This is a genomic window from Christensenella sp. KGMB01412, from assembly GCF_055522415.1.
Genome location: NZ_JBVFVW010000002.1, coordinates 1 through 57,671, shown reverse-complemented (window position 1 = coordinate 57,671; position 57,671 = coordinate 1). Strand labels below are relative to the sequence as shown.

Below are 57,671 nucleotides of genomic sequence, written 5' to 3'. Positions count from 1 at the left end.
CGCCATTTGCCGCTGCCAAGGTCTGTAAAGGATACATTATCGATGAGCGGCGGGGTGTTATCCACCATCACCTGCTGCTTGGGCGCAAGATTGCCCGTCGCGTCTACCGCAAAGGCGTAGTAATAGCCTTCGGTAAGCGGCTGCGTATCGAACGTCCCCGGACTGTCTGCGCGTTCGGTCAATTTCACCGCGTCCGCAAGCCCGCTTTCATCAGCGAGATGCGTGGGCAGCGCCGTTTCGTCCATCGTGATATACACGCCTGAAACATCCGTAAACGTTCCTGCCTGCGCCGTACCCGCGAGGCCGGAAAGCGCGTCCTGCGCCTGTACTGTCACGATTTCTGTCTGCTTGTCGTAAACCGGCGTTTGCACTGCAGGCGCGGAAACATCCACCTTCGTGACTTTCACCGCCTGCACGCTGCGGTTGCCCGCTACGTCGTAGCTGATGATATAAAAGTCTTTTCCGTCCGCGCCGATATCCTCGGAAATGGGAGTCGCCGACTGGTAATTGTACGCCTTTAAGGCCGCGCCCGCAGGGGCGGTATATTCATCGTTTCCGCTTTCGGCAGTTTCATCTTCGCTCCAGAAGATGCGCGCAATGCCGGACGAAATGATGTTGCCGTCCGCGCTGTCGCTGTCCGTCACCGTCGCGGAAAAAGTCTTCTCATGTGCCCAGTCCTCCGAATTTTGCTTCACATCCGCGTAAGCGGGAGCGATTTTATCCACCTGCACCGATACGGGCAGGCTTTGCGCTTCGCCGTTCCAGTTGCCTGCGTTGTCTGCCGCGCGCAGCCAATAGGTTGTGGTCTCTTCGTTTGGCGTTACGTCCGTCACATAATCTGTTCCGGATTTTGCCAGCTCATACGCAATATCGCTCTCCGCCGTCCCCGTGTTGTTTTTCATCAGGTATGCGTGTGCAACGCCACTTTCCACATCGTTTGAAAGCACGTCCGCCACCTGTGCCGCCGTGACGACTGCATCACCCGTATGTGCAGCGTTTACCCATACCGGATCTACTGTCACGCCGTCTGCCGTGCCTACCGTCGGATTTGTATTGTCGAACAGCATCCCATCGCTGCTCAGGTACGTTACGTTATCCGCAGCATCCGTAATCTTTGCGTAGACCACGCGCTTGACGTTCGGTTCTACCGGCAAGGCGATATTGGAAAGCGCCGTATATTCTGTCCATATCCAGTCTTTGGATTCTTCCAGAAATTCGTCCAAGGTCTGTATGACGCCTGCTGCACTACCGGGCGCTTCACGGATATAATACTCTGTCTTCGCAACGCCGCTCACAGTATCTACACCGTCGGGAAGCGGATCGTCCGCCTCGATGGTAAACGCGGTATTGGTGTTGTAATATAGGCCAAAGCTGATAAAATCAAGGAACGTTTGCCATGCGTTCATGCCTTCCTTGATCGTGCCCGTTGGCGCGGTTTGGTCTTTGTACACGGTAACGGTTTTTTCTTCGCTCATGTTGCCCGCGCCGTCTACTACGCGCAGGTAATATACCTGCGTGCCTTGCGGCGGCGTTACCGTAACGAGCGCCGTGCCGTCTGTGATCGTCATTTGCCGTGCAGTCGCCTGATCTGCTGCTGTGATGGCCTGCGTATCGTAAAGCACCTTCGCAACACCGCTCACGTCTTCCCCCGCAACGCTCTTATCGTCCGCAACATCCGCAAGCGTCAGCTCTATATTGTCGCCATTCGTCCATGACGCCGGGCTTGCCGCAGCAACGCCCGCAAGCGGAGCTGTCGTGTCCTTATGGATGACAGTACTCTTTACCTCGCTTAGATTGACCTCATCCTTCGCCCAAATATAATAGGTGGTAACACCGTCCGCAGGAGTGACGGTAATATCGCACGTTGCGCTGCCCGGCGTATAGCCGTTTACTTTCTGTGCTTTGGTGATATCGTTTTCCGTTCCATACCAGATTTCCTGCACCCCTACGTTATCCGTAAGGGCCGTTGCCTTGAGCGTATAGTCCTCGGCGTTGTTATAACCGTTTGTTGTCGTCGCCGGATCATGCGCAAAGGCGCCGACCACCGGTTTTTCAAAATCGACCGTATCCCTTGTATAGCGCGGATAGGCGTGCTTGACATCGCCATCCTCATATTCGTTCCAAATGAACATACTATACGTATTGGCGGAGGCGAAGCCGGCCGGCATGCTGAACTCTGCCGTGCCCTCCGCGGCATCCATATCCTTTACACGCCCGATATATTTTTTCTGTGTCGTTTCGTCTACGAGCATCACTCCCATATGGTTGTTTGCGCCTGCGGACGCCCCGCTGTAGGTAACGGTGAAGCCCAGTCCGTCCTGCTCGAGCCTGTCTACCGTCAGTTCCGTATTGGAACCGTTGCGTTCGAACACACGGAACGTTGCTCCGCCCACATTAGGCGTCTGCGAGAACGATGTGGGCGCGCTGCCGCCCGCCGCTGTGAGCGTCGCGTTTGTCGCCGCTGTGCCGCCGTCGTTTGCGGACGTGACAAACATCACCTTCGCCGGATCAACGTTCAGCGCCGGGCGCATACCGATATTTGTGGACGTCTTCGCCGATTCGTTAAGACCGCCCTCGTTGGAGGTCCTGTAAACATTGTCTCTGGAGCCCGTGGAGGGAGTCCTCAACCACCAGTTACCATATCCGCCTGTCAGCGTCACCGCGCTATATGCTATCGTCGCCCTTTGCGTCGCCGGCGTGCCGAGCGACCTGCGATCGCCGTTCGAACCGAAGAGCACCGCATTTTGGATATCCGCCCTCGACAACGAGAACAGCTTGTCCGCCGTACTGAGCGAAGGGCCGCCCGCCCCTGTTTCCGTCAGAATCGCCGTCGTATCGATCAGCGTCCTTTCGTTGTCGTTAAATGCCTGCGAGTAATAGTTCCAGCTACGCAGGTCAGAACTGTTGTCAAACCACTGCCCGCTGCTGCCGGCGCCATTGCCGGGCGCGGGATTTATGACCATACCGTTTGGCCCGTTCAGCCATGCGCGCTGATCGCTGCTTCCGCCGCCCTCGTACAGCCAGCGCTGACCAGTCGGCGCCAAGCCGTTGGGGATATATTCCGAAAGCAAGGTCACCTGTCCGGTGTATGGATTGTTTTCATTGCTGGCTAGCGTCCGCCAGAGCACAGGGGTGACCGCACCGTCAAAGGATGCAGCCTGCCAATATTTGCCATACCAAACCATCGCGCGGTTCGTGTCGCCGCCCGTCTTTTGCCCCATCCAATACATTGGATCCGTCTTGTCGGCAAAGGGTTCCCTCGGTCTGGAAATCACCGTATTCTTTGCCTGGCTTACATTTTTCGCCTCGTCGACCGCCCACACATAATAGACCGTTGTCCCCTGCGGCAGACCGCTTACGGGAATATCGCACGTTTCGCTGCCCGGCGTATAGCCGTCAAACTTCTGCGCCTTTGCGATATCGTTTTCCGTGCCGTACCAAACTTCTCTTACCTCCAGCGACGCAAGCGCAGGCACGATCCCGCTTGCTTTCAGCGTATAGTTTTCATCCGGCAGCGGCACATCTGCCGACGTCGCCGGATCGTGTGTCAGCGCGCCGACAGTCGGCCCGATAGTCGTGACCTTACCGGTATAGCGCGGATACGCATATTTCGTGCTACCGTCCTCATATTCGTTCCAGATGAACAAGCGATAATCTGTTTCCACAAGATCGTCCGGCAGGCTGAATTCCGCCGTGCCGGAAGCAGATGCGATATCCGCTATGCGGCCGACATATTTTTTACGGCTGCTTTCCTCCACCAGCATGACGCCCATGTGGTTGCTTACGCCCGCGGACGCGCCGCTGTAGGTGATGGTGAACTTTGTCTTGTCTTGCTGAATGCGATCTACCGTCAGTTCTGTATCAGCGCTGTTCCGTTCAAATACGCGCAGCGTCGCGCCGCCCACATCCGGCGTCTGCGAGAACGCCGTTGGCGCCGTACCGCCCGTAAGGCTCAATTCTGCGGCTGTTTCCGCCGTACTTCCGTCGTTTGCAGACGCAACAAACATCACGTTCTCCGGGTCTAAGTTGAGCGCCGGACGCGCCTGCAGCCAATTGTCGCTTGTAGATATATTGGTAATCGCGCCCTGCTGCACCTGATAGACCTTATTCTCCGATGTAAGCGGCGTACGTAAATACCAACGGTCTATACCGTTATACACATTATTGCCGTTTTGCGATTGGTCTTTATCGTGGGATACCGTTGTCCACAACGATTTGCGATCTGGATTGTCTGCAAAAAACAGCTTGTTCCCCGCGTCGCTGTTTGACAGCGCAAATATTTTATCCGACGTATTTGCGCCCGTTACATTACTTTGTCCTTTCTCTCCGGCGATGCCTGTCGCGCTGATCAGGTTCTTCTCGCTTTCACTGAATGCACCGTCGTAATAGTTCAGGAATCTTCCGTTCTGGGAATCATCGCTGTAATAGTTCTGCCCCAAAGTCGATGTACCGGGCGCTTTATTGGCAGCCATACCGTTTTCGCCGTTCATCCATGCGCGTATGTTGCTGCTTTGTGTCCCTGCGCTGTTCAGCCAGAACTGGATACCCGGAGGGTTCACCGAATTCTGAATATATTCCGCGAGCAGCGTCACCTGCCCGCCGTACGGGGAAGCGTCGCTTCCCGACGAGAGCGTGCGCCACAATACAGGCGTCTTGTCCACAAGTGACGTTTGCCCGTAATTGCCAAACCACACCATCGCGCGAGTCGTGTCTCCGCCCGTTTTCTGCCCCATCCAATACATCGGATCGTCATCCCCGACGGGAGTCTTTTTGCGGTAGACGATCGTATTTTTCGGCGCGCTTATATAGCCTGCTTTGTCTTTCGCCCATACAAAGTACTGGGTTCCGCCCACCTTGGGGGAGACCGGAATATCACAGGTTGCGCTGCCCGGCGTATAGCCTTCAAATTTCTGCGCCTTGCTGATATCGTTCTGCGTGCCGTACCATATTTCAGATGTGCCCGCCGTGGTATTGGTGATATCCGTCAGCTTTAGCGTATAGTCCTGCGTCTCGTTCTGCGAGGTCACGGTCGTCGCCGGATCGTGCGTTACCGCGCCGATCACAGGCAATACCGTGCCCACCTCGAGCGTATAGCGCGGGTACGCATACTTTGTATCGCTGTCTTCATATTCGTTCCAGACGAACAGGCGGTATTCCGAAGTCGCCGCGTCTGCGGGCAGGCTGAATGTCGCCGTGCCTTCCGCATCCGCGATGTTTGCCACGCGCCCTATATATTTCTTTTGCGTGCTCTTCTCTACGATCATCACGCCTAAATGGTTGTTCGCGCCAAAGTCTGCTCCGCTGTATGTCACCGTAAAATTCTTTTGATCCTGTTTCAGGTCGTCCACCGTGAGCGCCGTATTTGTTTCGCTTCGTCCAAACACACGGAAAGTAGCTCCGCCCACATTCGGCGTCACCGAGAATGACGAAGGCGCTGTGCCGCCTGTGAGGCTCAATTCCGCAGCCGTTTGCGCTGTGCTTCCGTCGTTTGCGGACGCGACAAACATCACGTCTTCCGGGTCAAAGTTGAGCGCCGGGCGTCCCCCTTGCACGCCCGAACCCGCGCCGCCGCTCCACAGTTCGCTCTCCTTATATGGCGTACCGTCCCTATATACAAAGGCTATTCCTGTCGTTGTCGTCGAGGGCGTACGCAGCCACCATCTCGATCCCCATTGGTTAGCGTTATCTCCGCTTGCCGTTGATCCGGCTGTTTGCGCAAGAGTCGTATAGAACGGGGTCCTGTCCGCATTATTGCTGAAATATGCCGCTTTCTGCGCATCTGTATACGTCAGGTAGAACAGCTTGTCTGTCGCATCCATGCTTTTTCCGGTTTGACCGGATTCGCCCGCAAGCACAGTATTGTCAATCAGGTCTTTTTCGTTTGTATTGAACGTGCTGTCGTAATAGTTTAATGTCCTGCCGTTCTCCGACGTATCACTGAAGTATGTTTCACCCGCGCCGGATTCGCCCTGCGTCCGGTTTGTGATCATGCCGCTTTCGCCATTCAACCATGTGCGCATATTGTTGCTGCGCCCGGTTGTCGGATTTACCCAAAGCTGGCTCGATCCGGGCACCGAGTTTTGGAGGTATTCTGTGATCATCGTGACCTGTCCGGTATATGTCGTCGCCGTGCCGTTAGAAGTAAGCGTTCGCCACAAAACCGGCGTTTTATTCCCAAGCCCCGTTTGAGCATAATTACCGAACCACACCATTGCGCGGGTGGTATCGCCGCCCGTTTTTTGGCCCATCCAGTACATCGGGTCTGTCTCATCCGTAAAGGCCGTACGCGCGCGGTAAATGATTGTATTTTTCGGCAGACTGACATTGCCTACTGCGTCTTTGATCCACACGAAATATTGGGCCGCCCCGCGCTCTATCGATACGGGAATATCGCACGTTGCATTGCCAGGCGTATAGCCTTCAAATTTCTGTGCTTTTGCAATATCGTCCTGCGTACCATACCAAACCTCTGCCGCACCGGAAGGCGTATCGGCGATCCCCGTCAGTTTGAGCGTATAATCCGCCGCCGCTTCCTGCGAGGTGATAGTGGTTGCCGGATCATGCGCCACCGCCCCCAGTTCCGGTATTGTTTTATCGATATTGGCCACCACAAATTCCTGAACGGCTGATATATTTCCGGCAGTATCCTTCACCTTGATCTGGAATGTTGCGTTTGCCTCCACATTATATGTATTTTCAGCCTGCCATGTCGTTCCGTTGTCAAAGCTGTAGGACGCCACTCCACTCCCTACATCTTCGGCTGTAACCGTAAGCGTCACGTCCCCTCCCGTCCACGTGCCCTGCGGCGGACTGCTCTCTACCTTACTGATAACAGGTATGACGGTATCGTAGTGTACGACCGCCTGTTGGATGGCTGTCGTGTTACCCGCAGCGTCCTTGGCATAAATATAGTAAGTCGTTACCTTATTGTTGTACCGTGGAACAAACTCGCCTGTTGTGGCGGTTCCGTCTGTGAGCGTCATTTTTGACCATGCCCCGCTTCCTATGTCAGCGCTGTCAGCGGAATAATATACTCCTTCTACGCCGCTCATTGCATCGGAGACATTCGGAACGGTAATCTTCACCTTTTGGTTCGTCCAATCTGCAGGGCTGACCGCTGCCGTTCCCATTTGCGGCGCTGTGTTGTCAAACACCAGCCCCTGTGAATTGAGGTAGGTCACGTTTCCGGCATGATCCACGATCTTCGCATATACCGCACGTTTCACATTGGGATCGATTTCGAGCGCTATATTCGATGCCGCGGTATAATCCGTCCATGTCCACCCTGCCGAAGCGGCAAGAAATTGTTCACGCGTCTCTTCTATCTTTTCTGTTGACGCATCCATCTCACGGATATAATACTGTACCGACGCAACGCCGCTTACCGCATCCACGCCATCGGGCGTCAGATCTGCCGACTCAATCGTGAAGGCAGTACTATTGGCGTAATACTGTCCGAAGGTAATGACATTGAGGAAGCTCTGCCATGCGTTCATGCCCTCTTTGATCGTGCCTGTTGCCGGCGTATAATCCCGCCATGTCGTCTTTTGCGCTTCGCCGCCCATGTTGTCCGCGCCGTCGATGGCACGGATGTAATAGGTCGTCGTTCCTTCGGGTGGGGCAAGCGTAATCGTCGCCGTATAGCTGTCCGTATCCGCATCGTAGGTGACCGTCATGGATTGGCCGTCCGTCACTGCCAATATCGGCGCGTCAGAAATACGCACATCAGAGATGCCGCTCAGGTTATCCTTGATATTTTTTACAGTAATGGTCATCTGTTTTTTATTTGTCCATGTTTCCGTTGCGAACAACGAGAATGCAGCCGCGTCTTCATCCTCCCAGGTGATCTCCCAATCGCCTATGTCCGGCCCGGTGATATCCCGGTAGATCGTCGTCAGTCGGTCATTTTTTGCGGACAGTTCAATACATGCCTGTCTGTTTCGCTCCCTGCTCCTGCGTTTGCTCTCGTTTGATTTCTCCCTCTGTATCTTCTTGGCACAAGCAGGACAATACTTCGATATGCCAGAGCGGGGAACATATTCAACACCGCACACCGTACAATTCTTAGGCTTTAACGCAGTCCACCGCTTTGTCGGTGTGATATGTAATTCACCGACAAAGCCGATGAATTTATAATAAATCTTGATTTCCTGCCGCACCATTCCGTCTGTAAGTTTCTCACGTTCCGAAACAAGTATCTTGTCTATAAGTGCGTTTATGATGGTTGCGTCCAGTTCCTTAATGCCTTGATAGTTGCGGATTAGGGAGAGGAAATCACGGACACCCTGCGTCTTCTCATAGCTGTCGCTGAGCGTTTCCGTTACCTCTTTCAGCCTTGCTTCAATTTCAAGCTGTTCTTTCTGGTATTTTCCCGACATCATCTCAAAATTCCGCTCGGTAATACGCTCCATCACCTTATCTTCATAGAGTGAGGAAAACAGCCTGTCCAGTTCTGCAAGGCGTTTGTTCAGTTTTCTTTGCTCCTTTTCCAGTGCCTTTGCCTTGCTCTGGTCTGTTTCCGTGAGCCGCTTTTCAATCGCCCTCACTGCCTTTTCATCATTGACTGCCATATCCGCAAATCGGTTGATGTCGGTGAGGACAGCGTTGAACAAGTCCCTCGCTTCAATGCTGTGTGCGGTACACATGATATTACCGTATCTGCCATAATTATTGCAGGAATATTGTACGCAGTCGATGATGTCGGGGCGTTTCCTCCTGTTGGCACTCATAGCCCGCATCGCATAGCCGCAGTCCGCACACTTAATAACGCCTGCAAAGATGTTCTCAAAGCCGCCCTTGTTTTCTGGTAATCTGCGGCTTGTAATAAGCTGCTGTACGGTATCAAATTCCTCCTGCGTGACTATCCCCTCATGGGTGTCTGGTATCACTTCCCATTCTTCGGGCAGCTTAGAGGGGCGTTTCTTGCTTTTCATGTTGGCGGCAATCCGCTTGTAGCCTGCAAGGTTTCCCGCATATATCGGGCTTCTTAAAATGCCCCTTACGCTGTTCTCGCTCCAAATATAACGGTTCTCCTCATTCTCCTCAAAATACCTCTCATAGCCTGTTGCCCCCTGCTCCGCCGCATAAGCGGCGGGGCGTAAGATATGCTGTTTGTTGATGTGCTTGCGGATTTTGGCGATTCCGTTGCCCGCTAACGCAAGGTCAAATATTTCCCTTACCACATGGGCAACTTTGTCATCTATCAGCAGATGGTTGTGGTCGGCGGGGTCTTTGACGTAACCGTATGGTGCTGTCGTCCCCATGAATTTCCCCTGCTGAAACCTCGCTCGGTACGCCGATTTTATCTTGACCGACACATCGGCGGAATACATTTCGTTTAGGATGTTGCGGAAAGGCGTGATGTCCATAGCGGATTTATTGAGCGTGTCCACGCCGTCATTGACCGCTATATACCTCACATTATGCTCTGGGAAAAACACTTCCAGATACAGTCCGCAATCAAGATAGTTCCTCCCCAGACGAGATAAATCTTTCGTGATAACGCAGTTTATCAGACCGCTTTCAATGTCCTTAATCATGTTCTGGAAACTTGGTCTTTGGAAATTTGTACCAGAGTAACCGTCGTCCACATACGTTTTTGCTAAGTGCCATCCCTGCTTTTTCACATAATCCGTGAGGATGGATTTCTGTGTCGCAATGCTCGCACTCTCGTTATCCGTGCCATCGTCTTTTGACAAGCGGCAGTACATGCCGACTTCATAAATCTTGTTCTCCATTCTTATTCCTGCCATACTGTAAAACCTCCATATCTGTCCTATCTGTTTTCATGTTCCATTGCGTACATTCTAAGCGGACAGCCCCTCATTGTCGAAGGTGTCGCCCTCGGCAATCTTCTTCCGAATATCCTCGGAAATAATCGGGATAAACGCTTCTGTGACTGTCTGCGTGCCGACATATTCACGGCTGATTATCATCTGAACTGGTGCTTTCGGCACGATACGCTTTCTCTTTTTATCTGCTTTCTTATCCTCGCCCATACTTAAATCTTCCTTTCCAGACAGGGCAGGAGAACGTCTGGAAACGCCCCGCCCTGTCAATCAGATACCATCAATCCCCGCTGTTTACTTCTTTCTGTAATGCTTCAAGGAGTGCTGCTGCTTCATCAGCGTTCAACGTGATACCCTTTCCGCACTTCTCACGGTTCGGGGAAAAGCTGCGGATGTCATATTTCGGCTCTCTTCCGTTCCATGAGATAAGATTGATTTCTTTTGTGTAGCCGCTGTCGCCCTTAGACAATACGGCGATTTCCTTTACAATCTCATACTGGATTTCTTTCATTCTTCATACCTCAATTTTCTGCATTTACCTCCCGAAAAGAGAAGATTAGCGGCTGTCCCTGCCCCGTTTCCTCTGCAATTCACGCTCCAAAAGTTTAATGATGGTTTCCTCCATCTGCTTCGGCGTTGTGTTCTTCGGAAAATACTTTTTCAGCTTGCTTGTGTTGATTTTCAAGGTTTCTTTCTGGTTTCCCTTTTCCTCCGTCATAATTGCAAATATCGTATCCATGTCAAGCCGCCCGCTCTGGCTTAGGCTTTTCATCCGCTGTGCCTGTGAGAGTGAGGGCGTTGCTTCTTCGCTCTCCATCGTGGCAAAGAGGTTTTCCTGCTCGTCTTTCTTCAAAAAGGACAGTTCCACCGCAGGCGTGAGGGCGATTTTCCCCTCGTCCACCATCCGCAAAATCGGCGGTATCAGTTCCGTCAAACGGATAAATCTTTGTACGGTCATCCTGCCTACGCCGAAGCCCTGTGCCACCTTGTCGTCCGTCCGCAACTTCGTCACAACTTGTGACGAGGTTAAGTCTGTGCGGAAACCCTGCCGCTTCATGGCTTCGGATTTCATCTTGTAGGCAAACGCCCGCTCTGATGGCAGGATATTCTCACGCTGTAAATTACTGTCTACAAGGGTGATGATGGCTCGGTCACGGTCTAAGGGCAGGACAAACGCAGGCACGGTATTTATCCCTGCAAGTTCAGACGCACGGACACGCCGCTGCCCTGCAATCACTTCATAGCCGTTCCCGTCCTCTTTCGGGCGTGTGATTATCGGCGTGACAATGCCAAATTCCTTGATGCTTTCCGCTAATTCTGACAGCGTTTCATCCTCTGCCACATGAAACGGATTGTCGGGAAACGGGTACAAGTCTTTGGTCTTTAACACCTTAAAATCCTGTTTCTTCATTCACATATCTACCTTTCTTTCGCTCTGCTTTTATGGTTTTTCTGCAATTCTTCCAACACTTCGGGCGGTATCTTTGAGAGCAGCCGCCCCATCTGCTCGTTGGTTCTCTGCAACTCAAATATCTTCTGGTTCGCTTTCTGCACCTTTAGTTCCTGCTCATACTTTTCATCACGCATACGCCCCGCATAGTCTGATTCCTGCCCGATTTGCTCCTTTAGGCTATTGATATAGGCACTCTGCTTACTGATTTCCTTTGAGAATTTCTCCACGTCTGGGAGCCATGCCGCAATCAGTTCCAGAGCCTTGTCACGCTTCTTCCCTGCATTAAAGGCGTTGATGTCGGACAGTGCAGACACAATTTCCTCATACTGTTTATCAAGCCTGCCGCCCAACTTATAGAGCCATGTGGGGACATGTTTCCGCTTCGTTTCCATTGAGGACTGACCTCTTTCAAGCTGATTCCACCGTGAGGACATCCGCTCATGGTAGGCGGTCTGCCATTCGGACAGGCTCTTTTGATTGCCTAAAATTGTTTTGGCAGACAGCTTATTGTCTGGTGTAATCGGCACAAAACAGAGGTGCATATGCGGCGTTCTCTCGTCCATGTGGACGACTGCGGAGAGGATATTTTTCTCCCCGACACGCTCTGAAATGAAATCCAGAGCCATCGTAAAATACGCTTTCTGTTCTTTGGGCGGCAGGCTGTTCATAAATTCTGGCGAAGCCGTGATAAGCGTTTCCACCATCATCACGCTATCTTTCCTCGTCCTGCACCCTGCTTCGGCTACCATGCGGTTAATCTCTTTCTTGTAGGTGTACCTCGGCGGATTCACAAGATGGTAGTTATCTTTCGAGCGTTCCATATCTATATCTGGATTGCTTTTATAGGCTTCTTTTTTACGCTCGTTGTGGCGTTCGCAAGCCGCAACGCCGCCCGCTTTGCGTTTCTGGAAACGCAGGATTGCATAGGGCATAATTCATCATCTTCCTTTCTTCGGCGGGTAAACTGCCCTTTGGGTGACAGCGGTGACGGCGGTGACAGCAGTTTTGGGATACCCCCTACCGACTGCCTCAACTGTCACCCTTATTCCCTGCATGACGGTCATGTCGATGATGACGGTGTTTTTGGAATACCCCCTCGCAAGAGCCGTCACCGTCATGCTGCCATTCTTTTATCCGAAGCGTGGAGCGTAGGATAAGCAGGGCGTAAGACCTGCCATAAGGGAGTCCAGAGGGAACGTCTGGCACACGACTTTGCAGGGCAAAGTGTAGTGTGTTACACCCTGTAAACGCAGTCGGAAAAATCGGAAGGATTTTTCTGACCGCAGGGGTGGTTTTACACGCCGAAAAGGGCGGGTAAATCCTACGCCTGCACTTTGCGTTTACGGGGTGTTCTCCCGCAGGGATGACAGCGGCAGGGTATCCTAAAATCACTGTCACCGCCGTCACCGCTGTCACCCGCAGGGCAGAGTCGCCAGCTTTACACGGCTTTAAGCGTCAATGACAGTAACAGGGGGTATCCCAATATCGCTGTCACCACCGTCACCGCTGTCACCCGCCCGCTTTGCAAGCGAAATCTGCCTGCCGTGTTTTTTGCGGCTGTACTGATAAACGATATGGTTCTCATTTAAAAATGTGGTGCGGTATTCATTGAGCCATTTCGTAATCACCGTGGGTATGGTTTCCGTTTCCCTCATAGCGGCTAACAGCTCCGTTGCCGTGCCTGCCCATTCTTCCTTATCCCTCATAAAATCCACCAACCGAAAAAGGACGTCTGGTATCGTTTCTTTCGCAAGCTGCTCCTGCGTTTTTCTCTCCACAAGTTCCCAACTGCAATCACGGAAACGCAGCGTGTATTCCTGATAGGGCGTGTCCCTGCCCGTCACATACAGCTTGGCGGTGTCGGATGCCCGTTTCTCCTTTTCCAGAACAAAGGTAGCGTCCGCACTCCCCGTTAAGCCTGTCGTCCCAGACACCTTGTTGAACACATCGCTGTCATTCTGCTTTCGGATGTGGTGTACGACAATGACCGCCAATGAATGCCTGTCGGCAAAGTCTTTGATTAGTGAGATGTCCCCATAGTCGCTTGCGTAGGCATTGTCTTTTGAAGCTGTACGGACTTTCTGCAAAGTGTCAATGACAATAAGCCTGCTGTTTGGGTAATCTTTCAGATAATCTTCAAGCTGCACGATAAGACCGTCTGACAGCTTGCAGCTTGCCACGGCAAAGTGAAGCCGCCTGCTCGCTTCGTTCGTCAATCGGAACAGCCTGTCCTGTATACGGCAGAACGTGTCCTCAAGGCAGAGGTAAAGCACGTCGCCCTCCATTGTCGGCATATCCCACAAGGGAAGTCCCTGCGACACGCATAAACATAGCTTCAGCATGAGCCAGCTCTTTCCTATCTTCTGTGAGCCGCAGAACAGCGACAAGCCTGTGGGGATAAGGCTGTCCACCACAAAGGACGGCTTCTCAAGCGGTTCATAAAGGAGCGTTTCGGCGTTGACTGTCTGTAACTTCTGCATGGCTTTCCTCCTTTCGGGCGGTGTTTTTGTTTTCGTTGCACATAGGCGTTGACCTCCTTAAAAATAGATTTACTCCCACGAAGAAAAAGTGAGAGTATGTAATGCCGCCAATCCCACACAAATAAAAAACAGATTTCTTTTTCGGGCGGTGTCGGTCACGGTTGGAGATACTTCCTCATTTCCGCCTTTACTTTCTCCTTTGCAATCGCAACAGATTTCTGTATTGCCGAAGCGGTGCAATGCTCCATAGCGGCGATTTGGTAAAAATTGAACTCATACTCGTAGTAGAGCAGGAAACGCCGCCTTTGTATCTCTGGCAGTCCGTCAACCGCCTTACAGAGCAGTTCTGCCCGTTCTGCCTCAATCATTTGTTCCTCTATGCTCTTAGGCAGCTTCAACGCCCGCCTGTTCAGCGTTTCGTCCCATACTTCCGAAAACTCCCTGTGCCGCTCGTCCCATTGGAGGAGATTCCTGTTCCTGCGTTCCATCTGCCGAAACTCCATAAAGAACTGTTCCGACACTTCCAACTCGTGGGATTTGCCCTGCCCGTCCTTAAAGCTGATAAAATACCTTGTGCCGCTTTCCGTGGATTCCTCCCGAAGCGTGTACGCCTTAACTCTGTATGCCATCCCGCTTGCCTCCTGCAAAAAATAAGTGAGGGGATTTCCATCCCTCACCCAGTAGCCCGCAGGACGGCAGGCTGTTTTAGACGCTATAAAATTTTCGTAGCTTCTTCCGCAGATGGTCTAACCTCGCATAGATGGCACCAGTCGTCAAATGCACGAGCGGGGCAATCTCCTTTGTGGAATACCCCTGCATTTTCAGCAGGACGATTTTCAAGGTACGCCCGTCCACCGCGACTAATACTTGATAGAGATTTTCGCTCTCAATCTCGTCCAGTAACTCCGCAACCGTACCCACTTCCGTCTGCCGCTCCCTGTCTGCCATGTCCTCAAGGTATTCCGCAATGTCATTCGTCCATCGGTAAAACCGCCTGTTGGAATTGAAGTCTGCCCTGTCCGCAATGCGTATCTGCTCAATGGTCGCTTCATCAACGCCGCACTCACGCAGCAGCTTTTCCTCCGCTTCTTTCCAGATACGCCATTTCCTGTCCTCCCGTCCGTGGTTATATGCCATGCTTCTTTTCCTCCAATCAGAATTGATTGAGAGGGCAGAGAAAAACCCCCTCATTTTCCCAAAGGAAAAAACAAGGGGGCTGAACGCCTTAAATTTTAATTTTCTATTATCTTTCTTAGTTTTCTTAGGATTCTGGCTTTGCGTTTGTTCACAACGCTCTGGGTTATGCCGAACCTCGCCCCGACTTCACGCTCAGAAAGTCCGTCAAAAAAGATTGCCTGTATCAATTCCTGTTCACTATCCGACAGCAAAGGCAGGGCGGCTTTCAGCCTGTCCACCATAACCGCATTGACAACGGTTTCCGCAATGTCTGCCGCTTCATCAGCGATAAAGTCTAAAGGCTTCCCCTCGCTGTCCGTAAATCCATCCAGAGAAAGCAGGCTGTTCTTCGTATCTAATTTTTTCAGATAACGCCACCGTTCCTTATCTCGGTAGAAGTCCGTGTATTGCTCCCTCACGACTTCAAGCAGACAGCCTTGAATGGGGATAAACAGCTTGTCCATATAGGTCTGGTCGGATTCCCTGCGGCGGCAGAAATCCGTATAGGACAGTTCCACATATCTGCCGCTTTCCTTGATATATACCTTTCTCGGTGCGTATTTCACTGTAAGTACCTCCCATCTGAATTTTTGAAATGTTCAAAATCCAGATGGAGAGGTGGCGAACGACACCTAACACCACTAATAGCCCTATGGCACTTTCCAACAAAAATCGACAAAAGAAAAACCGCAAAGGCTCTATGACCTTTACGGTTATGGGAAATATTAATTCTGTTGTATGGAGATTGTACTTCTACATTCAAGGCAGGAAGTGCCGTTGCATAGGCAGAAATTTTTTTAACTGGTTTCCTGCCGTTCTCTGATATGCTATGTATTGATAAATTTTGCTTCGTATGAGCAGATAGATAACTGCCCGAAAAAAGGACATAAAAAAATCCCTCCAAATTTAAAAACAAATTCAGAGGGTAATTTAGGGTATAACAAAATAACCCACCCGAATATCGTTTTTTTTATTTGGTGAGTTTGTTCTTTCAAATACGAAACAAAAAGAGCCGATGATTCGTGAATTGTTCCACAATTTCATCGGCTCTGCGTCTTAAGCGTCTGGCTCTTTGATGACAGTTATCTTCAAGTTGTCAACTTTAATCAATCTTTCTTGTCTGCATTTTGGACAATAAAGGGGATAATTCTCCAAAACAGTGTCCTTCCTAATTTTATTACGGGTTTTGTTCCCACAAACAGGACACAATATCCATTCGCATTTCATCATAATTAGTCTCTAATCCTTTCAAATCTCATTTTATATGACTTTTGCAAGCTGTTAAGCTAACTTGTGGAACATATGCCGAACCTTATCTATACGGCTATTCGGGCGGCGGGGTTGGCAAATAAATTTACCAATAGCTGGCTGGTATCCTTTTAACTCTGTCAAGCAGACTCCCTGCCCATTTGTGAAATAAGTTAAATCGTTCCTGTATTCTTGAATACATCTAGCAGGGATTTCTCCTTTCAGAATGACCTCGTCATTCTTTATTTGAGTACTTACAATATCTGCACAATACCTTGGAGCATCATGATACGCCCGTGAGAGATATTCCTGCGGTGCATAAATTTCAAAGTGGAGATATGGCTCTAATAGTTCTGTCCCTGCTTTTTTTAAAGCCTGCTCCAATACGATAGGGGAAAGCAGCCGAAAGTCTGCGGGGGTACTTACAGGACTATAATACAATCCATATTCAAAACAGATTTTACAGTCTGTCACTTTCCATCCATACAGCCCCTGCTCGCAGCCATAAAGAACCCCCTCCATAACCGCATTTTGGAACGATTGATTTAAATATCCAAGTGAAACTCTGCTTTCATACTGCACTCCGCTTCCAATAGGGAGCGGCTCTATGGACAACCCGACAGAAGCCCAGAAAGGATTTGGCGGGACTTCTATGTGGATGGTATATTCTGCTTTTCTAAGCGGTCTTTCCATATATATAACAGTAGGCTCTTTTATTTCTGCCTCCACATGATATTTTTCCTCAAGGATGGCACAAATGACTTCCATCTGCACTTTCCCCAAAAAAGAAAGTATAATCTCATGCGTTGTAGTATCCACATAATATTTTAAAAGAGGGTCGCCATCTGAAATTTCTGTAAGTGCCCCAAGCAATATTTCCCGCTGTTCAGATTTCTTTACTGCAATCGTTGTTTGGAGCATAGGGAGAGGATTTTCAATAAATTTTCTCTGCGGCAACAGTATTCCGTTCCCCAAAATACTGTTTAGCTGCAAAACATCATTTGGTAAAATTACAATATCACCAGAGCAGGCTGTATCGGATGAATATAATTCACCGTTTGTCGGAACACACATCTCTGTGATTTTTATTTTCTCTTTTTCAGATATTCTAATAACATCCCTCAAATGCAATGTTCCGCTATATATACGCACATAAACAAAACGCCGCCTTTTCTCTGAATATTCAATCTTAAAAACCTGCCCGCATAGTTCAGATTGACCTTCAGGCGTTGATGAATAAAATTTACTGGCAATCACTTCTATAAGCTGCCGAATCCCCAGATTGTTTTTAGCGCTTCCGTGATAAACGGGAAATAACGTTCCGTTTTGGAATCTCCTGTTTTCTTCCTGTTCCAGTTCTGACATTTTAAACGGTTTCCCTGACATATATTTCTCTAATAGTTCATCGTTTCCCATAATTACCGCATCCCACTGTTCCATATCGTCATTGTCCGTTACATTTATATGGGGATGCTGCCCAACCTTTTGCTTCACTATAATTTCCGAAGAAAGCTTTGCTTTCATTTCTCGATATACCATTGGCAAATCAATCCCCTCTTGGTCAATTTTATTGATGAAAAAAATTGTCGGAATCTTCATTGTCTGTAGTGCATGAAACAGTATACGGGTCTGTGCCTGTATGCCATCCTTTGCAGAAACTAATAATACTGCTCCGTCTAATACGGATAAAGAACGGTATACTTCCGCCAAAAAATCCATATGGCCTGGCGTATCTATAATGTTGACTTTTACATCCTCCCACTGAAAAGATGTCACTGCTGTCTGGATAGTGATTCCCCTTTGACGCTCCAAATTCATTGTATCTGTCCTTGTTGTGCCTTCATCTACGCTCCCTAGTTCTGCAATTGCACCACTGGTATACAATAAACTTTCCGTTAATGTTGTCTTTCCTGCGTCAACGTGAGCCAGAATGCCTAAGTTAATTATTTTCATGTGATTTTCCTCCTATCAACACCCAAAAAAGGGCATAAAAATACCCAGTGATAAATACTCCTATCACTGGGTAAATAACTCCAATAGCCCCAAAACACTTATATGTTTTCGGGCATATAAAATTACATGATAAAAGTATTCTTAAACTGGGTACAAAAAACTAAGCCCCATATTAAAAGTGAAACGAGACTGCTACTTTTTGTTCCCACTATCAAATTGACAGTTTATTTAAGAATACCTTGCCGCATATTTATTAACTCCTTGTATAATACTGAATCTAATTATATTCCTTAACCCTTTATTTGTCAAGCTGACAAACTAAAGCAGAAAAAGCGGCAGGATTTCCCCCTGCCACTAATCATCTGTTTATGCAAAAATAATTTCCTTTTCCACAATCTCCCTCGCACAAGCCCTTATGTTATTGAGGCATCCTGTCCATTCTAAGGCGTTTTCTGCCTTTAGCTGTTCCGTTATGCCCTGTGCCTGTTTCATACCCTCTATGAGCCTTTCAAAGCGTTCCTGTGCCTGTCTGTTGATGTCGGCAAGGTAGGCGTTTAGCCTGCCGCTTGTAAGAAGATTGGTGTATGTAACTTTACGGTACTGTTTTAGATAATCTAAATGCCGTTGCCCCCAGATGCCTATTGCCTGTTCTTCTTCGGCGGGTACAGTTAAGCACGGTATCAAATAATCCCCTTGCCTTTCGTATTTGCCGCCCAGTTCCTCAAATAATGATTTTGCCATTGTCTGTTACCTCCACATTCTTTTTTATTTTGAATGTCCGCAAAATCCGTCCTACATCTGTGAAACAGCGCTCAGGTTTCCCGCCGCGTCCTTTACCCACACATAATATGTGGTAAGGCCCTCGGGCGGATTGACCGTAATATCGCATGCCGCGCCGCCCGCAGTATAGCCGCCTGCCTTCTGCGCCTTTGTGATATCGTTTTGTGTGCCGTACCATACCTCGGCGACGCCGCTCTTGGCTTCGTCCGCGCCCGGCTGTGCGTCGGCAATACCCGTCAGCTTGAGTGTGTATGATTCGTTGTTGTTGAAACTCCCTCCGCCTGTCAGCGGATCATGCGTCACGCTGCCAATTACCGGCGCGGTAAAATCTATGGTTCCGACCGTGCCGACCAATTCTTCCGCACGATTGCCAACATTGTCGATTGTAATCAGATAATACGTACCGTTTTTCGCGATATCCGCTGAATATTTTCCGTCCTTGGGCGTAACCGGGATGCTGCCCGCGTCCGCAGCGTTCGCGTCCTTATTTGTGGACAGGAACGCTTCCTTCACACCGCTGCCGCCCTCGCCGTGGTCGTAATATGGATCGGTGTAATCCGGATCCGTATACCATTTTCCGTTCACATCCTGCTTGGGATCGCCGCTGTGGATCCACGCCGACGTATCCGTAATATTCGCGCTGACCAACTTTGACGGACTCCACGAATCTGCCGTCGGTTCAAGCACGACATCTGCCACATCCGGGGCGACTGCGTCAATTTTCGTCAGTTCGTCAAACAGGAAGAAAGTCCTGTTCCACGACTGGTTTTGGTCGTCCATGCCGTAGAAGAAATTCGGATCGCCGGGCGCACGTTTATCCGGATCAACCTTTGTAAAGCCCAAAACGGTATTCGACGACAAATCCCAAGGGACAAAGCCCACTCCGCTCAAATCAGGATCGGGCCAAAAATCGAACGTCATGCTCCACCGACCGTCCGCTTCCTTCACCGGGAAGCCATACATACTCACATAACTCCCGTCAGACTGCATGTAACTGCCGGCATAGACGTTATCCTCGTCCACCCCTGCCTGTGCCGCGCCTGTTGTATAATTGGCCACATCGTCGATCTTCGCAGATACCTTGATACTGCTCGACCAGCCGTCTGCCGTCAAATTTTCTTTTTCATATTTCACGTCCGAAACCGTCGGGTTGGAACGGTCTACAAGGTAGCCCTGCGTGCTGGCGTAACCCCAGTTACCCGCCTGGTCCTGTGCCCGCGCATAGACGATGAATTTGCCTTCCTTTTGTTGGGTTTCATCAAACATCGGGCAATCCATGATGCCGCGTCCGTCACCCCAGACGCTGCCATTCCACTTACTGTCGGGCAGTGCGGCAAGCTCCTCCTTTGTGAGCGGCTTATCGCTGAAATATACCCCAAACTTCGGGACGCCTTCCGTTATGATGCCGCTTCCGTCATCGCTTAACTCCGCCCAAACGGTGACTGCCCCGGCATTTTCCGAGAATACTGTATCATATTTGATGTCCGCGGGCTCTGTGAACCCTGTAAAGCGGTACTTTACGTAAGTTTCGTCTACCGCGCCGCCAGCCTTGACCAGATGTTCTCCGGTTGGCTGCACGCCGGTGGTAGAAAGAACCATGTTGACTTCGGGTGGCGTCGTATCCTGCTGTATGCTCAGTGTTTTCTCGTCGCTTAAATTGCCCGCTCCATCTACCGCGCGGACGTAATAGGTCGTCGTCCCGTCGGTCTGCGGCAGCGTGATCGTCGCCGTTTCGCCCGAAAGCGTCATGGTTTTGGCCGTTGCCTGACCGGCCGATGCAATGGTTTTTGTATCGACCAGCACCTTTGCAACACCGCTGACGCTCGTTGTAACCGAGGTATCGTCTTTTACATTTGGCACCGTAATCGTAACGTTTGCTGCCGTGCTCCAATCTTCATCCCCGGCGCCTGGGTTTCCTGTCGTCGGCTTTTTCGTATCCTTATAGATGACAGTACTCTTGGCTTCGCTGGAATTCCCCTCGTCCTTTGCCCATACGTAATAGGTTGTAACGCCATCAGCCGGGCTGACCGTAATATCGCACGCCGTGCTGCCCGGCGTATAACCGTTTACTTTCTGTGCTTTGGTGATATCGTTTTGTGTACCGTACCATACCTCTTCCACACGCACATTGTCCGCAAGGCCCGTCGCTTTGAGGGTATAGCTGGAAGCGTTGCTGTAGCCGGCCGCAGTTGAAGCGGGCACATGCGTCAAGCCTCCCACCGTCGGTTTTTCAAAATCAACATCTGCCTGCGTGTAACGCGGGTAAGCATATTTGGAATCACCGTCTTCGTATTCGTTCCAGATGAACAAACGATAGGTGTCTGCGGATGTAAAGTCGTTCGGCATATGGAATTTCGCCGTCCCTGCGGCGGCATTCAGCGCTGCCACGCGTCCGATATACTTTTTCTGTGTCGTTTCATCCACGAGCATAACGCCCATATAGTTGTTCGCGGAGGATGACGCGCCGCTGTACGTCACCGTAAAGTTCGTTCCCGCCTGTTCCACCTTACTCACAGTCAGCTCTGTATTAGAGTTGCTGCGCTCAAATACGCGAAGCGTCGCGCCGCCCACGTCAGGCGTCAGTGAAAACGCTCCGGGAGAGCTGCCGCCCGCCGCAGCGAGAGCCGTGTTTGTCGCCGCCGTTCCGCCGTTGTTTGCCGATGCGACAAACATCACCCTTTGCGGATCGAAATTTAAGGCCGGGCGCACGCTGCGGTCACTTAAAGACGTAGCTTCTTCTTGTCCAACGGCACCGCCAGAACTGAGAACTATGCTCTTTTCGGCAGCGCTCGTCCCCGGGCTGCGCGTCCATTGCGACGTATAGTTTACATAGTTAAAACCATCGCCCGTTACGGTTTGCTTATTGATGAAAACCGTGGTTCCAAGCGCCATCCTGCTGGTGCCCTCGTTCGAAAAGAGGTTGGTGTCAGTATAATTTCCGGCTGACAGCAGGAACATTTTATCTCCGACCGTATAGGCGCTGCCTGCATTTCCATAGCGTCCGCCCCAACCGCTTGCATGTCCTGCTTCCATTGCAACCGAAGTCGCTTGAATCAGCGATTTTTCCGTATCTTTGAACGCCGCCTCATAGTAAGGCGCCTTTATGCCCGTATAGGCCGTTGCCAATTTGGCGCGGCTGTCAACGCTGTCTGTGACCATGCCGTCCATACCGTTGAGCCACGCGCGCAGATCGCTCGACGTATGGTTTGTATTGTTGTACCAATATTGGTTATACGCCGAGGTTTTATCAAACCATGCGGCATTCTGCGCATATTCCGTAAGCAGGGTTACCTGTCCCGTATAAGGATTTTTTTCATTTGAAGAAAGCGCGCGCCACAAGACAGGCGTTTGCGTGCTGTTGTTCGCCTGCCAGTAATTTCCAAACCAAACCATCGCGCGGTTTGTGTCGCCGCCCGTTTTCTGGCCCATCCAATACATCGGATCCGTCTTGTCCGCGAAGGGCGCGTTTGACCTGTAAATAGTCGTGCTCTTTACGCTGCTCACATTATCTGCCGCGTCTTTTGCCCATATGTAATAGGTTACCCAACCCTTCTGCACGCTGACGGGAATATCGCACGCCGCGCCGCCCGGCGTATAGCCGTCGAACTTTTGTGCCGCCGAGATGTCGTTTTGCGTCCCGTACCAGATTTCCGTCGCCTGGATGTCATCCGTAACGCCTGTTAATTTAAGGGTATACGCATCCGTCGTCCCCTGCGAGCTGATCGACGTAAGCGGATCGTGTGTCAGAGCACCTATCACCGGAGCCGTTCCGTCGATCTTGTTGATATTTACTTTCTGAATGCTGCGGTATCCCGCCGCGTCGTAAGCGATAATATATATGTCCTTGCCCACTGCGTCAAGCGGATCGCTGAACACCGTTGCCGGAGCGTAATCATAGCTTACCGGTTCTTCTCCCGCCACTACGGTGTATTCGTCATTGCCTGTTTCCGCCGCATTGTCCTCGCTCCAGAACACACGGGAAACACCCGCCGTCGCATCCGCCACCGTCGCGGAGATTGTCTTTTCCTGCGCCCAGCCGTCCGTGCTCTGCTTCGCCGCACTGATCGTCGGCGCAGCGTTGTCAAACACCATGCCATCGCTGTTGACATACGAAACATTTCCTGCGTTGTCTTCCGCGCGTGCGTAAATCACACGGCGCACATTTGGCGTTGCCGTCAGCCGGATGTCCGTAAGGGCAGTATAGTCCGTCCATACCCAGCCCGCCGAAGCCGTAATGAATTCGTCGTACGTTTCCTCGACCGCACCCGCAGCCGCGCCTACCGTACGGATGTAATATTTTGTGTTTTTCAGGCCGCTCACAGTTCCCACGTCCACCGGCTGCGTATCGAACGATTCGATGGAGAATGTGGTATCGTCCTGATAATACAAACCAAATGTAACAATGTTGAGGAATGTCTGCCATGCGTTTTTGCCTTCCTTCACCATCACCGTCGGCCCGAGCGTATCTTTATAAACCGTGGTTGTTTTTACTTCGCTTACGTTGCCCGCGCCGTCCTTGGCCCACAGGTAATAGGCAATCATTCCATCGCTTGGATTGACCGGGATATCGCACGCCGCCGTTCCCGCCGTATAGCCTGCCACCCTGGTTGCCTTGGCGATGTTGTTTTCCGTGCCCAGCCACAGCTCCGCGACCGCGTTGTCGTCCAAAAGGCCCGTCGCTTTCAGCGTATAATCCGCGCCCTTGCCCCATGCCGAAGACGAGGTCGCGGGCGTATGTGTAAAGCCGCCGATCGTTGGCGCGCCCATATCGATCTTCTCGAGACGTACGGCGCTTGCGCTTACCGTTCGGTTGCCCGCCGTATCGTAGGCAATGATCCAATAATCACCCGACTTCGTCACGTCTGCCGAAGAATAGGTGTCCGATAGAAGCTGTTTTGTCATGCGGATCGCACCTTCAGGCAGCGAACCGTCCGAAGGAAGCTGTGCGCTTTTTTCCGTGGTAAGGAATACATCGCCCATTCCGCTGCCGCCGGTATCCGTTATGGTCGCTAAAACGCGGCGCGCCTTGGCATAATCTCCCGTGACCGCGCCCACCGCTTCCTGCTTGATATTGGAAATTACAGGGTAATCCGCGTCGATCGTAATATGGAACGGTTCGCGTTCGCGCGCCTCTAGTGCATTGCCCTCGCTGCCCAACCCGCGTACGTTGAGGTAATATGTTTTATCCGTCGTCACGCCGGCAAAAGTATGCTTCGCGGTAGACATCCCGTTTTGCCCCTGACTTACGGTTTCCGGCGTGGTCCCGCTATCGGCGTTTGGATCCTCCGAGAAATAGACCTCCGTCATCGTGCTATCCTTCGGGTTCACGATCGAGGCCGTCATCGTCACTGTCCGTGAGGCGTTAACCCAACCCTCCGGTTGTACGTCAATGGATGAAATAATAAAGCTGTCTTTCTGGATTTTGTCGATCACTACCTGCGTGCCGCGCACTGTCACGTTTCCGTTGTTATCCTCCGCGTAAACATACCATGTGCCGTTCTCGCCAAACACCTCATGACCGCCATAATCGCCCACGATCGGTGTTTTGTATTTACCGCTTACCGCGTCAATCGTCATTTCGTTCGCCGCGATAAAGGTCGAATTCATAAAGTCCGCGCTGTACCACACGCGTTTTATGCCGCTCATATTGTCCGTTACATCGGCAACAATCCCTTTATAAAAGGCGTAGCCCTCCGGATTTTGCACCGCCGTTACCTGCGGCGGATCGGTATCGTTGTTTTCTACCACATAGCGTGCGTCCGTCACCGTACGGTTGCCTGCCGCATCGTACGCAATAATATAATACGAAACAAAATCGCTTTCTATGATGTCGCCTGTCTGCCATCTGTTTGTATCGCCGTCACGCGTCATCGTGTAGGCATAGAGCCCCTTGTCACGGTCGACAACCGGTTGTTCCGCCGTCCAGTCCGTGGAAATAAATGCGCGGTCAACGCCGCTGCCTACATCCGTGATATCCGTATATAGCACAATCGATCCTGACGCTCCGCCCAATTTCAGCATAGGCGGAACCTTGATTTCCGGCGGGTATGGATCGATATCCGTGATCTGGAAGCTTTCCGAAACCGCGCGGTTTCCTACCTGATCGTAGGCGATCACGACATACGTGCCTTCCTTGCGCACCGCGCCCGTCGTCCACGTTTCCGTTCCATAGGCGCGCGTCATATTGTATTCGTCGCCTGCCGCCTCCGTGGAGTCCGGGTTTTCGGAAATAAAGGCGCGCGCCACGCCGCTGCCCGTTTCGCTGTCCATAATGTCCACTGTCGCGGTCTTAAACGCCGTTACGCCCTTCTCGTTTTGCGCGGGTATACCAAAGACAGGCGCGTCGCGGTCGATCTTCGTAACACCCACGTCGCCGTAGCCGATCGTTCCTTTTTTGTCGATCGCGAATACCGTATAGTTGTTGTTCGCCGTCATGGTGGGTGAAATCCAGTAACCATCTGCATCTTTCGTGAGGCGGATGCTGCCCGGATCGTCCGGTTTGCTCAGGTTCGAGTTGGTATTCAGATGCACAGATACAATGGTATTGCCCGCGTCAACAGACGTATCCGCCGTGACTGTCGCGCGCACATATTTCTCGCGCGCCCAGCCGTCGGGCAGCGCCTCTGACGTAATCGTCGGCTGCCCTGTACCCCATTCGTCCGTTACTATAAATTCGTCGGATACGCTGCGGTTGCCCGCGTTATCGTAGGCAATCACGAAATAATATTCGCCGTCCGCCGTCACGTCGATGCCCGCGCCCGTCTCGTATTCGCTCTTGCCGGTTCCGAGGCTCGTTAAGATATACTTGCTTTCCGCCGCCGCTGTCGCCGCTTTATCCTTGGAGATAAAGGCGCGTGAAATGCCGCTGCCATTGTCGGCGATCTGCGCCACCGCCGTGATGAGCTCGGAGCGTGATTGCCGATAGTTCCATATCTCCGGGCCTTCCGTATCGATTTGTGACAAACCGACCTCGCCGGAAACCGAACGATTGCCAAGCGCATCCTCCGCAATGACGTAATAGGTGCCTTCAATATTGATATCGCCGGATTTGTATACGCCTGCCGCCGTATCAAGCGTCATAACGTATGCGTCGCCCGCAGGCACCACTGCCTCCGGGTACGCCGAAAAAAACACTTTCATAACGCCGCTGCCGCTGCCGTCCGAAACCGCTGCCTCCACGTGTTTTTGAGTCGACCAATCGTCCGGCTTCGCCGTCTCGCCTGAAATGACCGGCCCGGCGTTATCCAGCTTGTCTACAACGACCTCCACGCCCTCTTTGTTGCGGTAACCGTTCTCGTTTTCCGCATATACATAATATGTCCCCGCCACAAGAATATCCTGCGAGGTATATTCGTTTGCCGGCGGCGGATTCCCCACGTCGTCGGGGATGGTATTGAGCAGCATCGGCTCCCCCGACACCGCGCCCTGTGCCTGTGTGGAATAAAACACCTTTGCGACCGTCGAAGCGTCATCCGTCACCTGTGCTAAAATCGTCTTGTTCTTTGCCCAGCTTTGCGGATTTTGACGCGCATTGAACACGACGGGCGACGGGAAATCCTGTACTTCCACATTAACCCACGCGCCATCCTGTGTGCGGTTGCCCGCATTGTCTACCGCATAAATATAATATTCGCCCGACGCAGTGATACCTGTGGCCTCGTACATGCCACTACCCGTATGCGTCATGGGCGTGCCCGTATCGCCGCCCTCCGCGGTGCTGGGGGCAGTCGACCAATAAACTTCTTTGATGCCGCTGCCCGCATCTGTCACCGTCGCGTGGAATACTGCGGAGCCATACGTGCTCTTTGCCATATCCTGTTCCGCGTTTGTGATGGCGGGGGCGACGGTATCGATCTGGTCTACCACTATCGCCACGCCGCTCGGCGTGCGGTTGCCCGCCTTATCCACAGCGTAAATATAATAGGTGCCCGGCGAGGTGATGGCAAAATATGCCGCGTAGCGGCCATTGCCCATATCTTTCATAAAGATGCCAGACGTTGCACCCGTAGCCTGCTGGGAATAATATACATTTTGTACGCCGCTGCCAAGGTCGGTTACTGCCGCGCTGATGTTCTTTTCCTGCGCCCAGCCCGTTGGCTCGGTAAGTGGATCGGTGATTTGCGGGGGCACAATATCGCCTAATGTAACCGGAACGCCTGCCGCGGTTCGATTTCCTACCTTATCTACGGAATAGATATAGTAGGTTCCCACCGCGCCGATACCCGTACCCTTGGAGGTATAGACATTGCCCGATTTTACGCTCATCGCCGTGCCGCTCGTCGCACCCGTGGCCTGCGTAGACCAGTAAACCTGTTGGATACCGCTGCCGCTATCGACCACGTTCGCTGTGATCACCAGTTCCGCGCCCGTTTCCGTTTCGTCCTGCTTGGCGTCTGTGATAGACGGAGCGCTCATATCGATCTTGTCAACGATCACCTTTACACCGTTTGCAGTACGGTTACCGCTGGTGTCTACAGCGTAAACATAGTATGTCCCGGCAGACATGTTAGCCGCTTCGTAAGTATCGCCCACCGTATTGGTCATCGCAGTGCCCGAAAGCGCACCCGTCGCGTCGGTAGAATAATATACCTCGCGAACCGCGACATCGTCTGTCACTGTCGCAGTAATTTTTTTGTTGGCCGCAGACCATTCAATAGGAGTCTGCTGCGCGTTTGTAATCGAGGGGGCTGTTGTATCTTCATCGCCACCGCCACCGCCGCCGCTGCCCGTGTATCCGCTTGTCTGCTTATATGTTTCGCTTTCGATCCATGTGAATACTTTATATCCTGTCAAATCTGCCGGGACTTCGCTTGGCAGGGTAACTTCAACGCTTCCGGACGCGGCACTTGCCTTCATAACGCGTGCCATATATTTTTTGCGGTCAGATGTATTCACAATCAGCATTGCGATGTAATTGTCGCCACCGTTTGCCATATTGCTGTAGGATATACGGACCTTACCGTTATTAAGATTGGTTGCAGTAATATCTGCGCTGGGCGCGTTTGCGCCGCCGCGCTCAAATACACGGGCAGACTCATTGTCCACGCCATAAGAACTGGAATACGAAGTAGATATGTTATATGTCATTGCGGTATTCAGCGTTGTTGTTACGGCGGGTGCTCCCCCTGTTGAAGATGCAGGAACAAGCATTGTCTTATTTGCAGACAAGTTTACTGCGGGCCTTACGCAATAGCTCGATCCGACGTATCCATCACCGTAGTTGCCTGTAGAAAGCTGAATACAGTATGCTCCTCCGTTCGTTCTTAACACATAGTCATATCTATAAGTTGGATCGTAGGAGAGGGTAGGTGGTAGTATTTGCGCTGTCTCAGCGTACGTTGTGCTTGCCGCTTTTCTACTATCATTATCCATATTTGGTAGATCGGTAGGGCTTATTAAAAAGACTTTATCCAGCACATCGTCCGATATATCACTCAATGGCGTAGTCAAAATAAGGTTTCTGTCGGCTGTCGTAAATGCCGCCTCGTAAAAAGGGAGTTTCTGTCCTGTATAGGTAGGCGCATATTCAGTTGCAACTACATGCCCCAACATACCCGAGGGTCCATTCAGCCACTCTCTCATAGGAGTTTCACGATAGCCGCCATGCCCAAGCCGTGTATTATTTATAGCGTATTTTGAAAACAAGAAAATGCTGTTTCCATAAGCCCCGCTTCCGTCACTGGCTGTGTTCAACCAGAGAATCGGTGTTTTTTCAGTGCTGTTTTTCTGCCAATAGTTTCCAAACCATATCTGTGTGTTTCCCATCCAATAGACGGGGTCATCTTCCGTTATCGGCTCGGTTATTCCATTAACTATGACGGGCATTCCGTTCGGAGTACAGTTTCCCGCTTCATCAATCGCGTAGATATAATACGTTCCATTATATTCGATCTTTGGTGAAACATATCTTTGATTGGATAATAACAAAGCAGTGCCGCCAGTTGCCCCTGTCGCTGTCTTACTGTAAAAAACCTCTTTAATGCTATTACTATTATCTGATACTTCTGCAGAAATAGTTTTAGGGAGTGGTGTTTCTCCTTCCAGATTTTGTTTGGCATCACTAATCACAGGCGGTATGGTATCAATCTTATCTACCGTAACGGTTTCTACGTTTCTGTTGCTCAGCTTGTCATAGGCAATAACGTAATAGGTTCCATTTGTTGTAAGACTTCCTGACCGATAAATATTTCCTGATGCTTCCATTGCCGTTCCTGTTGTCGCGTTCTGATCGGTTGACCAAAATACGCGATCTACGCCACTAACAGCATCTGTCACGGTTGCAACAAGGCTCTTTTTTTGTGCCCAGCCCACAGGGTTTTGAGCTGCCTCTATATGCGGTGCTTCACTGTCGACTTGTGAGACGATGACCGGCGCTTCGCTGCGTCCGCCGTAAAGGTCGTATGCCACAATGTAATAGGTGCCGTTTGAAAGGATAGCACCCGAACGGTATACTCCACTTCCTTCATTTGTCAAAAGATAAGCGGAAGAAAGCGGTTCTGTCGCCCCGGACGCCGCCGCATAAAAAATTTTGCTGTCATCAAGGCCAAAGCCGCTTTGGTCTGTGATCGTCGCGGAAAATGTTTTGGATGTCGCATAATCCGAAGTGTTTTGTACCGCATTATTAATAATCGGCGGCGGCAGCGGCGTTTTGATCGTTTCTGCCGTTACGCTACGGTTGCCGACGTTGTCATAAGCGATGACGTAATAATATCCGGGAAGGGTAAATACATCAGACTGCCATGTATTGCCCGATGTATTGCTTAACGCAATCCCCTGCGTCGCGTTTTGGTCTGTTGAAATGAAAACACGGTTTACGCCGCTTCCGCCGATATCCGTCACGAGGGCGCTTGCCTTAAAATCATCTAGACCGCTTATTGTTTGACCGCTGATCGCCGGGCCGGTGCGGTCTATTTTATCCGCCGTCACGCTGATTTCAGCGCGCTTGTTATCATTGGAATACGCTACCACATAATACGTCCCGTTCGCGGTGACACCGCCGGTAGAGGTGTATACTCCGCCCGACAGGTTCATGGGCGTACCGGAAGACGCACCGCTCGTTGTGCTGAAAAACACGCGGTTGATCCCGCTATCGCTCCGGCTTGTAACATTAGCCGCAACAGATTTTTCCTGTGCCCAGGCGTTGGGGATCACCGCCGCGTTAGCAATTATGGGAGACGTTTGCTTTAGGGTAAACGCAGACGAAACCGTGCGGTTTCCAGCGTTGTCATAGGCGATAATATAGTAAACGCCATTGCCGATAAAGTCACTGATCGACCAGTTGTCTCCGCTGGTTTTTCGCATCCCATTTCCGCTTGCAGCGGAACTGTTTTGTGACAAAAATGCCCTGTTAACCTCGCTGCCGCTATCGGTAATCACAGCGGATACGCCAAATCGATTTCCATCTGCATTGGGCGTCACATTGATTGCCGATACCGAGGGGACAATATTATCAAGCTGCGAAATGGTCACTGCCTTTTCAACACGCGCACCGTCACCGGAATACGCTACAAGATAGATGGTACGGCTAGTGTTAGAGCCGCTTGGGTACATCTGCGGTGTTTTATAGGTATTGTTTCCCTGATCTGTAAGTTGATTCCCCGTTGCCTGTCCTGAACGATCCGACCAAAACACACGGTTGATTCCCGTGCCGTTGTTGTCCTGTACGCGAAACGTTACATTTTTGTTTGTCGCCCATCCGCCCGGATTAACGCTCACATTAGTGATTTCCGGCGCAAGCCCCGTAAGCGTTCCCGGCGTATTGACATTGGGTACGCTGGTACGCCGATTGTTCTCGCTCTCGTTCCATGTATAAAGCTCCCAGTTTGCGCTCACCATGCTTCCCGCCGGAATGTTTATCCACACGCTGCCCGATGCGCTATTGATGTTTGCTGCGCGTGCCACCCATTTTTCGTGCGTATCTATATTAACAAGCATGACGCCGAGGTAATTTCCGCTGCCGTAAGAAGCGTTATCATAGGTAATTTGAAGTCGATTATCTTTTTTCCCTACATTTGTCACGTTCAGCGTTTCGCCACCCTTGGCGAACACGCGGAACGTCTGCGAATCTCCTCCGTAGGCTAGCTGCCACTGGCTGTTTTTGTCTACCGCGTCGCCCTTTGCCTTGGTAAGGGTACCATTGACGCGCGGCGCACCGCCCGTGTTGCTTGCAGCGACAAGCGAGACCTTACTCGTATCGAGATTCATTGCGGGGCGTGCGCCTACGTTATAATTATCAAAAATAGCGACCGGTGCGCCAATCTGCCCGTTGAAGGACGACAGGTTGATATAGTCGTCTCCCGCAGGCGTACGCACCGACCACATATCGTGTACGCCCGTATACATCATGCTTCCCTCTCCGCTTGCCTTTGGCGTGGCCTTCGCCGTACGAGAGGTAGTGTCGTTCGGGAAATAACGGGTGTTTTGTATCTCACCCAGCGTCAGCAAAAAGAGCTTATCCGTCACGTTTCCGCCGTACGACTCATTAAACTGTGCTCCTCCGTTTTCCGCAGAAAGGTAGGTATCCCTGATCCATGAGCGTTCGGTGGAACTAAACGAATTCAAGTATCCCGATGAGGAATAATTGAGTGTGGCGCCACCCCAATTAGCGGAACCATTTGTCAAAAACGCGCGCATATTGGAACTGCGGTTCCATGTGGTACTGTAATAATGCGGCGTACGACCGTCGTTTGCGCTGTCATAGCCGACCGCTTTCATCATGTATTCGGTGAGGAGCATAATGCGGCTGTCGTCGCTGTACAGTACGCGGTTCAAAACCGGCTCGCCGTTTGCGTCGCCCCACTGGTCGTAGCTGCCAAACCACACCATCGCGCGGTTGGCTTCATTGGTTCTGCTGCCGCTCCAGCCATCCATATAATAGTTCGGGTTCCCCGTTACCGCGCGCACAGAATACAGCGCCGCGTTCACGCTAAGCGTCGCAGGCTGCGAATAGAGCGTAGTCGCATTGTCCGTGTCCGCCACAGTATCCGTGCTGAATAATGAAAACAGAGCCGGAGAGCTTTGTATATCCTGTTTTTCCACCCGGCAGCGGTACTGATTGCCGTTTTGGGATTCGTCGTTTTGCGTTGTAAAAGTATACTGGGAAGCTGTCGCGCCGGGGATATCGCTCCACGTTGTGCCTTTATCCCGGCTCACCTGCCACTGGTAGGAAAGCTTTGGCTGGTCGTTTGCGACGGCGTTGAATTCCACATTCTGCCCGGGCATAACCTCCTGATCACACGGCTGCACGAGCACCTCGAGATCGGTTTTCAGATACAGGTTTTTGATGCGCCCATACGGAAGCGCGCCCGTTTGTTCCGGCGTAAAGCTGCTATGCAGAAGCGCATCGTTTTCAAGCTGCGTGCCGTCCTCCGCCGTTTCACCCGTATGCCACGGCTCTACCACGCCAAACAGCCCGTAATATATCTGATTCTTTTCTATCTTGGTATTATTTGCGAGGTCAATAACGTACTCTTTCCCGTCAAACGTTCCGCTGAACGGGTTTTCCTCCGTGCCGGCGGGCGTGTAGTCTCCCTCTTCCGCAACGATATCCGCTGAAAGCACATAATCCGCGTCCATTGTGTACGCGGTATTGTATTCTGTATTCCCTATGTTTTTAAGCTGCTCCCATGTGGATATCTCGTTGACCGCGCCCGGCGTATCCGGTTCCTGTAAAGGCACGGTCTCGCTTAAGATCGTTGGAAATACATCGTCGATTGGTTCCAGCTTTTCTATCTTCTCGATCTGTGTGGGAAACACCGGATCGACGGGCTCCAGCTTTTGTTCCTCGTCGATCATCTGCGAGATGATCACCGGGGTTTGGAACCGTATTTCCGTTTTGACTGCATCCGCCCATGTTTTCTCATAGACCGCCGTTACCTTCGTTGCACCAACCGTTTCACCCGCAGTCACGGTCACGTCTTTGTCTGTCTGTGAGGACAGGGACGCCATTGCTTCCTCCGTCTCCCAGCCTTTGAAGGTAAGGCCAAACGATTCCCCCGCCTTCGTATTCGCGGAAAGCACCCCGCTCTGCCCTGCCATCAGCGCAAGGTATTTGGGCGACGTCTCTGTTTTGGAAACGCCATCCGAAGCATTGACCGCGCTGTCTACGCCAAAAGCGCCATCCTGCCCATAAGCGGACGACCAGATGTTGTTTGCGAATTTATCTGCGGGAACGCTGTTGCTGCCGATAAATGAACCAAGCTGCTTGTTGGGTTCTGTTACGGGTGCTTCTTTTGCCGAGTCTTCCTCCGCCGTTTGCGTCTGCTGTTCCATTATGGTCGCGAACACTGCCGTGTTTTCGATTTTCTGCTCCGGGGCTTCGGAAGCCTCCGCAGCGCCCGCAAGGCCGCCCGCAATGAACAAAGGGATTTGATCTTCCTTCGTATCCTCCGCGAAAACCGGCTGCTCAACGCTGCCCGTGATAAACAGGCCGCTTACCTGTGCGTTGCCGCCAAACGTCCCTGCCAATATGCCCGCCGTATTACCCGTAACGGTAACGTCAAGCAGGGCAAGGTCTTTTACCGTGCCGTCGAATAATGCAAAAAAGCCGCTGCGCGGCTCGAACACGTCTTCATTTTTGATTTCTATGTTGGAGATTTTATGATTGCCGCCGTCGAGCGTTCCTGTAAACGGCGCGTCAACAGAGCCGATGGGCGCAAGGATTGCGCTCGTGCCATCCGGCTGTTTTCCATCTATATCGTTTGTGAGGATATATGTCCCGTCTAACGGGAATGACGAATCGGCGCCGATTTTTTTCAGGTCGTCAACCGAAGCAATCGAAATGTCTGTGGATTCCGGCTGCGCTGGTGTTTGCGTGGTTTGTGCAGGCGCATCTATTTGCGTAGGCGGCGCCTGTGTATCGGGCTCAATAACAGGGGCGTGGCTGGATGACGGTTCTCCCGTCGCCGACGCCGTTTTGTTTTGTGTTTCATTTTCTGGAATCGCTACAGGCAGCTCCCCTCCTGCCGTTGCGAACGCACTCGTCCCCATCGACAAAATTGTAAGTACCGCCAATAAAATAGATATTGCCTTATATAGTTTGTTTCTACGCATGTCTTAACCCCACCATTAAAAACTTGAACAATTTGTAACTTTAATGCCCATGACCGCCTGTTTATGGTATCCTGTTGATACTGACAGCAGCGGGACGCAATTTTGTCTGCATATCATCACACGCCTCGAAATGTGATATGATGATATGTTCATTTTGCTGTTCCGATTGCCGGCTTACGTATAAACACATTTAAGCCGCCGTTCCCCTTCAACGGTTTCGTTAGAAGGGAATATCGTAAAACTATCCGTTTTATGCCATATCCCGTTTTTTCTTCTGTTATTCGGTTTTCAAGGTGCACTCCTGACGATTTATGACGGCTTATTCCCGTCAGCAGGCGATCGTTTCCAGCCGCCTGATCGACTGTATCTTGTTTTCACGTGTGCAGTGCGCATAGTATTTCACCGTAATCTGCGGCGTACTGTGCCCCAGCAGCTCGCTCAGCGTCTCTATCCCAACCCGCTGTTCCAGGCAGCGTGTCGCAAACGTATGCCGCAGTGTGTGGAAATGCGCGCCGCGTATCTTCAGCTTTTTCATTGCCCGTGCAAACCGCGCCTGCATGGTGCGCGGATCGATATATCCGCCGGTTCTGCACTGGAATACAAAATCCGATGGCGCTGCGTTATCCTGCGACATTTTTGCCCGCAGCTTCCACATCAGGAATGCCGGCGCCGGCATCTCCCTCTGTGAATTATCCGTTTTGGGCCTGTCCAGTATGATTGCCGTTTTTTGCGTGCCCTTTTCACAGGAAACCCGCTTGAGCGTATGGTTTACATAGATCATGTTTTCTTCGAAATCGATATCCTCCCACCTCAGGGCGCAGACCTCCCCCAAACGCAGCCCGCTGTACAGGCTTACGAGGTATTCCAGCTCCCCGGTCTTTTCGATGTGCCGCTCCAGCCGCGCCTGCTCGGAGCATGCCAGCACGCGCGGCTTCCTGATCCTGTTCTGCGGCCTCCTGATCTTCCCAAATGGAATCTCCTGTATCAGCTTTCGTTCCTTCGCCGATACCAGAATCGATTTTAAAAGCCGGAACACGTTATGCACCATACTGGGCGCAAGCTCCTTTTTGACCGTATTCACAAAATCCTGCAATACCTCCTCTGTGATTTCGCAAAGCTGCATCCCTCCAAGCCGCGCGATGATATGCCTTTCCGCCTGGCTTTTATATATCCTGTACGATGAGATATCCACATAAGGGCGCGTCAGCACTTCCAGCCAGTAATCCACCCATGCCTCCAGCGTTCCGTTTTGATAGACCTGCACCGAATACGGATTTTTTGCCGCTTTTGCTTTCAATATGGTCAGGTTCCGCTTTACTTCGATATATTGCCTTCCATACACATAGCCAAACTTGGGTTTCCCGTCTTCCCTGCGGCCCTTAATGTACCTCCCTTCCCATCTTCCGTCCTTCCTGTGGTAGATATTTTCTCCCTTTTTTGCCATTGCAACTATCCTCTCGTTTTCTAAGATTATTTGCTGACGGCTCAGTTGACGGCTTATGAAGTAACACGTGAAATTTGCCTGTATTCTGCACTGAATCGATATGCTTTCCTCTTGAAAATGGCTTTGGAATCCTATATCAGTGTTGACAAGTCAGGATTTATTTGCTATTCTCGAAGAAAAGATATATAGTTTTAGTGCTCTTGACCGCCTTGTCGTAAAACGGATAGTTTTACGAGCCATACATCCCGAAAGCCGGGATTTTTTTATTTCGCAATATAATCGTGATTGTGTTTTTGACATCAGGAAAGACAGCTTAGAAAAACAACTGTGTTTCTATGCCTTGTTTGTTGTGCTGTATTTTAAATTAACGCGTCAATGGAATTTTGTAATTGCCTGATTTGAATCTTTCGTATATATTATTTCCTTTGTTATTTTGCTGTAAAACCATACCTGCCAAGTCTTATTATATGCTTTGCCAAGCCATTTACAAGCGATTTTTCCCATTAACGCCTAAGAGCGTCTGAATCGCTCGCTTTTCCATAGAGTTCAATTTATGATACGATTATTTTTAATCCATAAGTATCCGCAGACGTGGTAAAATATATACTTAATTTATTTGGCAGGAGAAGGCGGGAATCGAAACGAAAAATCAAACGGAAAATTGGTGGGATAACGCCGCAGAATGGACGCAGCAGATTATGGAAAGTCATTATACACGTAATCTGGATACTGTTATGGAGTGGATGGCCGATGATGTGATGTGGATCGGCCCGGTGCACGGTCAGTATGCTTATGGTAAGGACGCTATAAGGCGTATTTTGAAAGCAGAACAAAATGTTGTTTGCGATATCGCCGACTCTTTTTATGAAGTTATATATGGCGACGAGAATACCTGTGTGACTGCCGGAAGGCTGAATCCCCGCACTGCAGAGGATTCCAGGCTGCTTTTGAGTGTGATCCAGCGCGTGACCTTTGTTTTTGCGCTGCGAAAAGGGCGGCCAATGGTCGTCCATATACATGTTTCCAACGACTGGGATGGCGTGGAGGCAGATGAAACCTTCCCCTACCGCGCAGGACGTGAAACTTTTCTCTATTTACAAAGCAAAATCGCCCAGGACGGCGATATAAAAAAACTGGCGGTCAGGGACGCACTCCATCATTGGCATTGCATTGCGGAGAGCGAAATCTTATATATCTCCGCCGACCATATGCAGTCTGTCATCCATACCTTACACAGCAGCATCACGGTTCCATACAAGATGTCCGAGTATACGGAAAAGCTTTCCGGACACTTTATCCGTATTCACCGCTCGTATATCGTGAACCCTGATTATGTGATTGGGATCAAGCGCTTTTCCGTTCATCTGTATAATGGCGCCAAGCTCCCCATCCCACAGAAAAAATACACCCGTATCAAGCATCAGCTTTTATCCAGGGCAAGCGGGTTATCCTACCTTTTTTAGTTTGCCATCCGGTATTTATTGCGCTTCACCTGAACCCCGGCGCAACAAAAAAAACAGGGGTTCCCCTGGCTTTTCCCGATTACATGAGAAGCAATAACCAGCCGTTTTTCAATCCTGTCCATGATGCCTGCCATGCCTGTTTTCCTGATCATGCGTCTTGTTATCTTCCGTTTCGTGGTCCTCTGCCTGATGCTTTTCCACCTCATGATCCTTTGAACATTCGTCGATCCTGTTCTTCATGTCGTGCATACTCATATGGTGGCTGTCCTCTATTGTCACCGTAGGATCGACTTTTTGCAGTTCAAGGAAGGTCTGGTATTTTCCGGCCGACATCCCATGCTGGTGCGCTTCCTCACGCGTTTCTTCGCTTACCGATACGTATTCTGTCTGGGTGCTGCCATGGTGAGAATCTACGCACACCTGCGTTGCCTGCATCAAATCCTGTTCCTGCGCGGGGTTATTGCTCTGCACCGCGAACACGACATAGGCCTTGTCTCCCAGATACCCTGCCTCGCGTTCTTTGTCCATAATGGCGTCGATGGCATCCTCATAAGAACGGCCCTTCAAATCAACCCCGGCAAGGATATTTTCACCGTCAGGATTATATGCCCGGGCGTCAACGACATTGTTCGTCCTGTTCAGGGCAAGCTCGATGCTTGGGTTCACATCCACGCTGATATAGGCCGTCGGCTGCATATACATGCCATAGCCGCCGATGGCAAGCACAAATATTGCAGCAACCGCCGCCATTGCTATGATGAGACGGGGCTTCTTTTTCTCCTGCTTTGCCGCCTTCAAAGCGGCGGACAGCGCTTTTTGTTTTAATCCGTCCGAAGCCGCTATCGCTTCAAACGCATCCCTTATATCATTATCGCGCATATGCTTCGTCCTCCAGCTTCTCTTTCAGCATATCCCGCGCCCGGCCAAGCCATGTATATACCGTATTCGTATTTTTGCGGATCAGCCTGCTGATTTCAGGAGCCGTATATCCTTCGTAATAATGCAGGTACGTGACCGTCCTGTAATCCTCCGGCAGGCAGGCGACCGCTTCCAGTACGTCCTGCCTGCCGTCATTCTCTTCCAATGCAAAACCGGTATAGTCTTCCAATGGCCGGTCGTCCCGCGCAGAGCGTTTCAGCCAGTCTTTGCACCGGTTGATGCTCACGCGCAGCATCCACGCCTTCAAATGTTCGCCGTCATCAAAGCTTTTTGTACAGGTCGCATACTTCACAAATACGTCCTGAAATACATCCTCGCAGTCCTCCTTGTTTTTCAGGTATACAAAACAAACCCTGCGCACCATATCTGAATAGGTTTCCACTGTATTGCGTATTTCATCCTCGCTCTTCATTCCCCGCCCCAGTCCGGTTTAGTGATGGTTTCCGCCGTGACGCCGGCCTTCGCCATGACCTTGATTATGGTCTTCATCGTGGCCGGCGCTATGATTTTCTTTGTGTTCCATATTATGTTCTCCATCATGGTTCACATTATGGCTTGCTTCGTAGCCGCCATCATGATGTCCGTTCCCTGACAAACCTGCAGTGTCATGATTCCCATTCCGGCAATATCCGTCGTGCTCCGGGCATACTCCCGTGCTATTGTCATAAGAGCTGCACCCGCCTTTACCATTGTACCACATACAATCGCCGGGGCAATCCGTACCGTGATACGGGCATCCATTGCTTTCCGTTTGCGTTGCCCCTGCTCCATATCTCCATGTGCAGTCAGACGGGCAGTTTTCATTGTGGTTCGGGCAGGATGCAATATGATTGACATCTGCCGGCTGCGTCGCACCTGGGGCTGGCGTTGAAGCGTTTCCCTGTGTTGCTTCCGACGGGGCTGTTTGTTCCTGCGGTGCGGCTTGCCGCGTCTGGCGTACCACCGCCGCGCGGCTATGTCCCGCGCTTTGCGGAACTGCCGCCATTGCGGTTCCCGCAGCCGTTCCAACAACGGCAACCGCCGCTGCCACGATCAATATGATCCATCTCTTTTTCATCTTCCGGGTTCCTCCTGAATTTGTTTTTCACTACTGATACGATTCAGCTTCCTGAATCCATTCAAAAATCTCAATATTTTTTATAAAATATTTTCAGGAGCGCTTTATGGAGCATTAAATACAAATTTCAAATGCAGCCTTTTACGCGCTTTTCAAATGGCTTTACTGCCGCCCGGATCAGTATCGATCGGGCATAGTGTATATTTTTTCAAATAAAACTCCCAAAACATTAAAAAGATGTTTGGCGTACCTGCAACGGGTGTATATCTTTCAATAATAAGACTCAATACTGATAAGGGGTATATCAATGACGGTCAAAACGATTGTAGTTACTATAGCTGGGTTTATCCTATTGGCGTTAGGCGCAGTTGGCGTCGTTTTGCCCATATTGCCAACCACGCCATTTGTAATCGCGGCGGCAGGCTGCTTCACCTATATTCCCGCAATGCGGGCCCGCATTATGAAAGTTCCGTTTTTTAAAGAGTATATTGAAAATTACAGTAAAAGGAAAGGACTTACCGCCAAAACGGTTGCCGGCAGCCTTGCTTTTTTGTGGGCAATGTTGATTATTTCCGGGATTATGATGAAGAAGGAATGGCTATTGCTGGTATTGATTACAGTCGGCGCGGCAGTAACCGTTCATATTCTGTGGATGGCAAAACCCAGCGGGAAGCGCCGGATTTCAAGGTCTGGTAAATCGGAGGAAGCATAATGGACAAAAAGCGTATCTTTGGATTTGTTGAAGCGGTTTTTGACATTTTATACCTTGGCGTTGTATTTATACTTGGATTGTACCTCCTTCTGAACGCCCATCAACCCTTGCAGGTTCTCTGCGGCGTCACGGCCCTTGTCCTTGTGGGGGGAGACTCGTTTCATCTGGTTCCGCGTATTTTGTCCATTGTCCAAAACAACAGGAAACGCTATCAAGGCGCGCTGGGGCGCGGAAAGTGCATTACATCGGTTACAATGACGGTTTTTTATGTCCTGCTGTGGCATATCGGCCTCCTGCTGTTTTTGCCGGGGGGAGCCGGTGTATGGACCATCATCATTTATGTCCTCGCTGCGCTGCGTATTGGCCTGTGCGCTCTTCCCCAAAACAGGTGGCTGGATGAGAATCCTCCTGTCAAATGGGGAATCTACCGTAATATTCCTTTTCTGGCCATGGGAATTATGGTCATTGTGTTATATGCCGTTTATGGGGCCGGCATTTTTGCAGTGAAATGGATGTGGCTTGCCGTCGCTCTCAGCTTTGCTTTCTATCTTCCGGTTGTAGCCGGCGCAAACAGGTACCCTAAGCTTGGGATGCTGATGCTGCCCAAAAGCTGTGCATATGTCTGGATTGTCGCAATGTTTTTGGCGCTATGAAACATTCTGCCCGATAAAGACGGCAATAAGCTGGCTAAAAGGGTAATTTAAACTGTTGTATCAGGGGAGGCAAAAGCCAATTCCCTTTTGCAAAATATATGGTGGGATTGACCTGAATCAATTCGACTCTGAAAAGGAGAAAAAGATATGAGTGAACAGGACAAAAGGAAACTGACAAATGAAGTAGGCGCCCCGGTACCGGACAATGAAAATTCCATTACCGCCGGCGCGCGCGGACCGGTGATGATGCAGGACGTATGGCTGATGGAAAAGATGGCGCACTTTAACCGCGAAGTGATCCCGGAGCGGCGCATGCACGCAAAAGGCTGGGGCGCGCACGGCAAATTCACCGTTACGCATGACATATCCAAATATACAAAAGCAAAGGTGCTTCAGCCCGGCGCAGAGACGGACGTTTTTATCCGTTTTTCAACGGTTGCCGGGGAACGCGGGGCGGCAGACTGCGAACGCGATATCCGCGGCGTTGCAACCAAGTTCTACACGGAGGAGGGGAACTGGGATTTGGTGGGAAACAACACGCCTACCTTCTTTATCCGGGACGTGCATAATTTTTCCGACCTCAACCGTGCGGTAAAGCGCGATCCAAGGACAGGCAGGCGCAGTCCGCAGAACAACTGGGATTTCTGGACGCTTCTGCCAGAATGCTTCCACCAGGTCACCGTTGTGATGAGCGACCGGGGAATTCCGGCTTCGTTCCGGAATATGCACTTCTTTGGCGAGCATACGTTCAGCCTTTATAACGATAAAAACGAACGGGTATGGTGTAAATTCCATTTCAGGACACAGCAGGGGATTAAAAACCTGTCCAATGAAGAAGCCGCGAAAATCAACGGCATGGACCGCGAGCACCATGGCATGGACCTGTTTAACGCGATTGAAAACGGCGACTATCCAAAATGGACGATGTACGTGCAGATCATGACAGAAGAACAGGCGAAAAACCACTACGAAAATCCGTTTGATATTACAAAAATCTGGCGGCATAAGGAATATCCGCTGATCGAGGTTGGCGAACTCGAGCTGAACCGCAATCCGGAAAACTATTTTGCGGAAGTGGAGCAGGCAGCGTTTGCGCCGGCCCATGTTGTTCCGGGCATCGGCTTCTCCCCCGATAAATTCTTGCAGGGACGCCTTTTTGCTTACGGCGATGCGCAGCGTTACCGCCTGGGCGTTAACCACAACCTGATTCCGGTAAACCGGGCAAAGGTAGAAGTAAACGAATACCATCGTGACGGCGCAATGCGCGTAGACGGAAATTACGGCGCAGCGCCCGCATATACGCCAAACAGCGCTGGCTACTGGACGGCACAGCCCGAGGTTGCGGAGCCGCCGCTCGATATCGATGGAGCAATGTGGCGTTATGATCCCAAGGACGATCCAACGGATGACTGTTTCCGTGCGGGCGGCGACCTGTGGCGTGTAATGACCGAGGATAAAAAGCAACTGCTGATTGACAATACCGCTGCCGATATCGCGCCTGTTACAGAAAATATAAAATACCGCCATGCGGTTCATTGTTATCTCGCCGACGAAGAGTACGGCAGAAGAATAACGGCTGCAATGGGGCTTGATTTTGGCAAGGTGCAGGAGCTGTCAAAGCTTGACAATGACGGTCTTATCAAGGCAACGCTTCCGGTTCAGGCGTGAAAAAATTACAGCATGGCGGCGAATCGCGGCGCGCATTGCGCGCATGAAGATGCTTGCCGGACAACCCAGACCGGCCCGCGGAGGCAAGAGCGTGCTTCCGCGGGGATAACAGCAGGAGTGATAAACTATGAAGCAGTTGCGGAATTCCCGCCAGCGGCAGATGATACTGCAGGCCGTCCGAAATCGCGGCGACCACCCCAGCGCAGACCAGATTTATATCGATACGCGTATGATGGATGACAAAATCAGCCGGGGAACCGTATACCGTAACCTGAATCTTTTGGCCGAGAGCGGTGAAATCAGGCGCGTTGAGGCTCCTGACATGGACCGCTTTGACCGCAGGAGGGAGCGCCATTACCACCTGATGTGTATCGGCTGCGGAAAAATGACGGATCTTTCCCTGCCCTATCAGGAGCAATGGGATGAGGACGTGTCTACAGATACGGGATACATCATCGACTCACATCGCACCATGTTTGAAGGTCTTTGCCCGGAATGCGCGGGCCAGGAAAAAGGGTAGGGGCCCGGCACGTTGTGCCATGCCTCTTCAACAAAAAACACCTCTTCTATGAATAATTCACAGAAGGGGTGTGTTTTACATCATTTTAACTTTTCCCATTAATCCAAAATAACCCCAATCAAACTCCCCCATACGATAATCCAGATAAAAATCAAAATCCAATAACCGGCTGCAACGTTTTCCAGATACATATAAATTCCAAGCGGTATTGAAAACAGAAGCGCAATGACGCTTCCCCTCGCAGCCCTGCGCACCTTCCATTTACAGCCTGAAACCAGCAGGCCCGAAAAAAACCACACTGCGATAACCGCAATATAAACCGCCGGACGTATCTCCGGCACAAGCATCAGAAGAAGCATATCCAGCAGGATGCCGCTCAACAGGCCCCAAACTATGCCCGCGGCTGCCTTATGTGTGTGCTTTACCTGTTTTTTTTCCTGCGGCTGCTTTGACTTATTTACAGGCGGTGCGGGAGTGCTGTATTGTGCACGGTATGGCGCGGCTCCGGACCTTACGGTATATTGCCGGTTCCTTTGTTGCGGCTGTTGCCTTGCCGCCGCAGCGCCGGGCCCGTTACGATATCCTTTTCCCATTCATTTTACCTTACCTGTAATTCCTGTTTACGGCCTGTATTCGCGCCGCATAAATCTGCAACCGTCAGCTTTTTGAGGTCGTTGATCACATTTTGTTCCATTTTTTCAAGGGCTGTATAAATCCTGCAATTTTCAGCGCATGTATACGGGCATTCCAACTGGGTTCTTTGTGCTCTTTCGCCATAACGGCAGGTGAAAATTTCTATCTTTCCTTCCACCGATTCCACCACGTCATATACCGTGATATCCTCCGCGTCTTTGTATAAAGAATATCCTCCAAGCGAACCCTGGATGGAATAGACAATTTTTGCATCTTTCAGGTCCCTGAGGATTTTCATCATGTATATCTGCGAAATCTTAAGGTTGTCAGCAAGCTCCGACGTTGTTATTTTCAGGTGGTTGCCTTCCCTGATTTGTCCATTTTTCTTTTCGCTCATATAAATCAGTATTCTAAGCGCATAATCTGTTTTCAGTTGAAACCGCATCTGTTTCCCTCCCTTTTTGCGTCCCTGATATTCCTCAATGAATAATATCCAACTTATAGAGTATTTTAACTTTAAGAGGGAGCCTTGTGTTATTTACATCGTGAATAACGCTTTTTTTACGTGAACAACACTTTTCAGGGATACGGGAATCGCGGCGTATTCCCCCGGAAGAGCCGTCGTTTATTTACGCACAAAAAAAGCATATCTTTCGATATGCTTTTCCCGTTTGCCGATCAATAAGCCAGATATCTGAATGCCGTTGCCATGATCACTGCCGACAAAATCCACATGATGACAGCTATCACAACCGCAATGATCCCGCATATGAATCCCGCGGTTGCAATACCCTTCTCACCTTCGGGCAAATTCTTTTTCGCCATATTGCCCATTGTCATCCCGAGTATACCGAGTATAATACCCACGATCGGAACCAAAAAGCCCATAACAACGCCGATGATACCGCATACAAGCGCACCGGTGGCTTTCCCCTTTGCGCCGTTATCCGCTATGGGAGCGGGCGCGTATGCCATCTGCGGCGGCGCCTGCTGTCCGGCAGGCTGTTGTTTTGGCGCGCCACAGCAGGGGCACTTCTCCATGTTTTCGTCATATACCTGATTACAATTTCCACAAATCATTTTTTCTCTCCTTTTATCTTTGTTATTTCCAAAATCACCTCAGTACGGCTGCCTATCAAACCGTCGCGCCGGGAGTCCACGATCCCGTTGTAAGCACATGCTCTGCAAACGCCGTGAACGGTTCCGTCACGTTTTCCGTACCGCCGGAATACGTTGTGATGACCGCATACTGCGTATCGCTCAGGTTTACGGCATATGCAATCATAACCATACCGTCCTCCTCCTGCTGCGCCATCAGGGTTTTACCCAACGGTTTATCCATCAAAGCGTAGCTGAAGCCGTCTTCATCGCTTTGCTCGCACTCCTGCACCAGCGCTTCAAAGGAATCGTAGCCATAGCCGTAATCATCAATTATGATCATGGCAAAAATGTCGGCGCTTCCGTAAACGCTCTGGGCGTAACTGTACATACCGTCGCCCAGGTCTTCCCAGCCCGCAGGCAGTTCAAACGAAATCATCTCATCCGGCTCTGCGGGAATCTGCTTCGCAGGCTCAGGCGTATTTGCCGCTGGCGTTTTCTTTCCTGCCGCATTCTTTTCTATATTGAGGTCTACGCCGTAAAACTGCTCGAGCTCGGATACCATTGTTTCATACCGCCCCTCGAGCTGCCCATAATCTACGCCGATTGTCGCAAGGGTTGTCAGGTCTTCCGTATGAAGCAGCACTGCTGCGACGTCATACCGCACATACTCGTCGTCGTAATTCAGCATGGTCATGGTTACTGTCGCGCTTGCCCTGTCCTCCGTTTCGGTAACATCGGATATTTTCACATCGCGGTAACGCTTACTTGCGTATTCCCCCATATATTCCTGCTCAAGCAAATATTCAAGGTTATCCCCCATCGAGAAGTCGCTTCGATTGCGCAGGTCATAGTCGTCCAGTATCCGTGCACGTACCTCGATACCCATCCGCGAGCCCGTTACATCGTCGCGGCTGTACGAACCTTCATAGCCGTCCGTCTGGATCGGCAGGTATGCCACCAGCCTTTTATATTCCATCTGCTTTGTGAGTTCGTTGTATTTGGTGCGCGTCAGCAAAAGCTCCGGGTACAGGTATTCAAAATCGCCCATATCCCATTCGTCCGCTTCTCCGAATACCGGTTTCTGCCGCTCGTATTCGTCTTCCACCGGCATGATTGTCCTGTCCCTGCCGCTCCAAAACACAGGGCTGCACCCGGCCGCCGAAACCACCAGCGCCGCCACGCATACGATCAAAACAATCCGTTTATAAAATTTATTCATCATCTCATTCCTTTTCTTTTTTTAAGCCGCCAGGGTAATTACCCCCATCCAGTAAAAGCCGTTCATTTCGTCAATGCCTGCAAGCTCCATAACGTTCTGCGCCAGCTTCTGGAACTGCGCGTCGTCCAGATCGTAATCCGTCCGCATCATCGCCTGTCCGTCGGCCATCAATGCCTCCGCAAGCTCCTGCGCGATCTTGTCCATGTCAAAATATTTTCCTGCCAGCCTGTAGTATTCTTCGTCTGTCGAGGATGCCGCATAATTCTGGATATTCTTATCCATCACAAACCGCGTGTCCTCTGTGAGCACCTTATCCGACGCGTAATCCGGCAGGTTGAGGATCGCATTGAACAAAAGCTCGTTATCATTGTTTGTTACGTCTATAATCTGCCACTCCCCGCCGATATTTACTTTATTCCACGCGTGGGAAAGCGATCCTTCCAGATATCCTGTCACCACGATGCTGTTAAGCCCCGCTTCGTCTGCCAGCAGCTTGAACGCCCCCGCATAGCTTGCACATACGCCAAGCTTGTTTACAAGCACACCGTAGGGCGTGAAGGAATCGTTAAACTCCGGATCCGTTTTTACATAATCGTACTTCTCTGCATTCTCCAGCGCAGCCATATCATATTCGGCAGTATCGCAAAGATAATTGTTGATCGCAATCTCTTTTTCCGCATCCGTCATACCGTCGGTGATGATTTCGTCAATCACCCTGGTAACTTCCTGCGAAATTTCCTGCTGTTTCTGCGTCCTTTGCTGTGCTTCATCCTGATAAACCACCAGCATAGCCGTTCCGTCGTTTGAAATGAAAGCGTCCTCCACGCCAAGGATCATCGGATTCTGGTACAGGGCTTCCATCCATGCGTCGATCAGGTAATCCTCATCGCTGCTCTCCTTGAAGGCCGAAAGATCGATCACTTCAACGCTCGCCAGCATATTATATGCAAGGTATTCGCTGAGAGCGCTGTTTGCCGTTACCGCAAGCCCCGTCTCCGCCACCGGCTCGTCCTGCGGTGCGCCCGCGTCCTCCGCGTTCTTTTTAACCGTTACATCCACAGAGCCTGTTTTGTTCCTCAGTCCGTCCTGACGGTCTTTCAGCGCCTGCAGGTCCGCCTGCAGCGTCGCCGGATCGTAGCTTTCTATTTTCATGACTCCTGTAAAAGGCGTTCCTTCGATCCTGTACGGAATTTTTACAAGGTTGACCTCCTTAAGCTGCAGGTCTGACATATCTTCATTTTCATACTCTCCCCAGGTTTCGGTCTCCTCCTGCGCCTGGTCAAAATCATAATCGATAATGCGCTGGGACGTTACGCCGTTGCACATGACGATCCACCGGTGGGACGGTGCAGCCATGATGCTGTCCGCGTAGTTTGAGAAATCATCGTCGCCTTTGTGAATTGCCGCCATATAAGGAAGCTGCGCTGCAATCTGCGCCTGGTCATAGAAGTTGCTCACCATGGAGGTGCCGTCAGCCGCTACTGCGATCACACCGTATTGCACGTCGTAAAGGGCCTCTTTTTGAACGGGAATATCCGCCTGCGTATAACCCTTTTCCGTATAATATTCTGTCATTGCCTCGTCCAGCCAGTCGTCTTCAGATACCGCATATGCCCTGAAGTCCTCGTTGATGAGGATATTGTCCGTCGTCTCGGCCTGCCAGCCGGGTTCCGCCGTCTCCGCAACCACAACCATGTTTCCGACATATCCGCTTTGCGCGTCGTAATCCGCCTTGACCACATAGTACTTTTCCGCGCCTGCCACCGCATTCCACTGGAACGCCGCGCGCCCGTCCTCAGTCTGGACAAATTTGACCTCCGGCGCCCCCGCAAGCTCGCCTTCCACCGTAACCACCGTCACAAGCGGTTTTTCAAGCTTCTCCCCCGTTCCGAGGTCCACGTACTGCGCCAGATACATTTTGCCAAGGTTTCCCCAGTCCTTTTGTTCTCCTTTGTCAAATAAATGATACTCCGCTGCCCCCGCATCCGGGAGGCCGACTGTGGAAATTCCGAGCACCGGGCTTTTGGGCGGGGTAATCTCGATTTTCCCCGTTGCCTTATCCCAGTTGAAATGCGTTCCGATCCGCTGTGTGAGCTCCGCATCCTGGTAAACGCCGACGATTTCCGTGTAGTTTTCCATACCGAGCGCTTCCGGATCAAATGAAATTTGAATCTCGAGGGAATCGCCCCTTCCGATTCCATTGATTGCGTCCGTATAGTCCCGGTCCAGATCATCCGCGTATTTTTCCTGCACCTGAGCCGCTAAATCAAGCTGTGATACCACGCCTTCGCCCGGCGTTTCCTGCGCTGCCGAATCTTCCTGCGCCGGAGCGCCCGCACATCCCGCAAAAAGCATACAGGCGGAAAGCGCTGCCGCCGTTATCGTTGTTGCCAATCGTTTCTTCATCAAACCAGTTCTCCTTTTCCTGTGTTTCTGTATTCAATACGTACCAGAAACACAAAAGGTTGCACACGGCAAAAATTATTTTTTGATAACGTCGTTCGTTTGTCATCGCCGCCTTTGTGCACGCAGTAATCAGCTTTGAATGCAATATGCTGATGCAGCGTGAAAGAAAGCGGTACAGTACAAGCATACTTCAAACGGCATCACATGTTTTTTACGAATGAGGTAAACTGCCCTTTATTAAGATCGCCTGAAGCGATCAGGTAGCCTGTCCCATCCTTGTCATAGCAGGCGTATTTCATACCGCTCTGGTCTTCGCTGAAATATACTTGCGTATCTGCAATCTTGCTTGCTTTTCCCTTTTGGTACCGCTCTGTCCTGATGTCCCCGCACTCAATCGTTACTTCAAAAGCTTCGCCTTGCCCGTTTTCATACCTGCATACTGCCTTTGCCGATTCCGCTTCCATATTTTTGTTATATGATGCGGTAATTTCCGCTCCGGATAAGGTAAGCCCATCCGCGTGCGCAGCCGTAAGGTCAATGCCGGAATACAAAGCAAAATCCTCCTGCGTCCATGTCCTGCGCAGGACATTGGCGGGCCCAAGCTGCAGCATGCTTTGCTCTGACGCCGCTTCCGGCTGTATTTCGTACCAGGAAACGCCCTGTGTCTGGAGCATGGAAACGCACAGTACAAGGGCAACCGCCGCACAGGCGACCAGCGTGAGCGGCTTCCAGCCCACTTGTTTCTTTTTCTGCTCTTTTTCCCTTACCTGCTCCAGCACTTTATTCACAAGCTCTGCCGGCGCATGCTGTTCCGACACCTTGCGCTTATATTCCTCAAACATCGATAACCTCTTCCCCTAAAGCCGTTTTAAGCATTGTTCTTCCCCTGGAAAGTAATGACTTTACAGTATTCTCACGCGTTTTGAGTACAACGCTGATTTGCCTGATCGCCATATCTTCAAAATAAAAAAGATGGATTACATTCCTGTACTTTTCCGGCAGCTTCAGAACCGCGTCGTAGACCTCGCCGCGCTCCTCGCAAGGCTCCTGCGCGGGATCTCCCGCAGCCTCGAGGGGCGCAGTCCGTTTTCGCCATGCGCTCCGAAACCGGGTTTTGCAGCAGTTGATCGTCACACGGATCAGCCACGCCTTGATGTGTTCCTCGTTTTGCAGCTTATGCAGGTTTTCCACCAGCCGCAGAAAAACATCCTGGAATACATCCTCCGCTTCCTGCTTGTTTTTCATGTTCACTAACGCGATGCGGTATACCATGTCTGCATATTTACAGACATACTGCTCCGCGCTATTGCTTTGATCCGTCCTCATTCAGCCACCTTTACAAACAATACTCTCCAACCGGCCCAAAAGTTGCATCCCTTTCGCTTTTCGTTTATGCCGGGTTGCGGGCGCTTCGTCTCCCCGCCCGCATTTTTCCCAATCATGCAAGAGCAGTATATAACAAAGCGGCAGTCATATCAACCGCCGCACTGTTTTTCCTATGCAGCTATTTTTTAAAGTTGACTTTTGTCCCGTCCATCTCGACGCTCAATATTCCGTCTTTCAGGTCAAAGCTTTCCGCTTCCCCGTCGATCGTAATGTTGACCTTATCGCCCGATACGGTATAGGTGCCTTCAAACTCTCCCTGCGATGCGAAATATACCTTTGCTTTTCCGCCATCCTGCAGATCGATATAATAGGTGGTTACTTCTTCTGCTCCCAACGCGCTGATCTGGTCGTCAGCAATCTTCGTGCCGCCGACCTCAAGGGAATCAAACGCATATTTCCCAACCTCGGCTCCCGCGCCCGGGGCAGAGCAGGCCGCCAGCGAGCCGACCATAACAAGCGCACAGATGCCCAGCATTACTCTTTTCATCCAATTTTTCATTTCAGTCTCCTCTTCATTTCCATTTCTATATTTTATCAATCAAATCAGATTGCCTGATACCCTGCTCACGAAGGTGTTACCGTCCCCTGCGTGACCGTATAGGTGATGACCGTGTCGCCGCCGTCCACAAAATAGAAATCGATCAGCATCACCTTTCCTTCTTCCCCTGCCTGTTTGCCAATCTGGTAGGATTGTCCTGTCCCATCATTGGAGGCATCTTTTGTAACCAGAAAACCGTCTTCGTTCACCAGCTTGGAAATATATTCGTTCACGTCGCCGATCGCGACTCCGCCTCCGCCGTAGGTAATCTCAACCTTGGAGCCGTCCGTTCCCGTTGATTTAGAGCTTCCCGTAATGTTTCGTTCCCCTACTACCGAGTATAGAGTCTGAACTTTTTCGTTCCCGACCTCTACCGTTTCCGCTGTTTTTGATACGCATCCCACTGCCACCAGGGCAAATGCGATTACCAAAGCAAACACTGCGATCCATTTTTTGTTTCTCATTCTTGTTTCCTCTCTATCTGTTCATTATTTATATTGTATATCATTGAAATAAGCCGCGTATTCTTCTTCCTGTCCCAACCCGTTTGTTTCCAGCTCTACATTATCCGGGACCGCCATAAAAATATTCCGCGATATCTTGACGATATGGCCGCGCAACGAATAAGTCGCGCCGCTGATAAAGTCCACAATCCGTTGCGCATTTTCTTTATCCATCCCGTCAAGGTCGATCACAAGCTGTTCACGATGTTCAAGATGCGTCACAATATCCCTGGCCTGTTCAAATCCTTCCGGCTTATATATCATGACTCTTGTTTCATAATCATACATCCTGATCACCTTGCCCTTATTCTTATTTTTTGCTTCCCCGCGGCGTTTTCTTTCGCGTTCGGGCTTCTGGCTATATTCCTGCTCGCCATAAAAGCCTTCCTGTTCGTCTACCGCTACTTCCTCAACGCCAATCGCCGCCAGCAGCCTGTTGCCAAACTTTCCCATTTTCCTCCGCCTTTCTGTTTTTCTATTGTAACCCTTATTCCAACGGTTTAATCGACAGACCACCCGTTGCGTATCGCATCGTTATAAGCCTGCTCGTCCGTCAGGTACATTGGCATTCCATCCGGCAGCGCCGTTGTTTCAGCCGCCCTTTCGACAGCCTCCTGCCCCAATTCCCGGCCGGCAATATAATTCATGCGCCTTACATAGCGAAATCCGGAATTTTCTACTTTGCTGACAATGACACTGTTCTTTGAGGAAGAGCAGTGCGCTACCAGCATATTGCCGTCTTCATCCGTTCCGACAATAATCCCAATGTGGTTGATTCCCACATCCTGCGGATTCTTATAAAACAAGACGTCGCCCGGCTGCGCTTCTTCCCACGTTATTTCAGAAGAATGCTCCCATTGCCCGGAAGTGCCATAACCGAACCTGTTTACAAATCCGCTCTTATCTATCGCCTGCGCCGGTTCCTGCTGCATCAGCATGCTTTCTTCCGCGTTCAGGAAGCACCACAGCACATAGCCGCTGCAGTCAAGGCCGTATTCGCGCGTGGTTCCTGTCTGCGAGCTTCCCGCGCTTCCGACGATCGCTTCATTTCCCCAGCGGATATCCCATCCGCTCTCCGTGCTCTTTCCGCCCCAGAAGTATTTCACATTTCCAACCAGCGAATATGCTTTCAGCACAACCTCCCTGCGGTACGGATCAAGCCCCTCCGGCAGGGTTTTTTCTATTTCAGCCAGCTGTTCGTCGCTCAGCAAAAGCGTTTCATTGCTTCCCTTCGCAGCGATGTCCCCCAGGAAAACAGCCGGGGACGAGTAAACCGGCGTTTGATTTTCACCTTTATCCGCAGGTTCCAGCGCTTTGGTTTCTTCTTCCTGTCTGCCCTGTACCTCAGCCTCTTTTTCCGGTTCCTGCGGCATGGGCGCCTGCTCCTGCGTTGCCTCCGGCTCCGGTGTTACCTCCGGCAGCGTTGCTTCCGGCTCCGTAGAAGGCTGCACAGTCGGCTCTGTAGAAGGCTCCGGCGTTGGTTCCGGCCGGGGCTGCCCGCTTGGCTGCGCAGGTTCCTTTGTCGGCGCCTGCGTCGGTGTTTCCTCCGATTGCTTATCCGTTTCCTCCGGCTTCGGGCTTTCCACCGGTTCCGAAACAGTTTGCGTTTCATCACTTTGTACGTCCGGCAGCTCCTGCGCAAAAACTGAAACAGCCATGGCTATCGTTAAAATAACCACAACGCTTACAGAGATGATCTGAATTATTATCCTTTTATTCTTTCCAAAAAAATTCATCATTCCAGTTCGTTCCTTTCTCATTTATAATGGCAATACCATAGCCTGTATTTTATTTGCTTTATTTACGCCTTCATGCCGGTACAAAATAGATTTCCTGTACCAGCCGCTTCAGTTCCTTTGGATCGGGCCGTAATCCTTCTTCTTCCGCCCCGCCTGCAATCGTCTCGATGTCCGTAACTTCTATTCCCGCCTTCAGCAGCGTATTCGCCACATAAAGGCACTCCCTGTCTGTCATATCCATACTGATATGGTTTCGTACCCCTTTAAGCAGCTCCGGCAGATATCCGGGCTCTTCTTTTATTTTTTCTTTCACGGCCTTTGCATATGCGCTGATAAACTGGATCTGGCGCGGGATGCGTTTTGCGTCTTCCCCACTCATTCCGGGCAGCTGCCTTGCGCGTACGTATAGCTCCGCTTTTTCGCCGTCGAGCGTATAAATCGCGCCTTTTGTCATTTCAGCATCAACTGCCGTAAAATCTTCCAGCAATTCCACTTCTACGCCTCCAACCGCTTCTGTAAGGACGCTGATTCCGTCGATATCGATTGAAAGGTAACCGTGTATTGGCACTCCATACAACAGGTTCCCAACCGCAGCCTCCATCAGTTGCCCGCTCATCAGCCTCCCGTCTCCAAACGAATGAGCCGTACAAATTGGAGATACCCCAACCCTGGAAAACGCGCCATTCCTGTCAAAACGCATAATTTCTGTAAGCGTATCGCGCGGGATATTGACAATCCTCACACCGCCCGTCTTCGTATTGATTGCCGCAACGAAAACCGCATCCGCCTGATAGCCGTTTTCGACAATATAGTTGATATCCCTTTGCTGCGTTTTATCAATACCCATTAAAAGCACGTTTACAATGTCTTCGTTATATTTATATGTTACACCGTCCCTGGAAAAAGAAAGCTCTTCCTCCTCCCGCAGCCGGTAGGGATTTTCATTCTTAAACATATACCTGTTATAACCTGTGTAATGATGCAGCACGCACAACGCGGTCAAAACCACGGCGCCGATTACCGCTCCTGTTATAATCAGGTTCCGTTTCCACTTTTTCTTTGCGCCTGTTCTTTCCTTCATATTTCCTTACGGGGATTTTCGCGGCCCCTTGCAGCGATTTCATTGAATGCAGGTTATGCAAAACTTACGACAAACCGCTATAAAGGAAGCCGCGCTCCCACATTGTTTTTTCTTAACCTGGTGTGAGGTTGGCAATTAAACCCAATCTATCAGCGGTTATCTTTCTTCCCCGCCTGTCTTTGGCGATTTTGCGGATGTGTTTGTCGTCGTGGCCGCAGTTGCCGCCTCGTCGGAAGTCGCCTTTACCACAAAATAGGAATAAGCTCCAGGCGTCGGTACGGTAAATACAAAACCGCCGTCCTCAGCCGTCGCTTCAACAGCAATGATGTTTCCATCCATGTCCATGCACAAAACCGTTACCTTATCGCCTGCAGATACGCTTGCATCTTCGACGTAAAGAATCGTGCTTCCTGCATAGTAATCCCCTGCGTCATTGAGGAAGACCACCGTTCCGATTTCCTCCAGTGTTGCGCCGGGATAATGATTTGCAGCATACTCATTGAGCAGCGCATTATCTTCATCAGTGTTTGGCCCATAGTAGCCGGTATATCCATCCGGCACTGTAGACGGATCGTATTTGATCCATCCGTCTGCCGGGCTGCCTTCCGCAGCCATTGCTACGCTGGCAAAGGACAGGCACATTACCACTGCCAATACCATACATATTACTTTTTTCTTCATTTTTAAGTTCCTTTCAGTTGGTTTATATCAATCCCCTGTGCCGGTCCCCTTATTCCGCCGCCAACCTCTTTTAAGCGGTTTTATCAGGCACATGCCCAATGGTATTTGATTATCAGCCTTGTGGTATCGTTTGTTCCACCTGTCCTTTTTGCAGGACTCCCTGCACGACATAGCGCTTTTCATCTTCTCCCTGCACACATGTGGAAAGCGTCAATATTTTATCGCCCTGGCCGATCTGCATATCGCGGATATTTGCGCTTATGTCCTTGTTTGCTGTAATTTCACCAACATATTTTTCAAATACTTCCTGATCGGAATAATCTTTTTCATACAGGATACTGTCGTCATTCGTTTCATACGCGGCAAATATTTTGTACACCATCATACCGTCCGGCATATATACCCTGATCTCGTCGTGTTCTTCAAAAAACGTCTCGTCTTCGAAATCATGCAGCGACGCAAACATCGTTTTATCCTTCATGTTGTGGCCGTATGCAACGGTCACCGGATCCATAAAGTTTGTGCCGTTTGCCATATCGATATAAACCGAGCCGTGCTTGCTTTCGTTCCCTTCAAAGTCAATGTCAAGATAATAAAAGTTATCGTCCGCTTTATAGACCACAGGATAATCCACTGCCGTTCCCGGCACGCTCAGCCACGCCACGAAATCTTCGTTTGTTTCCGCAAGCCCTTCAAAATCAATGTCCTCCCTGTCGCTTATCTGTTTGAAAGTCGAAAGAACCGCTTTTTTTTCAGGCTGCGGTTCAGGCGTCTCCGATTGCTCGGCAGTTGCCATGGGCCGGGCCGCTACGGGTTCTTCCTTCTGCCAAAAATTCGAAAAAGTAAACGCACAGCAAACCACTATGGCAACAACTGCAATCACCGCCAGGATAATCCACTTGTTCCTTTTTTTGCTCTGCTGAGGGCCGCCTTGTCCGCGCTCGCCTTTTTCCTCTTTGATTTCCCGCATATCCTTCTCCAAACCGTTATGCAAACTGCCTCATGCTCTTGTTTTCACTATTTTCCTAATTTCGCCGCAAGCTTTTCGCCCAGCCCGCCGATCAGCGGAATTGTATAGTCTTCATACTGGTAAGCCTTTACCGCGCCAAAAACTGCCGCCAATGTAAGCAAAATTCCAATAATACCGCTGATTACGCTGACTGCCATCGCGCCTCCGGCAGCCCCAAACAAACCAAACGGGTTCGAATAAAGGGAAAATACGATTGCCGCGCTGATAATATCAAAAATAATGTGTATGATAGCGACTACAATATACAGCGCCATTGCCTGCGCCGCATGGCGTTTTACAAATACGCTGCCCTTTTCGATTACGAGTATTACCACCAGCGGAAAAACCCATGCCGCATAATACAGGTATGGAATCCACCCCAATATGATTGTGATGACGTATACCAGCATTGCAAACACGTTGGCGTCCATCCCTGTTGAAGATTTGTGGTTTTCTGTTTTCATGTTTTGTCCTCTTTTCATTTTTTATTTATCTCATCTTTTGCAGGATGATTGATCGTTGCGTGCATTGCCTTACCGCTAACTTAATTATGCTATTCTCATACCGGTACGAGCTTTCCAACCACCGCGTATCTTGCGTCGCCATAATCATAGGTGCAGGTAACCATCGTGACCAGCCTGTCCTGCCCGCTCACGACCACATCGGAATGGAAAGTGGATTTTCCCTTGGCTTCATTTACAAAAGCAAGCAGCCGCTCTTCGTCTGAATAATTAAAATCCAGATCGCCGTGCGCTCCATCCACCACATATCCCGCCACAAGGTCGATTCTGTAATTGGCGTTTTGGGTGTAAAGCTCAAGCGTCCTGTGTTCATCATAATAAGACTGCTTTTTATAGCCTTCCAAGCTTGCAAACATCTTCCCGCTTTTCATATGGTGCCCATAAAGCACCGAATTCTGGTCAGAAAAATCATGGGCATTCCTGTAATCCAAAAAAATAGAGCCGACTCTGTTTTTGGTCCCGTCATACAGGTGAGTCAAATAAAAGCTGTTATCCGTCCCGTGCATCACAGGGTAATCGATAACCGTTCCTTCCGAGTGAATCCATGCGACAGCGCCGCCTGTTATCTGCTGCAGCGTCTCAATATCCACATCAAGGCTTGTGCCGCCTGCGGTTTGTCCGCTGTTTCCCGTGTCTCCCTGCGGCGTCTTTGCGACTACAACCTGCTGCAGGGAGTCGTAAACACCGTCTCCCTGCGCATCTTCCCGCGTTTCGATATAGATATTGTAACCTGCGTAGATCATCACCAGGATGCAGGCTACAATCCCTATCCATATAAAAACGCCTTTCTTAGATTTCTTTTTATACTTTTCCGTCATTTTTTACTTTGTTTCCCTGTTGTCTCCTTGTGCAGCTCAACTGCCAGCACAATGCCCAGCACTTTTCCGAGCACCTTATTCCTGATTCTCCTGCCAAATTTTTCTCTTGTTCCAATCGCGCCCTCACCGTTCCGGATCATTGTGTTTTCCTTTTTCATCAACTGGGCGAAAAGGATCACAGTCATTAGCGCCGCAATCGCCAGCAACACCATCATTGCAGGAGTTGTGTCTTCAACTCCTGTTTTGGGCATCGAATCATGCTCGCCGCCGTTACCTGTATTATCGTCATCCGTTACGCCCGCTACCGGCTCCGCACCAGCAGAGGGTTCCGGCGAAACCGTCGGATCCGGATCTGGCGTTGGTGTCGGATCCGGAGTCGGCGTTGGCGTTACCACATCTGCCAGTACGATGTCAAACGTATCTGTTTTCTGTACGCCATTCTCTTCATACGTTACAGTCACCGTCTTCGTTCCGGATGTGCTCATATCCGGCGCAGACAGTGCGTACTCATGATCACCGAGCACCCTATGCGCTCCGCCGTTGGTGTAGTGCGCCTTCACTTCGAGGCCTGTCGGATCAAACGTATCGCCCACCGTATATGCTGTCTTCACCGGTTGCTTTGTGATTTCAATCATATCCAGAACAGGTACGAGCGCATTCACTGTAATGTCAAACGTCGCTGTTTTCTCTACGCCGTCCTCTTCATACGTCACAGTAATTGTCTTTGTTCCCGCCGTGCTCATATCGGGTGCAGACAGCGTATATTCCCCACTTGTCAGCACCTTATCCGCGCCGCCGTTGGTATAGTGCGCCGTCACTTCGAGCCCCGCAGCATCAAACGTGTCGCCCACCGTATACGTTGTCTTTGTCGGGTTCTCTGTTACCTCAATGCTGTCCAAAACAGGAACAGGCGCATTCACCGTGATATCAAACGTTGCTGTCTTTTCTACGCCGTCCTCTTCATACGTCACAGTAATTGTCTTTGTGCCTGCCGCACTCATATCGGGCGTGGAAAGCGTGTACTCACCGCTCATCAGCACCTTATCGGCTCCACCATTCGTGTAGCGCGCCGTTACTTCCAACCCCGCCGGACTAAATATGTCGCCTACCGTATAAGTTATTTTCGTCGGGTTCTCCGTCACCTCAATACTGTCCAGAACCGGCGCGGGGGCGTTTACTGTAATGTCAAAACTCGCCGTCTTTTCTACGCCGTCCTCCTCATACGTTACAGTAATTGTTTTTGTGCCGGAAGTGCTCATATCGGGCGTTGAAAGCGTGTACTCTCCGCTCGTCAACACCTTGTCCGCGCCGCCGTTTGTGTAGTGTGCGGTGACTTCCAGTCCCGCAGCATCAAACGTATCGCCCACCGTGTAGATCGTCTTTGTCGGCTGTTCTGTTACCTCAATACTGTCAAGTACTGGTACAGGTGCGTTTACCGTAATATCGAATGTTGCTGTCTTCTCTATACCGCTTTCTTCGTATGTTACAGTAATCGTCTTCGTTCCCGCCGTGCTCATATCCGGTGCAGACAGCGTGTATTCACCGCTTGTCAGTATTTTGTCTGCGCCGCCGTTCGTGTAATGCGCTGTTACTTCCAGTCCCGCAGCATCAAACGTATCGCCTACCGTGTAGATCGTCTTTGTCGGCTGTG

The 57,671-nt window shown here is 50.7% G+C and carries 39 protein-coding genes and 2 pseudogenes (1 of these 41 running past the window's edge); 5 read left to right on the top strand and 36 right to left on the bottom strand.

Annotated features, from left to right (window positions below; all coding sequences use genetic code 11):
- From ACS5WU_RS03395 to ACS5WU_RS03320, 16 genes and pseudogenes are all read right to left on the bottom strand, one after another.
- A protein-coding gene (locus ACS5WU_RS03395) for a DUF6273 domain-containing protein (RefSeq protein ID WP_465088998.1) crosses the window boundary here: on the bottom strand, positions 1-7,496 show its 5' portion. Its footprint begins 694 nt before the window's first position; 7,496 of the gene's 8,190 nt are visible here — the first part of the coding sequence; its start codon is at positions 7,494-7,496; its stop codon lies beyond the left edge, outside the window.
- A 396-nt stretch (positions 7,497-7,892) separates the two neighbouring features.
- Positions 7,893-9,752: pseudogene (locus ACS5WU_RS03390) on the bottom strand (recombinase family protein); the annotation flags it as partial.
- A 54-nt stretch (positions 9,753-9,806) separates the two neighbouring features.
- The gene (locus ACS5WU_RS03385; RefSeq protein WP_002596259.1) at positions 9,807-9,998 is read right to left on the bottom strand and encodes a hypothetical protein; all 192 of its coding nucleotides are present in this window, start codon (positions 9,996-9,998) and stop codon (positions 9,807-9,809) included.
- Between the two features lie 70 nt (positions 9,999-10,068).
- Positions 10,069-10,299, bottom strand: a complete 231-nt coding sequence (locus ACS5WU_RS03380; protein ID WP_002596258.1) for a YdbC family protein — start codon at positions 10,297-10,299, stop codon at positions 10,069-10,071.
- A 45-nt stretch (positions 10,300-10,344) separates the two neighbouring features.
- Entirely contained in the window at positions 10,345-11,199 is an 855-nt protein-coding gene (locus tag ACS5WU_RS03375; RefSeq protein WP_002596257.1) for a ParB/RepB/Spo0J family partition protein, read from the bottom strand.
- Between the two features lie 8 nt (positions 11,200-11,207).
- Positions 11,208-12,173 (bottom strand): MobV family relaxase, encoded by a 966-nt coding sequence (gene mobV, locus ACS5WU_RS03370; protein WP_002596256.1) that lies wholly within the window; start codon positions 12,171-12,173, stop codon positions 11,208-11,210.
- 516 nt (positions 12,174-12,689) lie between these two features.
- Positions 12,690-13,721: an AAA family ATPase gene (locus tag ACS5WU_RS03365; RefSeq protein WP_002596255.1), complete on the bottom strand. Its 1,032-nt coding sequence runs from the start codon at positions 13,719-13,721 to the stop codon at positions 12,690-12,692.
- A gap of 155 nt (positions 13,722-13,876) precedes the next feature.
- Positions 13,877-14,350: an RNA polymerase sigma factor gene (locus ACS5WU_RS03360; protein ID WP_002596254.1), complete on the bottom strand. Its 474-nt coding sequence runs from the start codon at positions 14,348-14,350 to the stop codon at positions 13,877-13,879.
- Positions 14,351-14,426: 76 nt separating this feature from the next.
- Positions 14,427-14,858: an RNA polymerase sigma factor gene (locus ACS5WU_RS03355; RefSeq protein ID WP_002596253.1), complete on the bottom strand. Its 432-nt coding sequence runs from the start codon at positions 14,856-14,858 to the stop codon at positions 14,427-14,429.
- 95 nt (positions 14,859-14,953) lie between these two features.
- Positions 14,954-15,463: a sigma-70 family RNA polymerase sigma factor gene (locus tag ACS5WU_RS03350; RefSeq protein WP_002596252.1), complete on the bottom strand. Its 510-nt coding sequence runs from the start codon at positions 15,461-15,463 to the stop codon at positions 14,954-14,956.
- 490 nt (positions 15,464-15,953) lie between these two features.
- Positions 15,954-16,127: a cysteine-rich KTR domain-containing protein gene (locus tag ACS5WU_RS03345; RefSeq protein WP_008724758.1), complete on the bottom strand. Its 174-nt coding sequence runs from the start codon at positions 16,125-16,127 to the stop codon at positions 15,954-15,956.
- A 51-nt stretch (positions 16,128-16,178) separates the two neighbouring features.
- A complete protein-coding gene (gene tet(O), locus ACS5WU_RS03340; RefSeq protein ID WP_002596250.1) occupies positions 16,179-18,098 on the bottom strand; it encodes a tetracycline resistance ribosomal protection protein Tet(O) in 1,920 nt (639 codons plus the stop codon).
- A gap of 366 nt (positions 18,099-18,464) precedes the next feature.
- Complete coding sequence (locus ACS5WU_RS03335) at positions 18,465-18,839, bottom strand: TnpV protein (protein ID WP_001129922.1); 375 nt, start codon at positions 18,837-18,839, stop codon at positions 18,465-18,467.
- Positions 18,820-18,900: pseudogene (locus ACS5WU_RS03330) on the bottom strand (helicase); the annotation flags it as partial. The gene ACS5WU_RS03335 and the pseudogene ACS5WU_RS03330, both read right to left, overlap by 20 nt.
- Positions 18,891-31,613, bottom strand: coding sequence for a DUF6273 domain-containing protein (locus tag ACS5WU_RS03325; RefSeq protein WP_465088997.1), 12,723 nt, complete (start codon positions 31,611-31,613; stop codon positions 18,891-18,893). The gene ACS5WU_RS03325 and the pseudogene ACS5WU_RS03330, both read right to left, overlap by 10 nt.
- 2,644 nt (positions 31,614-34,257) lie before the next feature.
- Entirely contained in the window at positions 34,258-35,373 is a 1,116-nt protein-coding gene (locus tag ACS5WU_RS03320) for a tyrosine-type recombinase/integrase (RefSeq protein ID WP_465088941.1), read from the bottom strand.
- A 698-nt stretch (positions 35,374-36,071) separates the two neighbouring features.
- Between ACS5WU_RS03320 and ACS5WU_RS03315 the strand changes: the two genes are divergently transcribed.
- Positions 36,072-36,836 carry a LytTR family transcriptional regulator gene (locus tag ACS5WU_RS03315; protein WP_302760095.1) on the top strand — a complete coding sequence of 255 codons (765 nt, stop codon included), beginning with the start codon at positions 36,072-36,074 and terminating at the stop codon, positions 36,834-36,836.
- Between the two features lie 108 nt (positions 36,837-36,944).
- On the opposite strand, the gene ACS5WU_RS03310 is transcribed toward ACS5WU_RS03315, so the two are convergent.
- Genes ACS5WU_RS03310 through ACS5WU_RS03300 form a run of 3 tightly spaced genes read right to left on the bottom strand, consistent with a single transcriptional unit; the run spans position 36,945 to position 38,832 of the window.
- Positions 36,945-37,715 carry an anti-sigma-I factor RsgI family protein gene (locus ACS5WU_RS03310; RefSeq protein WP_302760096.1) on the bottom strand — a complete coding sequence of 257 codons (771 nt, stop codon included), beginning with the start codon at positions 37,713-37,715 and terminating at the stop codon, positions 36,945-36,947.
- Positions 37,705-38,187 carry an RNA polymerase sigma factor gene (locus tag ACS5WU_RS03305; protein ID WP_302760097.1) on the bottom strand — a complete coding sequence of 161 codons (483 nt, stop codon included), beginning with the start codon at positions 38,185-38,187 and terminating at the stop codon, positions 37,705-37,707. The genes ACS5WU_RS03310 and ACS5WU_RS03305 overlap by 11 nt, the downstream gene beginning before the upstream one ends.
- 18 nt (positions 38,188-38,205) lie before the next feature.
- Complete coding sequence (locus ACS5WU_RS03300) at positions 38,206-38,832, bottom strand: hypothetical protein (RefSeq protein WP_302760098.1); 627 nt, start codon at positions 38,830-38,832, stop codon at positions 38,206-38,208.
- 307 nt (positions 38,833-39,139) lie between these two features.
- Here ACS5WU_RS03300 and ACS5WU_RS03295 point away from each other — a divergent pair, with 307 nt between their 5' ends.
- From ACS5WU_RS03295 to ACS5WU_RS03280, 4 genes are all read left to right on the top strand, one after another.
- On the top strand, positions 39,140-39,544 hold the full coding sequence (locus ACS5WU_RS03295) for a YbaN family protein (protein WP_302760099.1): 405 nt from the start codon (positions 39,140-39,142) through the stop codon (positions 39,542-39,544).
- Positions 39,544-40,197: a hypothetical protein gene (locus tag ACS5WU_RS03290; protein WP_046443955.1), complete on the top strand. Its 654-nt coding sequence runs from the start codon at positions 39,544-39,546 to the stop codon at positions 40,195-40,197. The genes ACS5WU_RS03295 and ACS5WU_RS03290 overlap by 1 nt, the downstream gene beginning before the upstream one ends.
- A gap of 147 nt (positions 40,198-40,344) precedes the next feature.
- Positions 40,345-41,865, top strand: coding sequence for a catalase (locus ACS5WU_RS03285; protein WP_302760100.1), 1,521 nt, complete (start codon positions 40,345-40,347; stop codon positions 41,863-41,865).
- Positions 41,866-41,992: 127 nt separating this feature from the next.
- Entirely contained in the window at positions 41,993-42,385 is a 393-nt protein-coding gene (locus ACS5WU_RS03280) for a Fur family transcriptional regulator (RefSeq protein WP_046443953.1), read from the top strand.
- A 98-nt stretch (positions 42,386-42,483) separates the two neighbouring features.
- Here ACS5WU_RS03280 and ACS5WU_RS03275 read toward each other — a convergent pair whose 3' ends face one another.
- From ACS5WU_RS03275 to ACS5WU_RS03195, 17 genes are all read right to left on the bottom strand, one after another.
- The gene (locus ACS5WU_RS03275) at positions 42,484-42,978 is read right to left on the bottom strand and encodes a hypothetical protein (protein WP_046443952.1); all 495 of its coding nucleotides are present in this window, start codon (positions 42,976-42,978) and stop codon (positions 42,484-42,486) included.
- 5 nt (positions 42,979-42,983) lie between these two features.
- A complete protein-coding gene (locus ACS5WU_RS03270; protein ID WP_052740516.1) occupies positions 42,984-43,463 on the bottom strand; it encodes an RrF2 family transcriptional regulator in 480 nt (159 codons plus the stop codon).
- A 233-nt stretch (positions 43,464-43,696) separates the two neighbouring features.
- Entirely contained in the window at positions 43,697-44,098 is a 402-nt protein-coding gene (locus tag ACS5WU_RS03265) for a DUF4190 domain-containing protein (protein ID WP_052740515.1), read from the bottom strand.
- A gap of 55 nt (positions 44,099-44,153) precedes the next feature.
- On the bottom strand, positions 44,154-45,338 hold the full coding sequence (locus ACS5WU_RS03260; protein ID WP_059108384.1) for a hypothetical protein: 1,185 nt from the start codon (positions 45,336-45,338) through the stop codon (positions 44,154-44,156).
- 21 nt (positions 45,339-45,359) lie between these two features.
- Entirely contained in the window at positions 45,360-47,744 is a 2,385-nt protein-coding gene (locus tag ACS5WU_RS03255) for a transglutaminase domain-containing protein (RefSeq protein WP_302760101.1), read from the bottom strand.
- Positions 47,745-47,944: 200 nt separating this feature from the next.
- Positions 47,945-48,586, bottom strand: a complete 642-nt coding sequence (locus tag ACS5WU_RS03250) for a hypothetical protein (protein ID WP_302760102.1) — start codon at positions 48,584-48,586, stop codon at positions 47,945-47,947.
- Positions 48,579-49,070, bottom strand: a complete 492-nt coding sequence (locus ACS5WU_RS03245; RefSeq protein WP_046443947.1) for an RNA polymerase sigma factor — start codon at positions 49,068-49,070, stop codon at positions 48,579-48,581. Before ACS5WU_RS03245 ends, ACS5WU_RS03250 begins: the two co-directional genes overlap by 8 nt.
- Positions 49,071-49,248: 178 nt before the next feature.
- On the bottom strand, positions 49,249-49,629 hold the full coding sequence (locus ACS5WU_RS03240; protein WP_302760103.1) for a hypothetical protein: 381 nt from the start codon (positions 49,627-49,629) through the stop codon (positions 49,249-49,251).
- Positions 49,630-49,694: 65 nt separating this feature from the next.
- Positions 49,695-50,132: a hypothetical protein gene (locus ACS5WU_RS03235; protein ID WP_059108388.1), complete on the bottom strand. Its 438-nt coding sequence runs from the start codon at positions 50,130-50,132 to the stop codon at positions 49,695-49,697.
- A 24-nt stretch (positions 50,133-50,156) separates the two neighbouring features.
- Positions 50,157-50,624, bottom strand: a complete 468-nt coding sequence (locus ACS5WU_RS03230) for a cell division protein SepF (RefSeq protein ID WP_052740513.1) — start codon at positions 50,622-50,624, stop codon at positions 50,157-50,159.
- A gap of 47 nt (positions 50,625-50,671) precedes the next feature.
- On the bottom strand, positions 50,672-51,829 hold the full coding sequence (locus ACS5WU_RS03225; protein ID WP_465088940.1) for an NlpC/P60 family protein: 1,158 nt from the start codon (positions 51,827-51,829) through the stop codon (positions 50,672-50,674).
- A gap of 151 nt (positions 51,830-51,980) precedes the next feature.
- Complete coding sequence (locus ACS5WU_RS03220) at positions 51,981-52,991, bottom strand: LCP family protein (protein ID WP_059108391.1); 1,011 nt, start codon at positions 52,989-52,991, stop codon at positions 51,981-51,983.
- Between the two features lie 156 nt (positions 52,992-53,147).
- The gene (locus ACS5WU_RS03215; RefSeq protein ID WP_302760105.1) at positions 53,148-53,672 is read right to left on the bottom strand and encodes a hypothetical protein; all 525 of its coding nucleotides are present in this window, start codon (positions 53,670-53,672) and stop codon (positions 53,148-53,150) included.
- Between the two features lie 112 nt (positions 53,673-53,784).
- Complete coding sequence (gene srtB, locus ACS5WU_RS03210) at positions 53,785-54,642, bottom strand: class B sortase (protein WP_302760106.1); 858 nt, start codon at positions 54,640-54,642, stop codon at positions 53,785-53,787.
- Positions 54,643-54,689: 47 nt separating this feature from the next.
- Entirely contained in the window at positions 54,690-55,145 is a 456-nt protein-coding gene (locus ACS5WU_RS03205) for a magnetosome magnetite crystal formation protein family (RefSeq protein ID WP_465088939.1), read from the bottom strand.
- A 95-nt stretch (positions 55,146-55,240) separates the two neighbouring features.
- The gene (srtB, locus tag ACS5WU_RS03200) at positions 55,241-56,020 is read right to left on the bottom strand and encodes a class B sortase (protein WP_052740510.1); all 780 of its coding nucleotides are present in this window, start codon (positions 56,018-56,020) and stop codon (positions 55,241-55,243) included.
- Positions 56,017-57,671 (bottom strand): bacterial Ig-like domain-containing protein (locus ACS5WU_RS03195; protein ID WP_465088938.1); only part of this gene is annotated, 1,655 nt, incomplete at its 5' end. The genes ACS5WU_RS03195 and srtB (ACS5WU_RS03200), both read right to left, overlap by 4 nt.

Coding starts and splice junctions, on each gene's coding strand:
- ACS5WU_RS03225 (WP_465088940.1), bottom strand. CDS start 51,829: ATGGCTGTTTCAGTTTTTGCGCAGGAGCTGCCGGACGTACAAAGTGAT.
- ACS5WU_RS03230 (WP_052740513.1), bottom strand. CDS start 50,624: ATGGGAAAGTTTGGCAACAGGCTGCTGGCGGCGATTGGCGTTGAGGAA.
- srtB (WP_052740510.1), bottom strand. CDS start 56,020: ATGACGGAAAAGTATAAAAAGAAATCTAAGAAAGGCGTTTTTATATGG.
- ACS5WU_RS03275 (WP_046443952.1), bottom strand. CDS start 42,978: ATGGGAAAAGGATATCGTAACGGGCCCGGCGCTGCGGCGGCAAGGCAA.
- ACS5WU_RS03255 (WP_302760101.1), bottom strand. CDS start 47,744: ATGAAGAAACGATTGGCAACAACGATAACGGCGGCAGCGCTTTCCGCC.
- ACS5WU_RS03290 (WP_046443955.1), top strand. CDS start 39,544: ATGGACAAAAAGCGTATCTTTGGATTTGTTGAAGCGGTTTTTGACATT.
- ACS5WU_RS03355 (WP_002596253.1), bottom strand. CDS start 14,858: ATGGCATATAACCACGGACGGGAGGACAGGAAATGGCGTATCTGGAAA.
- ACS5WU_RS03360 (WP_002596254.1), bottom strand. CDS start 14,350: ATGGCATACAGAGTTAAGGCGTACACGCTTCGGGAGGAATCCACGGAA.
- ACS5WU_RS03385 (WP_002596259.1), bottom strand. CDS start 9,998: ATGGGCGAGGATAAGAAAGCAGATAAAAAGAGAAAGCGTATCGTGCCG.
- ACS5WU_RS03365 (WP_002596255.1), bottom strand. CDS start 13,721: ATGCAGAAGTTACAGACAGTCAACGCCGAAACGCTCCTTTATGAACCG.
- ACS5WU_RS03285 (WP_302760100.1), top strand. CDS start 40,345: ATGAGTGAACAGGACAAAAGGAAACTGACAAATGAAGTAGGCGCCCCG.
- ACS5WU_RS03375 (WP_002596257.1), bottom strand. CDS start 11,199: ATGAAGAAACAGGATTTTAAGGTGTTAAAGACCAAAGACTTGTACCCG.
- ACS5WU_RS03215 (WP_302760105.1), bottom strand. CDS start 53,672: ATGAAGAAAAAAGTAATATGTATGGTATTGGCAGTGGTAATGTGCCTG.
- mobV (WP_002596256.1), bottom strand. CDS start 12,173: ATGCCCTATGCAATCCTGCGTTTCCAGAAACGCAAAGCGGGCGGCGTT.
- ACS5WU_RS03295 (WP_302760099.1), top strand. CDS start 39,140: ATGACGGTCAAAACGATTGTAGTTACTATAGCTGGGTTTATCCTATTG.
- ACS5WU_RS03280 (WP_046443953.1), top strand. CDS start 41,993: ATGAAGCAGTTGCGGAATTCCCGCCAGCGGCAGATGATACTGCAGGCC.
- ACS5WU_RS03265 (WP_052740515.1), bottom strand. CDS start 44,098: ATGATTTGTGGAAATTGTAATCAGGTATATGACGAAAACATGGAGAAG.
- ACS5WU_RS03315 (WP_302760095.1), top strand. CDS start 36,072: ATGGAAAGTCATTATACACGTAATCTGGATACTGTTATGGAGTGGATG.
- ACS5WU_RS03380 (WP_002596258.1), bottom strand. CDS start 10,299: ATGAAAGAAATCCAGTATGAGATTGTAAAGGAAATCGCCGTATTGTCT.
- ACS5WU_RS03205 (WP_465088939.1), bottom strand. CDS start 55,145: ATGAAAACAGAAAACCACAAATCTTCAACAGGGATGGACGCCAACGTG.
- ACS5WU_RS03300 (WP_302760098.1), bottom strand. CDS start 38,832: ATGAAAAAGAGATGGATCATATTGATCGTGGCAGCGGCGGTTGCCGTT.
- ACS5WU_RS03250 (WP_302760102.1), bottom strand. CDS start 48,586: ATGTTTGAGGAATATAAGCGCAAGGTGTCGGAACAGCATGCGCCGGCA.
- srtB (WP_302760106.1), bottom strand. CDS start 54,642: ATGCGGGAAATCAAAGAGGAAAAAGGCGAGCGCGGACAAGGCGGCCCT.
- ACS5WU_RS03245 (WP_046443947.1), bottom strand. CDS start 49,070: ATGAGGACGGATCAAAGCAATAGCGCGGAGCAGTATGTCTGTAAATAT.
- ACS5WU_RS03335 (WP_001129922.1), bottom strand. CDS start 18,839: ATGGCAAAATCATTATTTGAGGAACTGGGCGGCAAATACGAAAGGCAA.
- ACS5WU_RS03240 (WP_302760103.1), bottom strand. CDS start 49,629: ATGAAAAATTGGATGAAAAGAGTAATGCTGGGCATCTGTGCGCTTGTT.
- ACS5WU_RS03235 (WP_059108388.1), bottom strand. CDS start 50,132: ATGAGAAACAAAAAATGGATCGCAGTGTTTGCTTTGGTAATCGCATTT.
- ACS5WU_RS03305 (WP_302760097.1), bottom strand. CDS start 38,187: ATGAAGAGCGAGGATGAAATACGCAATACAGTGGAAACCTATTCAGAT.
- ACS5WU_RS03325 (WP_465088997.1), bottom strand. CDS start 31,613: ATGCTCCTCACCGAATACATGATGAAAGCGGTCGGCTATGACAGCGCA.
- ACS5WU_RS03310 (WP_302760096.1), bottom strand. CDS start 37,715: ATGCGCGATAATGATATAAGGGATGCGTTTGAAGCGATAGCGGCTTCG.
- ACS5WU_RS03260 (WP_059108384.1), bottom strand. CDS start 45,338: ATGAATAAATTTTATAAACGGATTGTTTTGATCGTATGCGTGGCGGCG.
- ACS5WU_RS03345 (WP_008724758.1), bottom strand. CDS start 16,127: ATGATGAAATGCGAATGGATATTGTGTCCTGTTTGTGGGAACAAAACC.
- ACS5WU_RS03220 (WP_059108391.1), bottom strand. CDS start 52,991: ATGAAGGAAAGAACAGGCGCAAAGAAAAAGTGGAAACGGAACCTGATT.
- ACS5WU_RS03320 (WP_465088941.1), bottom strand. CDS start 35,373: ATGGCAAAAAAGGGAGAAAATATCTACCACAGGAAGGACGGAAGATGG.
- ACS5WU_RS03270 (WP_052740516.1), bottom strand. CDS start 43,463: ATGCGGTTTCAACTGAAAACAGATTATGCGCTTAGAATACTGATTTAT.